Source organism: Stenotrophomonas sp. ATs4, assembly GCF_051861585.1.
Lineage (GTDB): Bacteria > Pseudomonadota > Gammaproteobacteria > Xanthomonadales > Xanthomonadaceae > Stenotrophomonas > Stenotrophomonas maltophilia_AS.
This window is the reverse complement of record NZ_JBLYPK010000010.1, coordinates 1-57369: the sequence shown is the minus strand read 5'-3', so window position 1 is coordinate 57369 and position 57369 is coordinate 1. Positions and strand designations below refer to the sequence as shown.

General features: G+C 66.1%; 49 protein-coding genes (1 of these 49 only partly in view). 29 read left to right on the top strand and 20 right to left on the bottom strand.

All coding sequences use genetic code 11. The features are described from left to right. From secD to fabV, 3 genes are all read left to right on the top strand, one after another. Positions 1-870: the end of a protein translocase subunit SecD gene (gene secD / locus ABR323_RS17385; RefSeq protein WP_439450194.1), read on the top strand. Its footprint begins 987 nt before the window's first position; the window shows 870 of its 1857 coding nt (coding positions 988-1857); its start codon lies off the left edge, out of view; the stop codon is at positions 868-870. A 15-nt stretch (positions 871-885) separates the two neighbouring features. Further along, positions 886-1866 (top strand): protein translocase subunit SecF, encoded by a 981-nt coding sequence (secF, locus tag ABR323_RS17380; RefSeq protein WP_135273246.1) that lies wholly within the window; start codon positions 886-888, stop codon positions 1864-1866. 704 nt (positions 1867-2570) lie between these two features. Then, positions 2571-3830 carry an enoyl-ACP reductase FabV gene (gene fabV / locus ABR323_RS17375; protein WP_439450193.1) on the top strand — a complete coding sequence of 420 codons (1260 nt, stop codon included), beginning with the start codon at positions 2571-2573 and terminating at the stop codon, positions 3828-3830. A gap of 80 nt (positions 3831-3910) precedes the next feature. Here fabV and ABR323_RS17370 read toward each other — a convergent pair whose 3' ends face one another. The 3 genes from ABR323_RS17370 to ABR323_RS17360 all read right to left on the bottom strand — a co-directional run bounded on the left by ABR323_RS17370 (position 3911) and on the right by ABR323_RS17360 (position 7801). Next, entirely contained in the window at positions 3911-5980 is a 2070-nt protein-coding gene (locus ABR323_RS17370) for an EAL domain-containing response regulator (protein ID WP_439450192.1), read from the bottom strand. Positions 5981-6071: 91 nt separating this feature from the next. Continuing rightward, positions 6072-7256: an NAD(P)/FAD-dependent oxidoreductase gene (locus ABR323_RS17365; protein ID WP_439450191.1), complete on the bottom strand. Its 1185-nt coding sequence runs from the start codon at positions 7254-7256 to the stop codon at positions 6072-6074. Then, on the bottom strand, positions 7253-7801 hold the full coding sequence (locus tag ABR323_RS17360) for a YaeQ family protein (RefSeq protein WP_439450190.1): 549 nt from the start codon (positions 7799-7801) through the stop codon (positions 7253-7255). The genes ABR323_RS17365 and ABR323_RS17360 overlap by 4 nt, the downstream gene beginning before the upstream one ends. Before the next feature lie 123 nt (positions 7802-7924). Between ABR323_RS17360 and ABR323_RS17355 the strand changes: the two genes are divergently transcribed. After that, the gene (locus tag ABR323_RS17355; protein ID WP_439450189.1) at positions 7925-8803 is read left to right on the top strand and encodes a pseudouridine synthase; all 879 of its coding nucleotides are present in this window, start codon (positions 7925-7927) and stop codon (positions 8801-8803) included. A gap of 6 nt (positions 8804-8809) precedes the next feature. On the opposite strand, the gene ABR323_RS17350 is transcribed toward ABR323_RS17355, so the two are convergent. Then, on the bottom strand, positions 8810-9298 hold the full coding sequence (locus ABR323_RS17350; RefSeq protein ID WP_439450188.1) for a YaiI/YqxD family protein: 489 nt from the start codon (positions 9296-9298) through the stop codon (positions 8810-8812). 301 nt (positions 9299-9599) lie between these two features. Here ABR323_RS17350 and ABR323_RS17345 point away from each other — a divergent pair, with 301 nt between their 5' ends. The 4 genes from ABR323_RS17345 (at position 9600) to ABR323_RS17330 (ending at position 13492) form a co-directional block, all read left to right on the top strand. Beyond that, complete coding sequence (locus ABR323_RS17345; RefSeq protein ID WP_004153307.1) at positions 9600-9809, top strand: cold-shock protein; 210 nt, start codon at positions 9600-9602, stop codon at positions 9807-9809. 185 nt (positions 9810-9994) lie between these two features. Further along, complete coding sequence (locus ABR323_RS17340; protein ID WP_439450187.1) at positions 9995-10684, top strand: glutathione S-transferase family protein; 690 nt, start codon at positions 9995-9997, stop codon at positions 10682-10684. 32 nt (positions 10685-10716) lie between these two features. Beyond that, positions 10717-12282 carry a protein adenylyltransferase SelO gene (locus ABR323_RS17335; RefSeq protein WP_439450186.1) on the top strand — a complete coding sequence of 522 codons (1566 nt, stop codon included), beginning with the start codon at positions 10717-10719 and terminating at the stop codon, positions 12280-12282. Positions 12283-12955: 673 nt separating this feature from the next. Next, positions 12956-13492, top strand: coding sequence for an adenine phosphoribosyltransferase (locus ABR323_RS17330; protein WP_135275007.1), 537 nt, complete (start codon positions 12956-12958; stop codon positions 13490-13492). A 174-nt stretch (positions 13493-13666) separates the two neighbouring features. On the opposite strand, the gene dbpA is transcribed toward ABR323_RS17330, so the two are convergent. Both dbpA and ABR323_RS17320 read right to left on the bottom strand, forming a co-directional pair. Next, entirely contained in the window at positions 13667-15043 is a 1377-nt protein-coding gene (dbpA, locus tag ABR323_RS17325; protein WP_135275008.1) for an ATP-dependent RNA helicase DbpA, read from the bottom strand. A 183-nt stretch (positions 15044-15226) separates the two neighbouring features. Then, positions 15227-16306 carry a YeiH family protein gene (locus ABR323_RS17320; protein WP_439450185.1) on the bottom strand — a complete coding sequence of 360 codons (1080 nt, stop codon included), beginning with the start codon at positions 16304-16306 and terminating at the stop codon, positions 15227-15229. Positions 16307-16408: 102 nt separating this feature from the next. On the opposite strand from ABR323_RS17320, the gene ABR323_RS17315 reads away from it, so the two are divergent. Continuing rightward, a complete protein-coding gene (locus tag ABR323_RS17315; RefSeq protein WP_180836827.1) occupies positions 16409-17284 on the top strand; it encodes a LysR family transcriptional regulator in 876 nt (291 codons plus the stop codon). Positions 17285-17630: 346 nt separating this feature from the next. Continuing rightward, positions 17631-19511: an ATP-binding cassette domain-containing protein gene (locus ABR323_RS17310; RefSeq protein ID WP_439450184.1), complete on the top strand. Its 1881-nt coding sequence runs from the start codon at positions 17631-17633 to the stop codon at positions 19509-19511. A gap of 177 nt (positions 19512-19688) precedes the next feature. Here ABR323_RS17310 and ABR323_RS17305 read toward each other — a convergent pair whose 3' ends face one another. Both ABR323_RS17305 and ABR323_RS17300 read right to left on the bottom strand, forming a co-directional pair. Beyond that, positions 19689-20150 (bottom strand): c-type cytochrome, encoded by a 462-nt coding sequence (locus ABR323_RS17305; RefSeq protein WP_439450183.1) that lies wholly within the window; start codon positions 20148-20150, stop codon positions 19689-19691. Positions 20151-20159: 9 nt separating this feature from the next. Continuing rightward, positions 20160-20549: a c-type cytochrome gene (locus ABR323_RS17300; protein WP_135273257.1), complete on the bottom strand. Its 390-nt coding sequence runs from the start codon at positions 20547-20549 to the stop codon at positions 20160-20162. A 205-nt stretch (positions 20550-20754) separates the two neighbouring features. On the opposite strand from ABR323_RS17300, the gene ABR323_RS17295 reads away from it, so the two are divergent. From ABR323_RS17295 to ABR323_RS17285, 3 genes are read left to right on the top strand one after another with little or no spacing between them, the layout of a single operon-like run. Next, positions 20755-21906, top strand: a complete 1152-nt coding sequence (locus ABR323_RS17295; RefSeq protein ID WP_012510783.1) for an efflux RND transporter periplasmic adaptor subunit — start codon at positions 20755-20757, stop codon at positions 21904-21906. Further along, positions 21903-25424 carry an efflux RND transporter permease subunit gene (locus ABR323_RS17290; RefSeq protein WP_439450182.1) on the top strand — a complete coding sequence of 1174 codons (3522 nt, stop codon included), beginning with the start codon at positions 21903-21905 and terminating at the stop codon, positions 25422-25424. Before ABR323_RS17295 ends, ABR323_RS17290 begins: the two co-directional genes overlap by 4 nt. Beyond that, positions 25421-28513, top strand: a complete 3093-nt coding sequence (locus tag ABR323_RS17285; RefSeq protein ID WP_439450181.1) for an efflux RND transporter permease subunit — start codon at positions 25421-25423, stop codon at positions 28511-28513. The genes ABR323_RS17290 and ABR323_RS17285 overlap by 4 nt, the downstream gene beginning before the upstream one ends. A 255-nt stretch (positions 28514-28768) precedes the next feature. Here ABR323_RS17285 and ABR323_RS17280 read toward each other — a convergent pair whose 3' ends face one another. The 6 genes from ABR323_RS17280 to ykgO all read right to left on the bottom strand — a co-directional run bounded on the left by ABR323_RS17280 (position 28769) and on the right by ykgO (position 33269). After that, a complete protein-coding gene (locus tag ABR323_RS17280; protein WP_439450180.1) occupies positions 28769-29989 on the bottom strand; it encodes a TraB/GumN family protein in 1221 nt (406 codons plus the stop codon). Between the two features lie 4 nt (positions 29990-29993). Continuing rightward, positions 29994-30524: a GNAT family N-acetyltransferase gene (locus ABR323_RS17275; protein WP_135273261.1), complete on the bottom strand. Its 531-nt coding sequence runs from the start codon at positions 30522-30524 to the stop codon at positions 29994-29996. 14 nt (positions 30525-30538) lie between these two features. After that, positions 30539-31426, bottom strand: coding sequence for a carbon-nitrogen hydrolase (locus ABR323_RS17270; protein ID WP_049442792.1), 888 nt, complete (start codon positions 31424-31426; stop codon positions 30539-30541). Between the two features lie 164 nt (positions 31427-31590). Further along, on the bottom strand, positions 31591-32628 hold the full coding sequence (locus tag ABR323_RS17265) for an agmatine deiminase family protein (RefSeq protein WP_135273262.1): 1038 nt from the start codon (positions 32626-32628) through the stop codon (positions 31591-31593). Positions 32629-32667: 39 nt separating this feature from the next. Beyond that, a complete protein-coding gene (locus ABR323_RS17260) occupies positions 32668-32967 on the bottom strand; it encodes a hypothetical protein (protein ID WP_430544030.1) in 300 nt (99 codons plus the stop codon). A 176-nt stretch (positions 32968-33143) separates the two neighbouring features. Next, positions 33144-33269, bottom strand: coding sequence for a type B 50S ribosomal protein L36 (gene ykgO, locus ABR323_RS17255; RefSeq protein ID WP_005409283.1), 126 nt, complete (start codon positions 33267-33269; stop codon positions 33144-33146). A 197-nt stretch (positions 33270-33466) separates the two neighbouring features. Here ykgO and cmk point away from each other — a divergent pair, with 197 nt between their 5' ends. The 8 genes from cmk (at position 33467) to galU (ending at position 41754) form a co-directional block, all read left to right on the top strand. After that, positions 33467-34144, top strand: coding sequence for a (d)CMP kinase (gene cmk / locus ABR323_RS17250; protein ID WP_439450179.1), 678 nt, complete (start codon positions 33467-33469; stop codon positions 34142-34144). Positions 34145-34340: 196 nt separating this feature from the next. Next, positions 34341-36026, top strand: coding sequence for a 30S ribosomal protein S1 (rpsA, locus tag ABR323_RS17245; RefSeq protein ID WP_135273265.1), 1686 nt, complete (start codon positions 34341-34343; stop codon positions 36024-36026). Between the two features lie 90 nt (positions 36027-36116). Beyond that, positions 36117-36422, top strand: coding sequence for an integration host factor subunit beta (locus ABR323_RS17240; protein WP_005409286.1), 306 nt, complete (start codon positions 36117-36119; stop codon positions 36420-36422). 77 nt (positions 36423-36499) lie between these two features. After that, positions 36500-36784, top strand: coding sequence for a lipopolysaccharide assembly protein LapA domain-containing protein (locus tag ABR323_RS17235; protein WP_135273266.1), 285 nt, complete (start codon positions 36500-36502; stop codon positions 36782-36784). 6 nt (positions 36785-36790) lie between these two features. Further along, complete coding sequence (lapB, locus tag ABR323_RS17230; RefSeq protein WP_012510791.1) at positions 36791-37969, top strand: lipopolysaccharide assembly protein LapB; 1179 nt, start codon at positions 36791-36793, stop codon at positions 37967-37969. 3 nt (positions 37970-37972) lie between these two features. Continuing rightward, positions 37973-38962 (top strand): MraY family glycosyltransferase, encoded by a 990-nt coding sequence (locus ABR323_RS17225; RefSeq protein ID WP_135273267.1) that lies wholly within the window; start codon positions 37973-37975, stop codon positions 38960-38962. 3 nt (positions 38963-38965) lie between these two features. After that, on the top strand, positions 38966-40879 hold the full coding sequence (locus ABR323_RS17220; protein WP_167796797.1) for a polysaccharide biosynthesis protein: 1914 nt from the start codon (positions 38966-38968) through the stop codon (positions 40877-40879). Continuing rightward, positions 40876-41754, top strand: a complete 879-nt coding sequence (gene galU, locus ABR323_RS17215) for a UTP--glucose-1-phosphate uridylyltransferase GalU (RefSeq protein WP_135273268.1) — start codon at positions 40876-40878, stop codon at positions 41752-41754. The genes ABR323_RS17220 and galU overlap by 4 nt, the downstream gene beginning before the upstream one ends. Positions 41755-42183: 429 nt before the next feature. Here galU and ABR323_RS17210 read toward each other — a convergent pair whose 3' ends face one another. The 3 genes from ABR323_RS17210 to ABR323_RS17200 all read right to left on the bottom strand — a co-directional run bounded on the left by ABR323_RS17210 (position 42184) and on the right by ABR323_RS17200 (position 46559). Further along, entirely contained in the window at positions 42184-43392 is a 1209-nt protein-coding gene (locus tag ABR323_RS17210) for an acetyl-CoA C-acyltransferase (RefSeq protein ID WP_439450178.1), read from the bottom strand. A 99-nt stretch (positions 43393-43491) separates the two neighbouring features. Next, positions 43492-45864 carry a 3-hydroxyacyl-CoA dehydrogenase/enoyl-CoA hydratase family protein gene (locus ABR323_RS17205; RefSeq protein ID WP_439450177.1) on the bottom strand — a complete coding sequence of 791 codons (2373 nt, stop codon included), beginning with the start codon at positions 45862-45864 and terminating at the stop codon, positions 43492-43494. A gap of 26 nt (positions 45865-45890) precedes the next feature. Next, complete coding sequence (locus tag ABR323_RS17200) at positions 45891-46559, bottom strand: TetR/AcrR family transcriptional regulator (RefSeq protein ID WP_439450176.1); 669 nt, start codon at positions 46557-46559, stop codon at positions 45891-45893. 319 nt (positions 46560-46878) lie between these two features. Between ABR323_RS17200 and ndk the strand changes: the two genes are divergently transcribed. From ndk to der, 7 genes are all read left to right on the top strand, one after another. Continuing rightward, positions 46879-47304: a nucleoside-diphosphate kinase gene (gene ndk, locus ABR323_RS17195; RefSeq protein ID WP_008265389.1), complete on the top strand. Its 426-nt coding sequence runs from the start codon at positions 46879-46881 to the stop codon at positions 47302-47304. Positions 47305-47314: 10 nt separating this feature from the next. Beyond that, positions 47315-48520, top strand: coding sequence for a 23S rRNA (adenine(2503)-C(2))-methyltransferase RlmN (rlmN, locus tag ABR323_RS17190; protein WP_176020965.1), 1206 nt, complete (start codon positions 47315-47317; stop codon positions 48518-48520). Next, a complete protein-coding gene (locus ABR323_RS17185) occupies positions 48507-49292 on the top strand; it encodes a tetratricopeptide repeat protein (RefSeq protein ID WP_439450175.1) in 786 nt (261 codons plus the stop codon). The genes rlmN and ABR323_RS17185 overlap by 14 nt, the downstream gene beginning before the upstream one ends. Positions 49293-49310: 18 nt before the next feature. Further along, a complete protein-coding gene (locus ABR323_RS17180; RefSeq protein ID WP_439450174.1) occupies positions 49311-50180 on the top strand; it encodes a helix-turn-helix domain-containing protein in 870 nt (289 codons plus the stop codon). Between the two features lie 65 nt (positions 50181-50245). Then, positions 50246-50884, top strand: a complete 639-nt coding sequence (locus ABR323_RS17175; RefSeq protein WP_012510799.1) for a YfgM family protein — start codon at positions 50246-50248, stop codon at positions 50882-50884. Further along, positions 50884-52092, top strand: a complete 1209-nt coding sequence (bamB, locus tag ABR323_RS17170) for an outer membrane protein assembly factor BamB (RefSeq protein WP_135273274.1) — start codon at positions 50884-50886, stop codon at positions 52090-52092. Before ABR323_RS17175 ends, bamB begins: the two co-directional genes overlap by 1 nt. Before the next feature lie 16 nt (positions 52093-52108). Next, a complete protein-coding gene (gene der, locus ABR323_RS17165) occupies positions 52109-53506 on the top strand; it encodes a ribosome biogenesis GTPase Der (RefSeq protein ID WP_135273275.1) in 1398 nt (465 codons plus the stop codon). Positions 53507-53643: 137 nt separating this feature from the next. On the opposite strand, the gene ABR323_RS17160 is transcribed toward der, so the two are convergent. The 3 genes from ABR323_RS17160 to ABR323_RS17150 all read right to left on the bottom strand — a co-directional run bounded on the left by ABR323_RS17160 (position 53644) and on the right by ABR323_RS17150 (position 56046). Continuing rightward, entirely contained in the window at positions 53644-54426 is a 783-nt protein-coding gene (locus ABR323_RS17160) for a lysine transporter LysE (protein ID WP_439450173.1), read from the bottom strand. Positions 54427-54520: 94 nt separating this feature from the next. Then, entirely contained in the window at positions 54521-55156 is a 636-nt protein-coding gene (locus ABR323_RS17155) for a LysE family translocator (protein WP_439450172.1), read from the bottom strand. A 74-nt stretch (positions 55157-55230) separates the two neighbouring features. After that, on the bottom strand, positions 55231-56046 hold the full coding sequence (locus tag ABR323_RS17150; RefSeq protein ID WP_439450171.1) for a helix-turn-helix domain-containing protein: 816 nt from the start codon (positions 56044-56046) through the stop codon (positions 55231-55233). An 89-nt stretch (positions 56047-56135) separates the two neighbouring features. Here ABR323_RS17150 and moeB point away from each other — a divergent pair, with 89 nt between their 5' ends. Further along, positions 56136-57272, top strand: coding sequence for a molybdopterin-synthase adenylyltransferase MoeB (gene moeB / locus ABR323_RS17145; protein WP_439450170.1), 1137 nt, complete (start codon positions 56136-56138; stop codon positions 57270-57272). The last annotated feature ends 97 nt before the right edge of the window (positions 57273-57369 follow it).

Here is a 57369-nt window from a genome sequence, read left to right as displayed (position 1 = left end):
GGCGCGCAGGCGGTGACCGATTCGAACAGCGGCTCCCCGGCGGTCAGCGTGACGCTGAACAACGTCGGCGGCCAGCGCATGTTCGACTTCACCAGCGCCAACGTGAACAAGCCGATGGCGGTGGTCTACACCGAGCGCGTGCCGACCGTGACCGTCGTCGACGGTCAGGAAGTGCGTGGCTTCAAGGTCAACGAGGAAGTGATCTCGGTGGCCAACATCAACGGCGTGTTCGGCAAGAACTTCCAGACCACCGGCCTGCAGAAGAAGGAAGCCGAAGACCTGGCCAAGCTGCTGAAGTCCGGCTCGCTGGCCGCGCCGATGGACTTCGTCGAAGAGCGCGTGGTCGGCCCGAGCCTCGGCGCCGAGAACGTCAAGAACGGTATGCGCGCGGTCGTGTTCGCATTCCTGTTCACCCTGGTGTTCTTCAGCGTCTACTACCGCATGTTCGGCGTGATCACCTCGATCGCGATGCTGTTCAACCTGCTGATCGTGGTGGCGGTGATGTCGCTGTTCGGTGCGACCATGACCCTGCCGGGCTTCGCCGGCCTGGCGCTGTCGGTCGGCCTGTCGGTGGACGCCAACGTGCTGATCAACGAGCGTATCCGTGAAGAGCTGCGTGCCGGCGTGCCGGGCAAGACCGCAATCGTGACCGGTTACGAGCGTGCCTCGGGCACCATCCTCGACGCCAACCTGACCGGCCTGATCGTCGGTGTGGCGCTGTTCGCATTCGGTACCGGTCCGCTGAAGGGCTTCGCGCTGACCATGATCATCGGTATTTTCGCCTCCATGTTCACCGCGATCACCGTGTCGCGTGCGCTGGCGACGCTGATCTACGGCCGCCGCAAGAAGCTCCAGAACGTGGCCATCTGACGGGACGACACGCACATGAAACTGTTTCCGCTGCACATCCTCCCGAACGACACCAAGATCGACTTCATGCGCTGGCGTCATGTCGCGATGGTCGTCACGGTCATCGTGTTCCTGGCCTCGATCGCCATCATCGGCTTCAAGGGCTTCAACTACGCGCTGGACTTCACCGGCGGTACCCTGATCGAAGCCCGCTTCGACAAGGCGGTGGACGTCGAGCAGGTCCGCACCAAGCTCGAGCAGAATGGCTTTGAAGGCGCCCAGGTACAGAGCGTCGGTGGCAACACCGACCTGCTGATCCGCCTGGCCCCGCACGGTGAGCATGCCCCGGGCACCGGCGATGCCGCGCACGAGGACAAGGCCACCGCCGTGGCCGTGGTGAAGGCACTGTCCACCGCCGACAACCAGGCCACGGTGCTGCGCAATGAGTTCGTGGGTCCGCAGATCGGCAAGGACCTGGCGATGAATGGCCTGTACGCCACCATCTTCATGCTGGCCGGCTTCCTGATCTACATCGCGGTGCGCTTCGAATGGAAATTCGCGGTCACCGCCAGCGTCGTTGCGATGTTCGACCTGATCGTGACGGTGGCTTACGTGTCCCTGCTGGGCCGTGAGTTCGACCTGACCGTACTGGCCGGCCTGCTGTCGGTGATGGGCTTTGCGATCAACGATCTGATCGTGGTGTTCGACCGCGTCCGCGAGAACTTCCGCAGCCTGCGGGTGGACTCGATGGAAGTGCTGAACCGTTCGATCAACCAGACGCTGTCGCGTACGGTGATCACTGCGGTGATGTTCTTCCTGTCGGCGCTTGCCCTGTACATGTACGGCGGCAGCTCGATGGAAGGCCTGGCCGAGACGCACATGATCGGTGCGGTGATCGTGGTGCTGTCTTCGATCCTGGTGGCGGTGCCGATGCTGACGATCGGTTTCCTGCGCGTCAGCAAGCAGGACCTGCTGCCGAAGGCGAAGGACGTCGAGGCCCTGGCCCGTCGCCCGTAAGCACCTGCTGCACGCAACACACAGAGAACCCCGCGCAAGCGGGGTTTTTTGTGTTGCAGGGCTTGCAGCCCTGCACCCGCTCAATGCAACGGCAACGGCAACGTCAAAAGCCGGAGCTGGCTTTCTGCTGGTTGGACGGGGCCATGTGGGTTGGCAGGACACGCCGTAAACCCATCCTTGGGGGCTCGATGGCGCCATCCATGGCGCCAACGGTCCTGCCAACCCACATGGCCCCACCTCCGACAGATTCCGGCGGCTGTTGGTAGGTGTCGACCTTGGTCGACACATCTGTCAGATATCGAATGAGTCATCCACGCATGGCGTGGATCTACTGTGTCGACCAAGGTCGACACCCACCAGAGCAGAGTGCCGTTCCGACAGATCGCGGAAAACTGTCGAAGGCGGGGTGGGTCCGGTTGCGGGGGTGTCCGCGGCATGGATGCCGCGGCCAAGCCCCCAGGGATGGGTTTACGGCGTCCCCCGCAACCGGACCCGCCCCGCCAACCCACAGGAACCCAGCTTTTGCCGTTGACGTTGCCTCTGCAGGTGCAGGGTGCAACCCTGCAAAACAAACCCCACCCTACGCCGCCGTCGGTTGTGCAATCGCGCCCCGCGCACTACGATCCTGCGGTTCGCGCGCGCAGGCGCGCACCCGTATTCCTGCTGAGCGCCCCGTGCGCCGCATCTGCCAACCCGAGGTATCCATGGTCATCAAACCGCGCGTCCGCGGCTTCATCTGCGTCACCACCCACCCGACCGGCTGCGAGGCCGCCGTCAAGCAGCAGATCGACTACATCCGTGCGCGCCCGCCGATCCAGAACGGCCCCAAGCGCGTGCTGGTGATCGGCGCCTCCACCGGTTACGGCCTGGCTGCGCGCATCACCGCCGCCTTCGGCAGCGGTGCCGCGACCCTGGGCATCTTCTTCGAGCGCCCGGGCAGCGAGACCAAGCCGGGCACGGCGGGCTGGTACAACTCGGCCGCGTTCCACAAGTACGCCGACGAAGCCGGCCTGTACGCCAAGAGCATCAACGGCGATGCCTTCTCCGATGAAGTGAAGGCGAAGACCATCGAAATGATCAAGGCCGATCTCGGCCAGGTCGACCAGGTCGTCTACAGCCTGGCGGCGCCGCGCCGCAAGCACCCGAAGACCGGCGAGATCATCAGCTCCACGCTGAAGCCGATCGGCGAGCCGATCACCCTGCGCGGCCTGGATACCGACAAGGAAGTGCTGACCGAAACCCACCTGCAGCCGGCCACTCCGGAAGAGATCGCAGGTACCGTCGCGGTGATGGGCGGTGAGGACTGGCAGATGTGGATCGACGCGCTGGCCGATGCCGGCGTGCTGGCCAACGGCTGCACCACCACCGCCTTCACCTATGTGGGCGAAGAGATCACCCAGGCCATCTACTGGAACGGCTCGATCGGCGCGGCGAAGAAGGACCTGGACACCAAGGTTCTGAGCCTGCGCGAGAAGCTGGCCAGGATCGGTGGTGATGCGCGCGTGTCGGTGCTGAAGGCCGTGGTCACCCAGGCCAGCTCGGCCATTCCGACCATGCCGCTGTACCTGTCGCTGCTGTTCAAGGTGATGAAGGAAAAGGGCACCCACGAAGGCTGCATCGAGCAGCTGGACGTGCTGTACGACATTCTCTACGGCGCCAAGGCCGACGGCGTGGCGATCGACCGCCTGCGCCACGATCTGGTCGATGGCGATGGCCACACCGTTGCGCTGGTCGATGACGAAGGCCGCCTGCGTGCCGACTACAAGGAAATGGCTGCGGACGTGCAGAGCAAGGTCGTGGCACTGTGGCCGCAGGTCACCAACGAGAACCTGTACGAGATCAGCGACCTGGCCGGCTACAAGGCCGATTTCCTGCGCCTGTTCGGTTTCGGTGTGGAGGGCGTCGACTACGAAGCCGACGTCAATCCGGACGTGAAGATCGACAACCTGGTCGATCTGACCTGAGATAGAAGGTAGCGCCGGGCCATGCCCGGCGGTTCTTCCGAATGCCGCTGCGCTCGCTGGGCATGGCCCGGCGCTACCGCTCACCCGAAATCGAAGCCCATCTCCGGCAGCGCCGGGCCCACGAAATCGCCCTGCACGTAATCCACGCCAGCACTGAACAGCAGGGTCATCGAATTGGCGTCGCTGACGAACTCGGCGATGGTGCGGATGCCGGCTTCCTGCGCGCGTGCGGTGATCTGGCTGACGCGGTCGATGTTTTCGCGGGTGGCGGCCAGATCGCTGGTGAAGCCGCGGTCCAGCTTGAGGAACTGCGGCTGGAAGTGCGCCAGCAGCTGGAACGAATCCAGACCCGAACCGAACTGTTCCAGGCCGATGCGGCAGCCCAGGGGCGCCACTTCGGCGAGGAACTGCTGCGCACTGCGCAGGTGGGTGAATACCTTCGCTTCCGGCGCGTGCAGCCACAGTCGCTCACCGGGCACGCCCTGCGCCTGTAGTTCGCGGCGCAGGGTGGCGATCATCTGCGGGTCGTCGAACGATTCCGGGGTCACCTTCACCAGCATCTGCGTGGCATGACCTTCGCGTGCACGCTGGCCGAGCACCGCGATGGCCTGCGAGACCACCCAGCGGTTGATGTCGGCCAGCAGGCCGTGTTCCTCGGCAATGCCCAGGAACGCGGTCGGGCTCAGCAGCTCGCCGTTGTGCTCCAGGCGCAGGTAGGCCTCATACAGCTCCAGCGACTCGCCCTGCAGGTTCAGCACCGGCTGGTAGTGCAGCTGGAAGCCGTCGCCAGCCAGCGCTTCGCGGATGCGCGCGACCCAGCGCAGCACGCGCTCTTCTTCCACGCGGTCGGCTGCGGCCGGGTCGAAGATGCGGCAGGTGTTGCCCAGTTCTGCGGCGGCGTGGGTGCATTCGCTGGCGCGCGCCAGCACCTGGCCGATGCTGGCGATCTTCTCGCCCACCTGCACGCCACCGATGCTGACGGTCACCGTGGCCGAGCGTGCGCCGATGCTGAAGACATGCGCGGCATAGGCTTCGCGGATGCGCTCGGCCAGTGCCACGGTCTGCGCGTAGGGCCCGGCCTGCAGCACGGCGAAATTGTGTTCGCCGAAGCGGGCCAGCTGCGCGTCTTCGCCAACCACCTCGGCCAGCAGGCCGGCGAGGGCGCCGATCAGGGTGTCGGCCGAGGCCAGGCCGATGTCCGGCAGCAGGCGTGCGTAGTGGTCCGGCTCGATCAGCAGCAGGCCGAACTGGCCTTCGCTGCGCCCGGCCTGGGCCACTGCGCTTTCCAGCTGCAGCATGAAGGTCGGGCGGTTGAGCAGGCCGGTGACCTGGTCGCGCTGGCGCAGGTCCTCGACCTCGCGCGCCAGTTCCGGGTCGAACTCCATGCGGCGGCGCAGTACCACCTGCAGGCAGGATTCGCCCTCATAGGTGGCCGCCGTGAATTCCATCGTGGCCGGAAACGCACTGCCATCTTCATGGCGCGCATCCAGCTGGTACTGCGGCGGCGGCGCTTCGCCACGGCTCAGGCCCTTCAGCAGCTGCTTGAAGCCCTCCACATGCTGGGCGGCAACCATGTCCAGCAGCGAGATGCCTTCGATGTCGTCGAAATGCTCGTAGCCGAACATCTCCAGATAGGCATCGTTGGCGCGGATGTGCATGCCTTCGTGCACGTAGGCGATGGGATCACGCGAGGAGGCGATCAGTGCATCGCAGCGGCGCTCGGTCTCGCGCATCTGCGCCTCGATGCGGCGCAGGCCGCGACGCGCCTGCAGGTCCACCCACTGGTCGCGGATCACCGCAAGCAGATGCTCGGGGCGCTGGCGCAGGGCCAGGGCGCGGATGCCGTGGCTGCTGGCCTGCACAAGTTCGTCTTCGTCGATGCGCTCGGCCAGCAGCACCAGCGGGATGTCCTTGCCACTGGCCGCGATGTGCTGGGCCACCAACGGCAATGGAATGCCTTGCGAGGGCGAGGCCAGCACCAGGTCGATGGCCTGGCTGGCCAGCACCTGGGCCAGTTCGGCCGCATCCTGTGGGCGCCACGGCCGTACTGCGATGCCGCTGTTGCGCAGGGTGCTGACGATGGCTTCGGCATTCTCGCCGCTGTCATCGACGATCAACAGGCGGATGGTGATGTCGTTCGCGTTCTGCATGCACTGCTCCCCAATCTGCGAACCTAGATACACGATGCGCGGCGAACCGTCCATGCGCGTACCCCTTGCGCGCATCGAACGGCGATGTGGTTCACACCACACCACCTGCTGCATGGCCACTGGCCCAGGCCCACTGGAAGTTGTAGCCGCCCAGCCAGCCGGTCACGTCCAGCACTTCGCCGACGAAATGCAGGCCGGGCACGCGCTTGGACTCCATCGTCGAAGACGAGACCTCGGCGGTGTCCACGCCACCCAGGGTCACCTCGGCCGTACGGTAGCCCTCGGTGCCACTGGCCACCAGCGGGAACGCACCCAGCAGCTGCGCGGCCTGGCGCAGCATCGGTTCGTCCAGCTGTCGCACCGGGCGGTCAGGCAGCCAGTGCTCGCACAGGCGCTGCGCCAGCCGCTTGGGCAGCACCTCGCCCAGTACAGTGCGCAGCTCCGCGGCTGGCCGCTCCTGTTTCATCCGGCGCAACCAGTCGCCGGCATCCTGGCCTGGCAGCAGGTCCAGCTCCAGCGCGTCACCGGGTTGCCAGAACGAGGAGATCTGCAGGATCGCCGGGCCACTCACCCCGCGATGGGTCAGCAGCATGAAATTCTGGAAGCTCTTTCCGTTGCAGCGCGCCTCGATGGGCAGGGCCACGCCGCTGAGATCGGCCAGTCGTTCCTGGTGCTTGCCGCTGAGGGTCAGCGGCACCAGTCCGGCGCGGGTCGGCAGCACCTGGTGGCCGAACTGGCGGGCCACTTCATAGCCGAAGCCGGTGGCGCCCATGCTGGGAATGGACAGGCCGCCGCTGGCGACTACCAGCGAGGCGCAGTGGAACAGGCCATGGGTGGTGTGCACGCGGAAACCATCGCTACCGTGTTCAATGCGCTGAACACTGCAGTCGGTGCGGATCTGCACGCCTGCGGCCTGGCACTCGTCCACCAGCATCTTCACGATCTGCTTGGAGGAGACGTCGCAGAACAGCTGGCCCAGCTCTTTTTCGTGATACGCGATGCCGTGCTTGTGCACCAGCTCGATGAAGTGCCACGGCGTGTAGCGCGCCAGTGCCGACTTGCAGAAATGCGGGTTGGCCGACAGGAAGTTGGCCGGGGTGGTGCCGGTGTTGGTGAAATTGCAGCGGCCACCACCGGACATCAGGATCTTCTTGCCGATCTTGTTGGCATGGTCGATCACCTGCACCTGGCGGCCGCGCTGCCCGGCGGTGATCGCGGTCATCAACCCGGCCGCGCCAGCGCCGATGACCACCACATCGCAACGGATCGCGCTCATGCCTTGGCGCGCTTGCGCCAGGTGGGAATGATGTCGAGCTGGATATGGTCGTTGAGGAGCTGCACTTCGCCGTCCTGGATCAGCACGCTGAAGCGCATGGCACGCTGGATCTGCTGGCCCCACTGTTCAACGAAGCCGCCATCGAGGTCGACCACCGAGAGGTTGTCGAAGCGCGCCAGGCCCTTGCCCTGCTTGCCCCACCAGATCTCCGAGGCGTTGCCGCCGTAGTTGATCACCTGTACCTGGCGGCTGCGGTTGCTGGCCTTGCGGATGCGTGATTCGTCGGGATGGCCCAGGTCGATCCACTGCAGGATGTCGCCGGTGTAGTCGTGTTCCCACAGGTCCGGCTCGTCATCGGTGCTCAGGCCGCGGCCGAACTCCAGACGGTCGCCGGCGTTCAGTGCGAAGGCGAGCAGGCGCACCATCAGGCGGTCGTCGGTCTCGGACGGGTGCTGGGCCAGCGTCAGGTTGTGGGTCGCGTAATAGCCGCGATCCATGTCGCTGATCTGCAGTTCGGCCTTGCGGATGGTGGCGGTGAGAGCCATGGGGGTACCGTGGACTAAAGAGGACCATGATAGAGGTTTGCTCCGGGGGTGTCCGTGGCTGGGCTGTCTGCAGGGCGTCAACGTGGCACGCTTGCACTCTTTTCCGACGCAGGAATGGATCCGATGACCTTGCCCAGCCGCCTGCAGCTGCCGCCCGGCCACTGGCCAACCCTGCTCGATGGCCTGTGCGCGCGTTTTCCGCGCATCGACCGTGAGCAATGGCAGCATCGCTTCGCGCGCGGCCGCGTGCAGGACGCGCAGGGCAGGGCGCTGGCAGCGGACATGCCCTGGCAGGTGGGGCTGGAGATCCAGTATTTCCGCGAGGTAGTGGGCGAACAGGCGATCCCCTTCACCGAGACCATCATCCATCTGGACGCGCATCTGCTGGTGGCCGACAAGCCGCACTTCCTGCCGGTCACGCCGGCCGGCGGCTATGTGCGCGAGACGTTGCTGGCGCGCCTGGTCGCTCGCACCGGTAATGCCGATCTGGTGCCACTGCATCGATTGGACCGGCTGACTGCAGGACTGGTGCTGTTTTCGACGCAGGTGGCATCACGCGACGCCTATCAGCGGCTGTTCCGTGAACGCCGCATCGACAAGACCTACGAGGCGCTGGCGCCAGCGCTGCCCGGGCTGGAGTTTCCGTTGCAGCGCGACAGCCGGCTGGTGCCGGGGGAACCGTTCTTCCGCATGGCCGAAGTGCCGGGCGAGCCCAATGCGCGCAGCCGGATCGAGCTGATCGAGGGCGAGGGGCCGGTCTGGCGCTATCGGCTGCTGCCGGAAACCGGCCGCAAACACCAGCTGCGTGTGCACATGGCGATGCTGGGCGCGCCGATCGAAGGCGATGACCTGTATCCGCAGCTGTGCCAGCGGCCGGCGGGCACGCCCGAAGTGCCGTTGCAGTTGCTGGCACAGGGGTTGGCCTTCGACGACCCGTTGAGCGGCGAACGCCGGGTGTTCAGCAGCCAGCGTTGCCTGCGCCTGCCGCACCAGGACCGCTAGAGGCGTTCAGCGGGCCGGGCGTCGGGCCAGCCAACGGTCCAGCTCGGCGGCGAACAGCTGCCGGTCGCGCGGCCCCAGTGGTGGTGGCCCCCCGGTCTGGACCCCAGCCCCGCGCAGCTCCTCCATGAAATTGCGCATCGACAGCCGCTCGGCCATGTTGTTCGGGGTGTACAGCTGGCCGCGCGGGTTCAGCGCCACCGCCTTCTTCTCCAGTACCAGAGCGGCCAGCGGGATGTCCTGGGTGACCACCAGGTCGCCGGCGGTGACGCGCTCCACGATCGCGCTGTCGGCCACGTCCAGGCCCTGCGGCACCTGGATCGAGCGCAGCCAGCGCGAGGGCGGGGTGCGGATCCATTGATTGGCGACCAGGGTCAGCTCGATGCCGACCCGTTCAGCGGCACGGAACAGGATGTCGCGAATGACGGTGGGGCAGGCATCTGCGTCCACCCAGATGCGCGGGAGGGCAGGTTCAGCTTGGGTTTCAGCTTCAGTCATTTACCCAGTGTAGGGTAGGAAAAACCTGAATGGGGACTCGGAGTTAGCCGCGATTGGGTGCCAGCCCTTGCCACGCCTAGCGGGCGGGGGCGGTCCATGAACGTCTGGGCTATCGCTTTTTGCAGAAAACACGCGTATCGTTCGTCCCACTGTGTTTGCTAGGGTCACCGTGAATCGTGGCCTGGTGCAGTTGATCTCACGATCCGCTCATCGATCCGCTTTACCAACGCCTGCAACTCAGTCTCGGCCCCGATACCCGGTGGCTGCGATTTTTTCAACATGTGTTTCAGGAGTTAGTCAAATGTCTGATCGTCAGACCGGCACCGTCAAGTGGTTCAACGACGCCAAGGGCTTCGGCTTCATCACCCCGGAAAGCGGCCCGGACCTGTTTGTGCACTTCCGTGCCATCCAGGGCACCGGCTTCAAGACCCTGCAGGAAGGCCAGAAGGTTACCTTCATCGCCGTCCAGGGTCAGAAGGGTATGCAGGCTGACCAGGTGCAGGCGGTCTAATCCGTCTGCTACCGTTTGGTAGCCAGAACGCCGGAAGCGAAAGCTTCCGGCGTTTTTTATTGCCCGCCGTTTTGTAGAGTCGAGCCACGCTCGACTGCTTTCCAAAGACAGTCGAGCGTGGCTCGACTCTACATGGGGCATGCACTGCGCGCGGTACGATGTGTGCCTCCCCAAGGAACGTCCCCATGCGCATCGTCCATCACCTGGAAAACTCCCGTTCCCTGCGCGTGCTGTGGATGCTGGAGGAGCTGGGGCTGGACTACGAACTGCGCCGCTACCCGCGCGATCCGAAGACGCTGCTGGCACCGCCGGAGCTTCGCAACGTGCATCCGCTCGGCAAGTCGCCGGTACTGCAGGATGGCGAACTGGTGCTGGCCGAGTCCGGCGCGATTCTCGATTACCTTGCGGACCGCTATGACACCCAGCGCCAGCTGTCGCCGTCACCGATGCCAGCCGATGGCGCCGAGCGCATTGCCTATCGCTACTGGCTGCACTACGCCGAAGGCTCGGCGATGCCGCCGCTGCTGCTGACCCTGGTGATGGGCCGCATCCGCAGCGCGCCGATGCCGTTCTTTGCCCGACCGATCGCGCGCAGCATCGCCGACAAGGCCGAGCGTGGCTTCATCGGCCCGCAGCGACGACTGCATCTGGACTGGATGGAGCGCCGTCTGGCCGAAAGCCCGTGGTTTGCCGGCGAGCGCTTCAGCGCCGCTGACATCCAGATGAGCTTCCCGATCCAGGCCGCTGCCGCGCGTGGCGGTGGCCTCGACGACAAGCCGGCACTGCGTGGCTTCCTCAAGCGTATCGGTGAGCGCCCGGCCTACCAGCGTGCCGAGGCTCATGGAGGTCACCTGCAGGCGCTCAGCGGCAATTGAGGCGGGCGGCGGTCGTCCCCATCTTCAAGCCCATGGATACCGACAGCCCCCGTTTCGATAACCGCCTGCTGCACACCCTGCCGGGCGACCCCGAATCCGGCCCGCGCCGGCGTGAAGTGCTGGGCGCGGCCTGGTCCCCGGTGATGCCGACCCCGGTCGCGGCGCCAACCCTGTTGGCCTGGGCGCCGGATGTCGCCGCGATGCTTGGTTTCGATACCGCTGAAGTCGAAAGCGAAGGCTTCGCCCGTGTATTCGGCGGCAATGCGCTGTATGCCGGCATGCTGCCATGGGCCGCCAACTACGGTGGCCACCAGTTTGGACATTGGGCCGGCCAGCTCGGCGATGGCCGTGCGATCTCGCTGGGCGAGCTGGTCGCGCCGGATGGCCGTCACTGGGAGCTGCAGCTGAAGGGCGCTGGCCCGACGCCATACTCGCGCGGCGCAGATGGGCGCGCGGTGCTGCGCTCGTCGATACGCGAATTCCTGTGCAGCGAGGCGATGCACCACCTGGGCGTGCCGACCACGCGCGCGTTGTCGCTGGTCGGTACCGGCGAAGACGTGGTGCGCGACATGTTCTACGACGGCCATTCGCGTGCAGAGCCCGGCGCCATCGTGTGCCGCGTGTCGCCGTCGTTCCTTCGCTTCGGCTCATTCGAACTGCCGGCGTCGCGTGGTGAAACCGCGTTGCTGCAGCAGCTGGTCGATGCCTGCATCGCCCGTGATTTCCCCGAACTGGAAGGGCAGGGCGAAGCGCTGTATGGCGACTGGTTCGCGCAGATCGCGGTGCGCACTGCCGAGATGATCGCGCACTGGATGCGCGTCGGCTTCGTGCATGGCGTGATGAACACCGACAATCTGTCCGTGCTCGGCCTGACGCTGGACTACGGCCCCTATGGCTGGGTCGAGGATTTCGATCCGGACTGGACGCCGAACACCACCGACGCGCAGGGGCGTCGCTACCGCTTCGGCACCCAGCCGCAGGTGGCGTACTGGAACCTGAGCCGGTTGGCGCAGGCACTGTCGCCGCTGTTTGCCGATGTCGCACCGTTGCAGGCAGGATTGGCCGCATACCAGTCCACGTTCGTGGCCTGCACGCGCCGCGATGCCGCCGCCAAGCTGGGCCTGGCCGCCGCCGACGATGACGACCTGCAGCTCTACCTGCGCTGGCAGCAGCTGATGCAGGACGGCGGCATGGACATGACCCTGGCCTGGCGCGCACTGATGCGGATCGATCCGGCGGCACCGGATGCGACGCTGCTGGACGCGGTGTACTACGACGAGGCGCGCCAGCAGGCGGTGCAGGCACCATTGCAGCAGTGGCTGCAGGACTATGCGGCGCGGTTGCAGGCCGATCCGCTATCGGCCACTGAGCGCACGGCGAAGATGGCCGCAGCCAACCCGCTGTACGTGCTGCGCAACTGGCTGGCCCAGGAAGCCATCGATCGCGCGGAGCAGGGCGACCTCGGCGGCGTTCACGCGCTGCAGGAGGTGCTGCGTGATCCGTACACCGAGCGTGCCGGCCTGGAGCACTTCGCCGGCAAGCGCCCGGCATGGGCCGACAACCGCGCCGGTTGCTCGATGCTGTCCTGCAGTTCCTGAGGGTGGGTTTCGGCAGGGCTGCGCCCTGCACCTGCAGAGGCAAGGTCAACAGCCAGAGCAAAAAACTGGATTCCGTGGTTTAGCGGGGCGGTGTCGGAGTGCGGGGACGCCGCAAGTACGTCCGTGTAGGCTTGGCAGCCGCATCCATGCGGCTGACACCCCGCACTCCGACACCGCCCCGCCTCCGACAGATTCCGACTGCCGTGGGTAGGTGTCGACCTTGGTCGACACGGTAGATCCACGCCATGCGTGGATGCTCTTCGTTCGATTCTCGAAATATTCGATTTCGATGAAGATTCATCCACGCATGGCGTGGATCTACGACAGATCGCAGGAAACTGTCGAAGGCGGGGTGGGTCCGGTTGCGGGGGCGTGAGCCGCATGGGCCCGAGGCATGCCTCGGGCGGGTTGGGCAGGACGCCCAACCCCGGTCTTGCCGTGTGCGCAGGACAGCGCACACGAGCAAGCGGCGACCGAGCTTACATGGACGTACTTGCAGCGTCCCCCGCAACCGGACCCACCCCGCCATCCCTCGGAATGCGGCTTTTGCTTTCGCTTTTGCTTGCGCGGTGGCCTCTGCAGGTGCTGGGCGCAGCCCGGCCGACACACCCCTCAACAGGCAGGCGGCGCCCGGAACAGGTACCCTATGCCGCCATCAGACAACCGACGTGACATGACCGACGCCATCGTCGCTCCGCAGTGGGCCTCCCGCCTGCGCGACATCGCCGACTTCCCCAAGCCCGGCATCCTGTTCAAGGACATCATGCCGCTGCTCGCACACAGCGAAGACTTCCGTGGTGCCATCACCGCGATGGCTGACCGTTGGCGCGATCAGAAGCTGGACGCCGTGATCGGCATCGAATCGCGTGGCTTCATCCTCGGCGCCGCGATGGCGCTGGAACTGGGCGTGGGCTTCGTGCCGGTGCGCAAGCCGGGCAAGCTGCCGGGCCAGGTGCTGCGCGAGGAATACACCCTGGAATACCGCAGCGACTGCATCGAAGTGCACGCCGATGCGCTGCCGGCCGGTGCCCGGGTGGCGATCATCGACGATGTGCTGGCCACCGGCGGCACGCTGGTCGCTGCGCTGTCGCTGGTGCGCCGTCTGGGCGTTGACGTGGTCGGTGCCGGCGTACTGGTCGAGCTCGACGGCCTCGGTGGCCGCGCCCGCTGGGAAGCGGATCTGCCGCTGCACACCGAACTGGTGTTCTGATCGAAGGGCAGGTGCCAACCAAGGTTGGCATCTACCAGAGCGAATGGCCGGGAGCCGGTAGTTGCCAACCTTGGTTGGCAGCGCTTTTCGCGATTGGCGCCACGGATGGGCCAACCAAGGTTGGCCGCTACCAGGTCAGGTCGTTGCCAACCGTGGTTGGCAACGCTGCTTCAATCACATCATCCGCACGCGGAAGCGACGGCCCTTGATCTTGCCGGCTTCCAGCTTGGCCACGGCCTTGTTGACCTGTTCGCGGGCGATCGCCACGTAGGAACGGGTCGGGAAGATCGCGATCTTGCCGATGTGCTTGGCCGACAGGCCGGCATCGCCAGTCAGCGCGCCTAGGATGTCACCCGCACGCAGTTTGTCGGTCTTGCCGCCATCAATGCGCAGGGTGCGCATCGCTGCCTGCGGCAGTTCGGCCGGGCGCGAGGTCGCCAGCGGCGTCTTCTGCCAGTCCAGTGGTTCGCCACGCTGTGCTTCGATGGCATCGGCGCGGGTCTTCTCGCGACCGGCCACCAGGCTGATCGCCAGGCCACTGGCACCGGCACGGCCGGTACGGCCCACGCGGTGCTGATAGCTCTCCACGTCGGTCGGCAGCTCGTAGTTGATCACCGCTGCCAGTTCTTCCACGTCCAGGCCACGTGCGGCTACATCGCTGGCCACCAGCACGTTGCAGCTGCGGTTGGCCAGCAGCAACAGCACTTCTTCGCGGTCGCGCTGTTCCATGTCGCCATGAAGGGCCAGCGCGGAGAAGCCGAACTGCTGCAGCGAGTTGGCTACTTCGTCTACGTCCTTGCGGGTATTGCAGAACACCACCGCCGATTCGGGCGTGTACTTCAGCAGCAGGCCGGCCAGCGCCTTCTGGCGGTGCGCGGGCTCAACTTCGCAGAACACGTGGCGGATGGCCGGCGCCTGGTCGGCACCTTCCACGGTCACTTCCACGGCATCGCGCAGCAGGTCACGTGCCATGGCGCGGATGGTGTCGGGGAAGGTGGCCGAGAACAGCAGGCTCTGGCGGTCCTTGTGGGTGCGGCCCGCGATCTCGCGGATCGGCTCCTCGAAGCCCATGTCGAGCATGCGGTCGGCCTCGTCCAGCACCAGTGTGCGCACCGCGCCCAGATTCAGAGCGCGCTTGCGTGCCAGCTCCTGCACACGGCCGGGTGTGCCGACCACCACGTGCGGATCATGGCCTTCCAGCGACGCCAGCTGCGGGCCCAGCGGCACGCCGCCAACCAGCAGCAGCAGCTTCAGGTTGGGAATGCCCGTGGCGAGCTTGCGGATCTGCTTGCCGACCTGATCGGCCAGTTCGCGGGTCGGGCACAGTACCAGCGCCTGCACACGGATCAGGCTGGGATCGATGGCCTGCAGCAGGCCCAGGCCGAAGGCGGCGGTCTTGCCACTGCCGGTCGGCGCCTGTGCGATCACATCGCGACGATCGAGGATCGCCGGCAGGCTCTGCGCCTGGATCGGGGTAAGGGTGGTGTAGCCGAGGGCATCCAGGCCGGGCTGCAGGGCCGGGCTCAGCGGCAGGGTCGAGAAGTCAGTCATGGCGCATTGTACCCGTCCGCGCGGCCGGTCCCGCCTAATGGGGTGGGGTCGGATCCCTTTCCGCGGGAAAGGGCGCTGACCCCATCGGAGTCGTCATCCACGCATGGCGTGAATACACCGGGGGGCATCCACGCATGGCGTGGATCTACGGGTGGGTGCCGACCTTGGTCCGCACGCTCCTGCTCAGCCCAGCACGGCCAGCACGCCCTGGTGGATGGCCAAGCCACCGAACAGCAGCCAGGCGAACAGGATCAGTGCCAGCAGCAGCGGCTTCAGGCCGGCCTGGCGCAGCGCCGAGACGTGGGTGGTCAGGCCCAGTGCGGCCATCGCCATCGCCAACAGGACCGTATCCAGCTGCACCAGCCCGGCCTGCAGGCCCGCGGGCAGCAGATGCAGGGAGTTGAAACCGGCCACGGCCACGAAACCGAACGCGAACCACGGCACCACGATGCGCGCCTTGCTGCCGTCGGCGCTGGCCTTGCTGCCGCGCGCCAGCCACAGCGACAGCGCAATCAGGAACGGCGCCAGCAGCATCACCCGCACCATCTTGGTGATGACTGCGGTATCGGCAGCGGGTTCGCTCACCGCGCGGCCGGCCGCCACCACCTGTGCCACTTCATGCACCGTTGCGCCGGTGAACAGGCCGTACTGCCGTGCGTCCATCGCCAGCCAGCCGTGCGACTGCACCAGCGCATACAGCGCCGGGTACAGGAACATCGCCAGCGTGCCGAACACCACCACCGTCGATACCGCTACGGTGACCTGCGCCGCGCGGCCACGCACCACCGGTTCGGCAGCCATCACCGCCGCCGCGCCGCAGATCGCGCTGCCGGCACCGATCAGCATCGCCGCCTCGCGCTCCATCTTGAACACGCGCACGCCCAGCCAGCAGGCCAGGCCGAAGGTGCTGGCAACCACCAGTACGTCCATCAGCACGCCTGTGACGCCGACATGGCCGATGTCCTGGAAGGTCAGGCGCAGGCCGTACAGCACGATGCCGGCGCGCAGCAGCCAGTGCTTGGAAAAGCCGACACCGGCCGCGCTGCTCGGTGCCAGCCGCGGGTAGAACGTGTTGCCGACCACGATGCCAGCGACGATGGCCACGGTCAGTGCGCTCAGGCCATGCGCCTGCAGCCATGGCAGCTCGGCCAGATACAGCGATGCGGCTGCGACCAGGCCCACCAGCAGCAGGCCGGGCAGGCGCGGTTGCCAGCGTTGGCGCAGGGCGGGCAGGGACCAGGGGGAAAGGGCGGGGGCGTTCATGGCAGGGGCAGGGCTGGAGTGATGGGGCAAGCGTGCGCCCCGGACGATGACCTGTAAAACGAATAATATGGGTGAAACCTACCTATCAAGAGGGTAACAACCATGCGCCTGACGCTGCGCCAGCTGCAGGTCTTCGTCGCCATCGCCGATCACGGCAGCACCACCGCCGCTGGCCAGGCCATCGCCCTCTCGCAATCGGCCAGCAGCGCCGCCCTGCAGGAGCTGGAGGCGCACTTCGGCACCCCGCTGTTCGATCGCATCGGCCGCCGCCTGGCCCTGAACGGGCACGGCCGCGCACTGCTGGAACCGGCGCGCACCTTGCTGGTCAACGCCGCCGATCTGGAGCGGCAGCTGGCCGCGGGCGGCGACCCGTCGCAGGGCGCACCGCTGCGGCTGGTGCTGGCCGCCAGTACCACCATTGGCAATTACCTGCTGCCGCCACGCATCGCCGAACTGCTGCGCCAAGCGCCACAGGCCGAGGTCGACCTGCGCATCGACAACAGTGCCGGAGTGGTCGCTGCCGTGCAGCGTCTGGACGTGGACGCCGGCCTGATCGAAGGCCCGTGCCACGAACGCGGCCTGCAGGTCACGGCCTGGCAGCAGGACCCGCTGGTGATCGTCGCCGCTGCCGACGCCCCCGCGCGCTGGTCGCTGGATGAGCTGCGGCGCGCACGCTGGCTGCTGCGCGAGCCCGGCTCCGGCACCCGCGAAGCCGTGGAACAGGCGCTGCTGCCGCACCTGCGCGGTTTCGCCCAGACCCTGCAGCTGGGCAATACCGAAGCGATCAAGCAAGCCGCCATCGCCGGCCTCGGCCTGGCCTGTCTCTCGCGCCACGCGCTTGAGGAGCCGCTGGCCCTGGGGCGCCTGCGTGTGCTCGAAACCCCGTTGCCCGCCCTGCAACGCACCCTGTGGCTGGTACGCCACCCGGGCAAGCAATGGTTGCCGGGGTTGCAGGCGTTGTTGGGGGAGGTGGGGTAATCCATCAGAACCCCAGTCGATCCCATCCATCGACAGTCCCTCCAGCGTTCATCCACGCATGGCGTGGATCTACCGTGTCGACCAAGGTCGACACCCACCAGAGCAGAATGCCGTTCCGACAGATCGCAGAAATCTGTCGAAGGCGGGATGGGTCCGGTTGCGGGGGTGTCCGCGGCATGGATGCCGCGGCCAAGCCCCCATGGACGGGTTTACGGCGTCCCCCGCAACCGGACCCACCCCGCCAGCCCACAGGAAACCCGCTTCAGCTGTTGCTTCGGCGGTTGACGTTGCCTCTGCGGGTGCCGGGTGCAACCCGGCCGACGCCCCCAACCCGTACAATATCCGGATGCCTCTGATTACCTTACAGAACGTCGACTTCAGCGTCGGCGGCCCGTTGTTGCTGGAAAAGGCCGAACTGTCGATCGAGCCGGGCGAACGCATCGCCCTGATCGGCCGCAACGGCGCCGGCAAATCCACCCTGCTCAAGCTGTTGTCCGGCGACCACAAGCCCGATGACGGCGAAGTCCGCGTGCAGCAGGGCGTGCGCGTCACCCGCCTGGAGCAGGAAGTGCCGCACGGCGCGGCCGGCTCGGTGTTCGACGTCGTCGCCGATGGCCTCGGCGAACTGGGCCAGTGGCTGGCTGAGTTCCACCACCTCAGCCATGCCGACGAATTCGACGGCGAAGCGCTGGGCAACGTGCAGGCCAAGATCGACGCCGCCAACGGCTGGGGCTTGGATCAGCGCGTCAGCGAAACGCTGACCAAGCTCGATCTGGACGGCGAGGCCGAATTCGGTCGCCTGTCCGGCGGCATGAAGCGCCGTGTGCTGCTGGCCCGTGCACTGGTCTCCAGCCCCGATGTGCTGCTGCTGGACGAACCGACCAACCACCTCGACATCGAAGCCATCGACTGGCTCGAAGCGTTCCTGAAGGGCTGGAGCGGCAGCGTGGTGTTCGTCACCCATGACCGCCGCTTCCTGCGTGCACTGGCCACCCGCATCGTGGAGATCGATCGCGGGCAGGTCACCAGCTGGCCGGGTGACTGGGCCAACTACGAGCGCCGTCGCGAAGAACGCCTCAACGCACAGGCGCAGGAAAACGCACGGTTCGACAAGCTGCTGGCGCAGGAAGAAGTGTGGATCCGCCAGGGTATCAAGGCACGCCGCACACGCGACGAAGGCCGCGTGCGCCGCTTGAAGGCGATGCGCAACGAGCGTTCGGAGCGCCGCGACCTCAGCGGCAACGTCAAGATGGAAGCGGCCCAGGGCGTCAGCTCGGGCAAGAAGGTCATCGACATCAAGGACATTTCGTTCGCCTTCGGCGATCGCACCATGGTCCGTGATTTCTCCACCACCATCCTGCGCGGCGACCGCATCGGCCTGATCGGCCCCAACGGCAGCGGCAAGACCACGCTGCTGAAGCTGCTGCTGGGCGAGCTGCAGCCGCAGAAGGGCGAAGTCAACGCCGGCACCAACCTGCAGGTCGCGTACTTCGACCAGTACCGCGCCGTGCTGCGCGAAGACTGGAGTGCGATCGAGAACGTGGCCGAAGGCCGTGATTTCCTCGAGTTCAACGGCAAGCGCAAGCATGTGCATGCCTACCTGCAGGATTTCATGTTCACCCCGGAACGTGCGCGTGCGCCGATCACCCGCCTGTCCGGTGGCGAGCGCAACCGCCTGCTGCTGGCCAAGCTGTTCGCGCAGCCGTCCAACCTGCTGGTGATGGACGAACCGACCAACGACCTCGATGTGGAAACCCTGGAGCTGCTGGAAGAGTTGCTGGGCGACTACACCGGCACCCTGCTGCTGGTCAGCCACGACCGTGACTTCATCGACAACGTGGTGACCTCCACGCTGGTGATGGAAGGCGACGGCGCGATCGGCGAATACGTGGGCGGCTACAGCGACTGGCAGCGTTACGCGGCCAGTGTGGCGGTCGCACCAGCGGTCGCGGCTGCGGCCAAGCCGGCCGTCGCCGCACCGGCTGCTGCCGCCGCGCCGGCGGCGCCCAAGCGCAAGCTGGCCTACAAGGAAGCGCGCGAACTGGAGCAGCTGCCGAAGACCATCGAGAAGCTGGAAGGCGACGTCGAGGCCCTTACTGCGGCAATGAACGACCCGTCGTTCTACACCCGCAGCAGCGCTGAAGTGACCGCACACACCCAGCAGCTGGCCAAGGTGCAGGCCGAGCTGGATGTGGCGTACGCGCGCTGGGAAGAGCTGGAAGGCTGATCGTCGGCCGCGCCCGCCGGGCATGGCCCGGCGCTACCGGGACGTATTGACCACGCGGTATGCGGGTAACGCGGGGCCATGCCCCGCGAGGTAGATCCACGCCATGCGTGGATATCCGGATCTGTGCGGACCAACGGTCCGCACCCACCAATCAACGGTCCGCACCCACAACGGTGGCTACTTCACCCCGTGCAGATCCCGCAGCTGGCTCGGCCGGCTGCCGAAGTACGCCGCCAGGTCGGCGATGTCCTGATCGCTCAGGTCCTTCGCCTGCGGCGTCATCAACATGTGCTGGCGGTCGCCGGAGCGGTAGGCCTGCAGCGCATGGGCCAGATAGTCGCCGTACTGCCCACCCAGCTTCGGATAGGTCGGATCGATCGGCGCATTGCCGTCGGCCCCGTGGCAGTCGATGCAACTCTGGTTGGTGGCTTTGCCCTTCACCTTGGCGCGGGCTTCACCGGCGGCCTCGCGACCTGCCGGCAGGCCGGCGGAGGACGATGAACCGTGTTCGCCGCTGGCATGGCCCGGGTCGGCGGCGGATTTCTCGCTGTTTTCCACCTGCGACTGTGAACAGGCGGTCAGCAGCAGGGCAACGGACAGGGCGATGGCGTGACGCATCGGATGCGCGGCTTTCGACATGGGCGGGCCTTACTTGACGGTGGACAGGTAAACAGAGAGATCGGCGATCTCCTGTTCGCTGAAACTCATCGACTGCGCCTGCATCGTCGGATGCCTGCGCTTGCCCTGGCGGTATTCGGTCAGGGCCTGGGCCAGGTACTGCTGGGTCTGGCCGCCGATCTTCGGCACCCGGTAGCTGGGGTAGGCGTTCTTGTAGCCGGTGATGCCGTGGCACCCCTGGCAGGTATAGGCCAGTACCCGGCCATTGTCGAAATTGCCGGTGGGTGCGGTGGCCGGCGGCGCCGCGGCAGGAGCCGGGGCCGGGGCGGGTGTGGCAGGAGCAGGAGCGGGCTGTGCGGCGGCCCCAAGGGGCAGGAGGACGGCCAGAGCGAGACAAGCGGCGAGCGGCTGCGGGCGCATGGTGTCGTTTCCGGGGATTCGGGTCTGGTCGTTCCGGCGTGGGGTACGGAACGCCCCGAGTATAGCCTCAGGTTTCATCTAGCTGAAATGGGGGCGGGCCGACCAGTGGCACGAAGGCACCATGACCTTTGGGATATGGTGTTGCCGTGAAGTGGTGCATTACTTTGCTACCACACCTGTCCACGCATCCTCCAGGGATCTGACGATGTCGCACCCAACCTTCCTGTCCGGCCGTCGCAGCGGAATCTGCGCTGCCGCACTGCTGATCTCCACCTCCCTGCTGCTGGGCGGTTGCGCCGCAGGGCCCAATTCCGAAGCCAAGGCTGCCGAGACCAAGGAGGAGAAGAAGGTCGACGCAGTCCCGGTCGAAGTGGCGGTGGCCAGCCATCGCGCCGTCGCGGCCAGCTACACCGGTACGGCTGCGCTGGAACCACGCGCCGAATCGCAGGTGGTGGCCAAGACCTCCGGCGTAGCGCTGGCGGTGCTGGTCGAAGAAGGGCAGCGGGTCACCGCCGGCCAGCCGCTGGTGCGGCTCGACCCGGACCGTGCGCGCCTGGCCGTGGCACAGAGCGAAGCGCAGATGCGCAAGCTGGAAAACAACTACCAGCGTGCACAGAAACTGGTCGGCCAGCAGATGGTCAGCGCCGCCGATGTCGACCAGCTGCGCTACGACCTGGAAAACGTCCGTGCGCAGTACCGCCTGGCCACGCTGGAGCTGTCCTACACCACGGTGGTGGCACCGATCTCCGGCGTGATCGCCTCGCGTTCGATCAAGACCGGCAACTTCGTGCAGATCAACACGCCGATCTTCCGCATCGTCGACAACTCGCGGCTGGAGGCCACCCTCAACGTGCCCGAACGCGAGCTGGCCACCCTGCGCGCCGGCCAGCCGGTGACCCTGGCCGCCGACGCGCTGCCGGGGCAGAGCTTTACCGGCACCGTCGACCGCATCGCGCCGGTGGTGGATTCGGGCAGCGGCACGTTTCGCGTGGTCAGCGCCTTCGACGGCGCCGCGCACGCGCTGCAGCCCGGCATGTTCGGCCGTATCCGCATCGATTACGACCAGCGTGCCGATGCGCTGGTGGTGCCGCGCCTGGCGCTGCTCGACGACGGTGAGCCGGCGGTGTTCCGGGTGCGCGAAGGCAAGGTCGCACGCGTTCCGGTCAAGCTGGGTTACGCCGAAGGCCCGTGGGTGGAGATCCGTGATGGCCTGGCGGCCGGTGATCAGGTGGTCACCGCCGGCAAGGTCGCCCTGCGCGACGGCACCGCGGTGCAGGTGATCGCCGATCCGAAGGCCAAGGCGAAGACGGTTGCGGCGGCGGCCAAGCCGGCAGACAAGGCCGGGAGCAAGCAATGACCGCCCCGGGCCACGACCACGGTGCCTCGCCGGCGAGCGACGGCGCCGCCGCCGGCATGCGCGGCGGCCTGGTGGAGTTCGCCACCCGCCGCCGCGTGACCATCGCCATGTGCACGGTCACCCTGCTGCTGTTCGGCGTGATCGCCTTGGGCAACCTCAAGGTCAACCTGCTGCCGGACCTGAGTTATCCCACCTTGACCGTGCGTACCGAATACACCGGTGCGGCGCCCACCGAAATTGAAACGCTGATCACCCAGCCGGTTGAAGAAGCGGTCGGCGTGGTCAAGAACCTGCGCAAGCTGAAGTCGGTCTCGCGCACCGGCCAGAGCGACGTGGTGCTGGAGTTTGCATGGGGCACCAACATGGACCAGGCCAGCCTGGAGGTGCGCGACAAGATGGAAGCGCTGAACCTGCCACTGGAGGCCAAGGCCCCGGTGCTGTTGCGCTTCAATCCGTCCACCGAGCCGATCATGCGCCTGGTGCTGTCCAGCAAGACCGCACCTGCCAGCGATGCCGACGCGATCCGCGAGCTGACCGGCCTGCGCCGCTATGCCGATGAAGACCTGAAGAAGAAGCTGGAGCCGGTCACCGGCGTGGCGGCGGTCAAGGTTGGCGGTGGCCTGGAAGATGAGATCCAGGTCGACATCGACCAGCAGAAGCTGGCCCAGTTGAACCTGCCGATCGACACCGTCATCAAGCGCCTGAAGGACGAGAACATCAACATCTCCGGCGGCCGCCTGGAGGAAGGTTCGCAGCGCTTCCTGGTGCGTACCGTCAACCAGTTCGCCGATCTGGAGGAGATCCGCAACCTGCTGGTCACCACCCAGGCGTCGAACGGCAGCGCGGCCGATTCGGCGCTGCAGCAGATGTTCAACATCGCTGCTTCTACCGGCTCGGCAGCGGCCATCGCGGCGGCCTCGGCAGCGCAGAGCGCATCGTCCGGTGGTGGCTCCAGCGTGGTCGCCAACGGTGTGCCGGTGCGCCTGAAGGACGTGGCCACCGTGCGCCAGGGTTACAAGGAACGCGAAGCGGTGATCCGCCTGGGCGGCAAGGAATCGGTTGAACTGGCGATCTACAAGGAAGGCGACGCCAATACTGTGTCCACCGCCGAAGCGCTGCGCAAGCGCCTGGAGCAGATCAAGGGCACGTTCCCCTCCGATGTCGAGCTGACCACCATCGAGGACCAGTCGCGCTTCATCGAGCACGCCATTGCCGACGTCAAGAAGGACGCGGTGATCGGTGGCCTGCTGGCGATCCTGATCATCTTCCTGTTCCTGCGTGATGGCTGGAGCACGTTCGTGATCAGCCTGTCGCTGCCGGTTTCGATCATCGCCACGTTCTTCTTCATGGGCCAGCTCGGCCTGAGCTTGAACGTGATGTCGCTGGGCGGCCTGGCGCTGGCCACCGGCCTGGTGGTGGACGATTCGATCGTGGTGCTGGAGAGCATCGCCAAAGCGAGAGAGCGTGGCTTGGGCATCCTGCAGGCGGCCATTGTAGGCACCCGCGAAGTGAGCATGGCGGTGGTCGCCTCGACCCTGACCACCATCGCGGTGTTCCTGCCGCTGGTGTTCGTCGAGGGCATCGCTGGCCAGCTGTTCCGCGACCAGGCGCTGACCGTGGCGATCGCCATCGCGATCTCGCTGCTGGTCTCGATGACGCTGATTCCGATGCTGAGCTCACTGAAGGGGCGGCCGCCGCTGGCATTCCCGGAAGAAACGCCGAACCAACCGTGGCAGCCGCAGAACCGCTGGCAGAAGCCGGTCGCGCTGGGCCGTCGTGGCGTGGTCGCGACCGCGCGCTGGAGCTTCTATGCGCTGGCCTGGCTGATCGTGCGGGCGTGGCGTGGCGTGGTGGCGGTGGTCGGCCCGGTGATGCGAAAGGCCAGCGACCTGGCGATGAAGCCCTACGCCGGTGCCGAGCGCGGTTACCTGCGCCTGCTGCCGAGCGCCCTGGCACACCCGGGCAAAGTGCTGGGTGTCGCCACGATCATCTTCGTGGCGACCATGGCGCTGGTGCCGATGCTCGGTGCCGACCTGATTCCGCAGTTGGCGCAGGACCGTTTCGAGATGACGGTCAAGCTGCCGGCCGGCACGCCGCTGAAGCAGACCGACGCGCTGGTGCGCGAGCTGCAGTTGGCACACGGCAAGGGGGAGGGCGTGGCCTCGCTGTACGGGGTCAGCGGCAGCGGCACCCGCCTGGATGCCAGCCCGACCGAGAGCGGCGAGAACATCGGCAAGCTGACCGTGGTGATGGAAGGCGGCGGCAACGCGCGCACCGAGGCGGCGATCACCGAGCGCCTGCGTGACACCATGGGCCAACATCCAGGCGCCCAGGTCGACTTCGCGCGGCCTGCGTTGTTCAGCTTCTCCACGCCGCTGGAAATCGAGCTGCGCGGGCAGGACATGGCGACCCTGGAAGTGGCCGGCCAGCGCCTGGCAGCGCTGCTGCGCGGCAATGCCCACTACGCCGACGTGAAGTCGACGGTGGAAGAGGGCTTCCCGGAAATCCAGATCCGCTTTGACCAGGAACGCGCGGGTGCGCTGGGCCTGACCACGCGCCAGATCGCCGACGTGGTGGTGAAGAAGGTCCGCGGTGATGTTGCCACCCGCTACAGCTTCCGAGACCGCAAGATCGACGTGCTGGTGCGCGCGCAGGAGGGGGATCGTGCCAGCGTGGAAAGCATCCGCCGCTTGATCGTCAATCCGGGCAGTACCCGGCCGGTCACCCTGGACGCGGTGGCTGACGTGGTTGCCACCACTGGCCCGAGCGAGATCCACCGTGCCGACCAGACCCGCGTTGCGGTGGTCTCGGCCAATCTGCGTGACATCGATCTGGGCGCGGCCATGCGCGAAGTGCAGCAGATGGTCGCCGAGCAACCGCTGGGCGCGGGTGTAGGCCTGCACATCGGTGGCCAGGGTGAGGAACTGGCGCAGGCGGCGAAGTCGCTGATCTTCGCCTTCGGCCTGGCGATCTTCCTGGTCTATCTGGTCATGGCTTCGCAGTTCGAGTCGCTGCTGCACCCGTTCGTGATCCTGTTCACCATCCCGCTGGCACTGGTCGGTGCGATCCTGGCGCTGATGCTGACCGGCAAGCCGATCTCGGTGGTGGTGTTCATCGGCCTGATCCTGCTGGTCGGCCTGGTCACCAAGAACGCGATCATCCTGATCGACAAGGTCAACCAGCTGCGCGAGGCGGGCGTGGCCAAGCACCAGGCGCTGGTGGAAGGCGCACGTTCGCGCCTGCGGCCGATCATCATGACCACGCTGTGCACGCTGTTCGGCTTCTTGCCGCTGGCGGTGGCGATGGGCGAGGGCGCTGAAGTGCGTGCACCGATGGCGATCACCGTGATCGGCGGCCTGCTGGTATCGACCCTGCTCACCCTGCTGGTGATCCCGGTGGTCTACGACCTGATGGACCGCCGCGGCGACGCCTACTACCGCGAGCGCGGGCGCAAGCATGCCGGCGAAATCGAGCCGGGCGCAGCAGGCAGCGCGGCGGGCACGGAGGAACCGGCATGAGTGTTGCCGAGTTCTCCATCCGCCGCCCGGTCACCACCATCATGTGCTTCGTGTCACTGGTGGTGATCGGCCTGATCGCTTCGTTCCGGCTGCCGCTGGAGGCGCTGCCGGACATCTCCGCGCCGTTCCTGTTTGTGCAGATTCCGTACACCGGCTCGACCCCGGAGGAAGTGGAGCGGACCATCATCCGCCCGGTCGAGGAATCGCTGGCGACGATGACCGGCATCAAGCGCATGCGCTCGTCGGCCACCTCCGAGGCGGCGCTGATCTACATCGAGTTCAGCGACTGGGATCGCGACATCGCCATCGCCGCCTCCGACGCGCGCGAGCGCATCGACGCGATCCGCAGCGACCTGCCCGACGACCTGCAGCGCTACAACGTGTTCAAGTGGTCCAGCAGTGACCAGCCGGTGCTGAAGGTACGCCTGGCCAGCACCACCGACCTGACCACCGCCTACGACATGCTCGACCGCGAGTTCAAGCGGCGCATCGAGCGTATCCCCGGCGTGGCGCGCGTCGACATCACCGGTGCGCCGCCGAACGAGGTAGAGATCGCCATCGATCCGAACCGCCTGAATGCCCACGGCCTGAGCATCAACGAGCTGAGCGAGCGCCTGCGCACGCTGAACTTCTCGATCTCGGCCGGGCAGATCGATGACAACGGCCAGCGCGTGCGCGTGCAGCCGGTGGGCGAGATCACCGACCTGCAGGAAATGCGCGATCTGGTGATCAACGCCAAGGGCCTGCGCCTTGGGGACATCGCCGAGGTGCGGCTGAAGCCGGCGCGGATGAACTACGGGCGCCGGTTGGATGGCAACCCTGCCGTCGGCCTGGACATCTTCAAGGAGCGCAGCGCCAACCTGGTGGAGGTTTCGCGCGCGGCGCTGGCCGAGGTCGAGGCGATCCGTGCGGAACCGGCGATGCGTGACGTGCAGATCAAGGTGATCGACAACCAGGGCAAGGCGGTGACCTCCTCGCTGCTGGAACTGGCCGAGGCCGGTGGCGTCGGCCTGATCCTGTCGGTGACGGTGCTGTTCTTCTTCCTGCGGCATTGGCCATCGACGCTGATGGTGACCCTGGCCATTCCAATCTGCTTCACCATCACCCTGGGCTTCATGTACTTCGTCGGGGTGACGCTGAACATTCTGACCATGATGGGTCTGTTGCTGGCCGTCGGCATGCTGGTCGACAACGCCGTGGTGGTGGTGGAGAGCATCTACCAGGAACGCGAGCGCATGCCCGGTCAGCCACGGTTGGCCTCGATCATCGGCACCCGCAACGTGGCCATCGCGCTCAGCGCCGGCACGCTGTGCCATTGCATCGTGTTCGTGCCGAACCTGTTCGGCGAGACCAACAACATCAGCATCTTCATGGCGCAGATCGCGATCACCATCTCGGTCTCGCTGCTGGCCTCGTGGCTGGTGGCGGTCAGTCTGATCCCGATGCTGTCCGCGCGGATGACCACACCGAAGCTGGTGCATTCAAAGACCGGCCTGATCGCGCGCCTGCAGCGCCGCTACGCGCAGCTGCTGGACTGGTCGCTGCACCACCGCGGCTGGAGCCTGCTCGGCATCCTGCTGGTGGTGCTGATCAGCCTGGTTCCGATGAAGCTGACCAAGATCGACATGTTCGGTGGCGAAGGCGGCAAGGACATCTTCATCGGCTACATGTGGAAGGGTGCGTACACCTACCGGCAGATGTCCGAAGAAGTTGCACGGGTCGAGGCCTGGGTCGAGCAGAATCGCGAGCGGCTGCACGTGAAGCAGGTGTACTCCTGGTATAGCGAGCAGGAAGGCAGCTCGACCGTGGTCACCCTGGACGAGAAGTACGCCAAGGACATCAAGGCGCTGCAGGAAGAGCTGCGCAAGGGCCTGCCGAAGTCGGCCCGCACCGACTACTTCGTCGGCAACCAGGGCGGCGATGGCGGTGGTGGCGGCAACCAGGGCGTGCAGGTGCAGCTGGTGGGCGACTCCAGCAGCATGCTGCAGGAGATCGGCCAGGAAGTGGTGCCGTTGCTGGCCCAGCGTGCCGAGCTGCGCGATGTGCGCATCGACAACGGCGAGAAGGGCGGTGAACTGAAGGTGCGCGTCGACCGCGAGCGTGCTGCGGCGTTCGGCTTCAATGCCGAGCAGGTGGCCAGCTTCGTTGGCCTGGCGCTGCGTGGTGCGCCGATGCGCGAGTTCCGCCGCGGCGACAACGAAGTGCCGGTGTGGGTGCGCTTCGCCGGGGCCGAACAGAGCAGCCCGGAAGATCTGGCTGGCTTCAGCGTGCGCACCGGCGATGGCCGCAGCGTGCCGCTGCTCAGCCTGGTCACCGTCGATATCGGCTCGTCCGCTACCCAGATCGGCCGTACCAACCGCCAGACCACGTTGACCATCAAGGCCAACCTGGCCGAGAAGATCACCGCGCCGGATGGCCGCAAGGCGATGGAGTCCGTTCTCAAGCCGATGAACTTCCCGGCCGGCTATGGCTTTACCTTCGATGGCGGCGACTACGGCAACGACGACGAAGCGATGCAGCAGATGGTGTTCAACCTGCTGATCGCGCTGGTGATGATCTACGTGGTGATGGCCGCGGTGTTCGAATCGCTGCTGTTCCCTGCGGCGATCATGAGCGGCGTGCTGTTCTCGATCTTCGGCGTGTTCTGGCTGTTCTGGATCACCGGCACCTCGTTCGGAATCATGTCCTTCATCGGCATCCTGGTGCTGATGGGCGTGGTGGTGAACAACGGCATCGTGATGATCGAGCACATCAACAACCTGCGGCGTGGCGGCATGGGCCGCACCCAGGCACTGGTGGAAGGCTCACGCGAGCGATTGCGGCCGATCATGATGACCATGGGCACGGCGATCCTGGCGATGGTGCCGATCTCGCTGACCAACACGCAGATGTTCGGCAATGGCCCGGAGTACGCGCCGATGGCGCGCGCGATTGCCGGCGGCCTGGCGTTCTCGACGGTGGTCAGCCTGCTGTTCCTGCCGACCATCTACGCGGTGCTGGATGACCTGCGCAATGCCGTTGCGCGGCTGATCCAGCGCGCTCGTGGGCGGGAAGCGGTACAGCCGGGCGCTGTCGATCCGGTGCCGTGATGGTTCGGTAGCGCCGGGCCATGCCCGGCGAAATGTGCGCAGTGACGCACAGCAACAAGGTGTAGTGGTGGGGGGAGACCGGTCGTAGTGGGGCGGTCTCCCCCTTTTTTTCTCGCCGGGCATGGCCCGGCGCTACCATCACCGCATCGCGTGGATGGCGTGCCAACCAAGGTTGGCACCTACCGGATCGTGAAAATGGCGTGCCAACCAAGGTTGGCACCTACCGGTAGCGCCGGGCCATGCCCGGCGGAACCATCAACCAGCGACCTTGCCCCACACCTTGAACGTGGTCAGCCACAGGCCGAGCATGCTGCCCAGGTTGGTCAGCATGAAGGTCAGCACCACGCGGGTAACGCGGTTGCGGTACCAGCCCTTCAGGCTCTGCGCATCGTCGCGCAGCTTCAGGAAGTCCTCGTAGGCCGGCTTGCGCAGGCGTGCTTCCACCAGCGCCGAGAACGCACCGGTCGGAATGCTCAGGCGGAACGGCTTGAACGGCGCCACTGCGATCGCCGTAAGGATGCTCAGCGGATGGCCGCCGGCCAGCAGGCAGCCCAGGCCGGCCAGGCCGCCGGTGTACATCGCCCAGGTCGCCAGCAGCTCGGTGCCCACGCCCAACCCGCCGCGGTAGAAGCCCACGCCGATGCCGGTCGCCACGATGGCCAGGATGCCCAGCGTGAACCACGGAATGTTGCGCTTCTTCGGCACCGATTCGAGCTCGGCGCGCAGCGGCGCCGGTGCCTCGGTGTCGGTTTCCAGATAGCGCGCCAGCCCCGCCAGGTGACCGGCACCGACCACCGCCAGCACCTCGCGCTGCTGCGGGTCGTGTGCCTCACGCAGACGCGTGGCCATGTAGCGGTCGCGCTCGCCGATGATGGTCTCGTACAGCGCCGGGCTCTCGCTGGCGAATTCGCCGAAGCTCGATTCCAGCATGTCGCCCTGCTTGAGCTTCTCGATCTCGTTCTCGCCCACTTCCTCGGAGGAGAACAGGCCGGCGCCGAGGCCGGCGACCAGCTTCAGCTTGCCGAAGAAGCCCAGGCGCTGCGACGCACGGCGGAAGGTCAGGCCGACTTCGCGGTCGATCAGGTGCACCGGCAGGTTGCGCTCGCGCGCCAGTTCCACCGCACGCTTCAGTTCCGCGCCGGGCTCGATGTCGAGCTGTTCGGCCAAGCGGCGCTGGTAGGCGGACAGGGCCAGGTTGGCAGCGAACAGGGCGACGCGACCCTTGCGGATCACCTCGACCAGGTCGAGCTTGGCCAGCGAGTCCGGATCGCTCAGTGCCTGCAGGCGCTGCGGGTCCAGTTCAACGGCAACGGCATCGAAGCGGCCGCTGTCGATGGCCTTTTCCACCGCCTCGACGCTGGCGCGGGAAACGTGGGCGGTGCCCAGCAGGGTGTAGCGCACGCCGTCGCGTTCAACGACGCGCACCGGCTGGCCGGCGAACAGGTCGTCACCGGTTTCGGGAAGGGTTTCAGTCATGGATTCATTCATTGGAAGGTGCGGTGTCGGCGCCATCGCCGAGCGCGCGCTGCATCTGCACGGTGTCCAGCCAGCGGCCGTGCTTGCGGCCGAGGCCACGGAACACGCCCACCAGCTCGAAGCCGAAGCGTTCGTGCAGCTTGATGGAGGCGGCGTTGGTCGGCTCGCCGATCACCGCCACCATCTGCCGGTAGCCACGCGCGATGCAGGCGTCGATCAAGGCCTGCAGCAGGCCGGTGCCCACGCCTTTGCCCTGGAACGCAGCATCGACGTAGACCGAGTTCTCCACGGTCCATTGGTAGGCGATGCGCGTGCGATAGGTGTTGGCGTAGGCATAGCCGGCCACCTGACCGTCGATCTCGGCGACCAGGTAGGGAAAGCCACGGTCGATGATGTCGCGCATGCGGCGCAGCATCTCGGACGCGTCGGGAATGTCGTACTCGTAGGTGTTGACGAAGTCGGTCACTTCCACCGCGTAGATCGCGGTGATCGCATCGATGTCGGCCGGGCCGGCATCACGGATGAGGACGGCCATGGCAGCGCTCCGGCTCAGTCGATGTAGCGCTTGAGCAGGTCACCGTACGCGTCGATGCGACGGTCGCGCAGGAACGGCCAGATGCGGCGCACGTGTTCGCTGCGCTGCAGGTCGACGTCGCACAGCAGCACAGTGGCATCAGTGCCGGCTTCGGCCAGGAATTCGCCCTGCGGGCCCAGCACGTGGCTGTTGCCCCAGAACTGGATGCCCGAGGCGCCCAGCGGCGACGCTTCGTGGCCCACGCGGTTGCAGCTCAGCACGGGCAGGCCGTTGGCCACGGCGTGGCCGCGGTGACTCAGCACCCAGGCGTCGCGCTGGCGGGTCTTCTCGTCCTGCACGTCGTCCGGGTCCCAGCCGATCGCGGTCGGGTACAGCAGCAGCTCGGCGCCGGCCAGCGCCATCAGGCGCGCCGCTTCCGGGTACCACTGGTCCCAGCACACCAGCACGCCAAGGCGGCCGACCGAAGTGTCGATCGGCGTGAAGCCGATGTCGCCCGGGGTGAAGTAGAACTTCTCGTAGAAGCCCGGATCATCCGGGATGTGCATCTTGCGGTACTTGCCCAGCAACGTGCCGTCCTTCTCGAAGACGACGGCGGTGTTGTGGTACAGGCCCGCGGCGCGACGCTCGAACAGCGAGCCGACCAGCACCACGCCGTGCTTCTTCGCCAGCGCGCCCAGGCGCTCGGTGCTCGGGCCCGGAATCGGCTCGGCCAGATCGAACTCGTCCACCGACTCGTGCTGGCAGAAGTACGGACCGTTGTGCAGTTCCTGCAGCAGCACCAGCTTGGCACCCTGTGCAGCCGCCTCGGCCACGCGTGCTTCGATCACCGCCAGGTTGGCGGCGGCATCACCGTGGTTGCGCTCTTGGATCAGGGCGACGGTAAGGGGGCTGCGCGAGTTCATGCGGGGCGTTCCTGCGGGGGAAAACCAGCATGTTAGCGCGGATGGGATGCCGCGGCGTGTCGGCCGCTGAATGGGTGCATGCAACCGGTAGCGCCGGGCCATGCCCGGCGGATTTTCCAGATGCCGCTGCGCTCGCCGGGCATGGCCCGGCGCTACCGCGCGATTTACGCCTTCAACAACCCTGCCGGCAGCTGCATGGTGATGCAGTGCAGGCTGCCGTTCTGCCAGATCAGGGAACGGCAGGGCACCTGCACGATCTCGCGGCCCGGATGTGCCTGTGCCAGCACGTCGCGGGCGAGATCGTCGGCCGGATCGCCGTAGGCCGGCATCAGCACCGCACCGTTGACGATCAGGTAATTGGCGTACGACGCGGCCAGACGGCGGCCTTCGTCGATCACCGGCTGTGCCCACGGCAACGGGAACAGGCGGTAGGGCTGGCCATCCTTTGTGCGCAGCGCGGCCAGTTCGTTGCCCATCGCCTGCAGTTCGGCGTAGTGCGAGTCGCTCTGGTCGTCGCAGGCCTGGTAGACGATGCTGTCGGCCGAGGCGAAGCGGGCGAGGGTGTCGATGTGGGCGTCGGTGTCGTCGCCTTCCAGATAGCCGTGGTCGAGCCACAGCACGCGGTCCTGCTGCAGCCAGTCGGCCAGGTCGGCGCTCAGGCTGGCGCGGTCACGGTCCGGGTGGCGTTCGTGCAGGCACTTCCAGGTGGTCAGCAGGGTGCCTTCGCCGTCGGTCTCGATGCCGCCGCCCTCCAGGGCGAACGGAATGCTGCGCACCGCTGCATCGTTGAATACGCCGGCCTGGTCGAGTACGCCCACCAGCTGGTCATCCAGGGTGGCGTCGAACTTGCCGCCCCAGCCGGTGAAGCGGAAGTCCAGCAGCTGGAAGCTGCCATCGGCGCGGCGCAGGGTGATCGGGCCGGAGTCACGCAGCCAGGTATCGTCGTAGGCCGCCGTGGTGAAGTGGACCTTGTCCATGTCGATGCGGTTGGAGCGCAGTCGCATCTCGGCATAGGTCTCCACGTCGTCGTCGGCCACGCAGATCAGCACCGGCTGGAAGCGGGTGATCGCTGCAACCAGCGCGATGTAGGTCTCTTCCACCTGGCCCAGGCGGTCGGCCCAGTCGGTATCGGCGGTGGGCCAGGCAATCAGGATGCCGCTCTGGGCTTCCCATTCGGCAGGAAAACGAAGGGTCTGGTTCATGGTCTCGCTACACAGGCCCGCACACGGCGGGTAAAGGGGTCAACGGATCGGCGGTTTCGGGCCGATTTCGTTCGGGTCCGCCTGGTTGGCCACCACGTTGATCACCTTCTGCTTCTCGAAGTAGACGGTGAACTGCGGGTACACCCAGCGGTTGATGGTCGGCCATTGCCGTTTCTGCCCGCCGCGCGGCTGCAGCTGCTCGCTCGGCGCACCGAACTGCGCCTGTACCTGCTGCATGCTCTGGCCGCGCACGGGCAGGGCACCGGCCGGCTTTTCGCGGGCACGGTCGACAAGCAGGGTGTCGGCCAGCGCCGGCGTGGCGGCGGCCAGGGTGGCCATCACGGCCAGGGCGGACAGGTAACGCTTCATCTCGAACTACTCCCCAGTGGTCAAGAAAGGCGATTACAGCAAAAACGGCAGGAAAAAGCCGCATAAACAAAAAACCGCCCGAAGGCGGTTTTTTGCATCGGGTCGGCCCCGCGTAGGGCCAGCCGCAGCCGGGAAGGCTGTTGGGCTTAGCGCTGACGCGCCTTGAAACGCGGGTTCGACTTGCAGATGACGAAGATCTTGCCACGACGACGCACGACCTTGCAGTCACGGTGACGGGCCTTCGCCGACTTCAGGGAGGACAGGACTTTCATGGCATACCTCGGCGTAAACAGTAGTTGTTCGGGTGGAGCGTGGCCGCGATATGCGAAAGACAATCGGCAGTTGACGCTCGTTCAAGCCCGCCATTCTACCGGGCTTTTCCTCGTGGTTTCAAGTGGTTGCACAAAAGATCCTGCTGGGGGCGTCTGGCAGGGGCTAGAATGGCCTCTTCACACGCTCTGGGATCCCCATGAATCCACTCGCCCCCGTCCTGACCATCGACGGCCCATCCGGGGCCGGCAAGGGTACCATCAGCCGCATCGTGGCGCGCCGGATGGGCTGGCATTACCTGGATTCGGGCGCGCTGTACCGGGCGGTGGGCGTCGCTGCCAGCTGGGCCGACATCGATACCTCCGACGCCTCGGCGCTGGTCCGCTGCACCTTCGATACCCATGTCCAGTTCGTCGAGCAGGGCGAGTCGATGCGGGTGCTGGTCAACAGCACCGATGCCACTGATGAGTTGCGCCTGGAGACCACCGGGGCGTTGGCGTCGGCCATTGCCGCCATTCCGGAGGTCCGGGCCGCCCTGAAGGAGCGCCAGCGCGCATTCAGGGAGCTGCCGGGCCTGGTCGCCGACGGCCGTGACATGGGGACGGTGATCTTCCCTGACGCCTCCTGCAAGGTCTTCCTGACCGCCAGTGCCGAGGAGCGCGCCGAGCGCCGGCATAAGCAGTTGAAAGACAAGGGGGTTTCTGTTAACTTTGATGACCTCCTGCGCGAGATCATGGCCCGCGACGCCCGTGATGCTCAGCGTACCGTGGCGCCCCTGAAGCCGGCAGACGATGCTGTCCTCATCGACACCACAGGCATCGGCATCGATGATGTCGTTGCCAGAGTGATGGATCTGCTTCCGGTTCCGGCTGCCTGATCCGTTCGCGCGGGAGCACTGCCAGCAACACCGGTGGTGGTCGCACAAAGTAGTGCTGTACCAGCTCCGTCGCGCAATGATGCGTGGCGGTTTTCCTACTACACACGACCTGCGTTTCCGGGGTCGACCAACAGGCGGGCGGTCGCCAATCCCTGAAGGGACGCCACCGACCCATGTGTCCAACAGAGTAAATCTAATGACCGAATCATTTGCCGAACTGTTTGAAGCCAGCCAGGCCAACCTGGCCAAGCTGAAGCCGGGCGCCATCGTCAGCGGTACCGTTGTTGAAGTCCGCGGCGACGTCGTGGTGATCAACGCTGGCCTGAAGTCCGAAGGCATCGTGCCGATCGAACAGTTCCGTAACGACGCTGGCGAAATCGACGTCGCCGAAGGCGACATCGTCAAGGTCGCCCTCGACTCGATCGAGAACGGCTTCGGCGAAACCGTCCTGTCGCGCGAGAAGGCCAAGCGCGCGATGGTGTGGGACGAGCTGGAAGAAGCGTTGGAAAAGAACGAAACCATCACCGGCCGCATCAGCGGCAAGGTCAAGGGTGGTTTCACCGTGGACATCAAGGATGTCCGCGCCTTCCTGCCGGGTTCCCTGGTCGATGTGCGCCCGGTGCGCGATCCGGCCTACCTGGAAGGCAAGGAACTCGAGTTCAAGCTCATCAAGCTGGACCGCAAGCGTAACAACGTCGTGGTTTCGCGCCGCGCTGTCGTCGAAAGCGAGCACTCGGAAGAGCGCGAGCAGCTGATGGACAAGCTGCAGGAAGGCGCGATCCTGAAGGGTGTCGTCAAGAACCTGACCGACTACGGCGCATTCGTGGACCTGGGCGGTATCGACGGCCTGCTGCACATCACCGACATGGCATGGAAGCGCGTGCGCCATCCGTCCGAAGTCGTGAACGTCGGCGACGAGCTGGACGTGCGCGTGCTGAAGTTCGACCGCGAGCGCAACCGCGTTTCGCTGGGCCTGAAGCAGCTGGGCGAAGATCCGTGGGATAACATCGCCCGTCGTTACCCGGCCAACAGCCGCGTGTTCGGCAAGGTCTCCAACGTCACCGATTACGGCGCATTCGTCGAGATCGAGCCGGGCGTCGAAGGTCTGGTGCACGTGTCCGAGATGGATTGGACCAACAAGAACGTCAACCCGTCCAAGGTTGTGCAGGTCGGTGACGAAGTTGAAGTCATGGTCCTGGACGTGGACGAGGAGCGTCGCCGCATCTCGCTGGGCATGAAGCAGGTTGCCGCCAATCCGTGGGAAACCTTCGCTGCCACCCACAAGAAGGGTGACAAGGTGTCGGGCCAGATCAAGTCGATCACCGACTTCGGCATCTTCATCGGCCTGGACGGCGGCATCGACGGCCTGGTTCACCTGTCCGACATCAGCTGGGCGACCACTGGCGAAGACATCGTTCGCAACTTCAAGAAGGGCGACACCCTGGAAGCAGTCGTCCTGGCTGTCGATCCGGAGCGTGAGCGCATCTCGCTGGGCGTCAAGCAGCTGGAGCAGGATCCGTTCGGCCAGTACATGGCCGCCAATCCGAAGGGCTCCAAGGTTGAGGGCGTGGTGAAGGAAGTCGACGCCAAGGGCGCGATCATCGAGCTGGCTGACGGCATCGAAGGTTACGTCTCGGCGCGCGACATCGCCAACGAGCGCGTTGACGACGCCACCCAGCACCTGAAGGTCGGCGACAAGGTCGAAGCCAAGTTCGTGGGCATGGACCGCAAGGGCCGTACCCTGCAGCTGTCGATCAAGGCCAAGGACGACGCGGAAATGCGCGAAGTGCTGGAGGAATACCAGTCCTCTTCGGCTGCCAGCGGCACCACCCAGCTGGGCGCGCTGCTGCGTGCGCAGCTGAGCGGCAACAAGTCCGAGTAATCGGCCTTACGCTGTACGTTGTTTCCTGGACGGCCCGGGCTTCATTGCCCGGGCCGTTTCAGGCTGAGATGCCCCTGATGTGAGCCGGTAATGACCAAATCCGAACTGATCGAAATCCTTGCGCGCCGGCAGGCGCACCTGAAGGCCGATGATGTCGATCTGGCGGTGAAGTCGTTGCTGGAAATGATGGGCGGCTCGCTGTCCGCCGGGGATCGCATCGAAATACGTGGTTTTGGCAGCTTCTCGCTGCACTATCGTCCGCCGCGCCTGGGTCGCAACCCGAAGACCGGCGAATCGGTTGCCCTGCCGGGCAAGCATGTCCCCCATTTCAAGCCGGGCAAGGAATTGCGCGAGCGGGTCAGCAGTGTGCTGCCGCTTGACGCCGATCCGGCCTGAGCCTGCCGTCGCGCCACCGCGTGCGAATCGAGCCGCGAGTCGGATAAGCTACGGTCTCCTGCCACTGGAGCTGTCGCATGAAGGTTTTTCGTCTGCTGGTCCTGCTGGCGGTGCTGATCCTTGGGCTGATCATTGGTGCGGTCAACATGACTGCGATGTCGATCAACCTGCTTTTCACAGAACTGCACACCTCGGTGGGCGTGGCGCTGATCGCCGCGCTGCTGGTGGGTGTGGTGGTCGGTGCCGGCCTGGTGCTGGTGAGCGTGGTCATTCCGCTCTACAACCAGCTGCGCCGCGCCAACAAGTCCGTTGCCGCCACGCCGGCGCCGGTGGTTCCCCCGCAAACTTTTGATGGACGCTGACCGAAGATGGATTTCGTCACCGAGTGGCTGTGGTTTTTCCTGTTCGTTCCGCTGGCCGCACTGGCCGGATGGGTGATCGGCCGGCGTGGTGGGCAACGCCACGGTGACAACCAGGTCAGCCGCCTCTCCAGCACCTATTTCCGCGGCCTGAACTACCTGCTCAACGAGCAGCCGGACAAGGCCATCGAGCTGTTCCTGCACATCGCCGAGCTGGACAAGGAAACCTTCGAGACCCAGGTCGCGCTGGGCCATCTGTTCCGCCGCCGCGGTGAAGTGGATCGTGCCATCCGCCTGCACCAGGGCCTGGTCAACCGCCACGACCTCAGCGACGCGCAGCGCGTGCAGGCACTGCTGGCACTGGGCGAGGACTACATGAAGTCCGGCCTGCTGGACCGTGCCGAGACCGTGTTCACCGAACTGGCGCAGCTGGACCAGCGTGCCCCGCAGGCGCTCAAGCACCTGATCGGCATCTATCAGGCCGAGCGTGACTGGGAAAAGGCGATCGACAATGCCACCCGCTTCGAGGACGTGACGGGCGAGCCGATGGGCAAGCTGATCGGCCAGTTCGAGTGCGAGCTGGCCGAGCGCTTCCGCGGTGCCGGCAAGCTGGAAGAGGCGAGAGCAGCCATTGCCCGCGCCTACCAGGCCGACGCCATGTCGGTGCGTGCCGGCATCATCGAGGGCCGCCTGGAAACGGATGCCGGCAACGCCGAAGCGGCCGTACGCGCGTTCGAACGCGCGGCCCGCAACGATCCCGAATACCTGCCCGAGCTGCTGCCGGCGTTGATGGCCAACTACCGCAAGGTCGGTGACCTCGGCGGTGCGCGTGCCTTCCTGTCGGAAATGACCGAGCACTATCGCGGCATCGCCCCGGTGCTGGCGCTGACCCGCCTGATGGAAGAGCAGGAGGGCGTGGCTCCGGCCCGCGCCTATCTAGGCCGCCAGCTCAAGGATCGTCCATCGGTTCGCGGCGAGTCCGCGCTGATCGACCTGACCCTGGCCGAAGGTGCTGATTCCACTGCAACCCTGCACGATCTCAAGCACATCACCGACCAGCTGCTGGTACGCAACCCTGCCTATCGCTGCACCCGCTGCGGCTTCGGCGCACGCACCCATCACTGGCAGTGCCCAAGCTGCAAGGAATGGGGCACGGTCAAGCCACTGCTGAACTACGCGGTGCTCTGATCCATGCCGTGGTTCGTGATGGGGGCGCTGCTGGGATTGGCCCTGCTGAGTGCGGCTCTGACCTGGGCGGCACGTGGTTACGCGCTGCGCCAGCAGTTGATGGACCAGCCTGGCGAGCGCCGCAGCCATAGCGTGGCCACCCCGCGCGGCGGCGGCATCGCCATCGTCATCAGCCTGCTCGTCACGGCAGGCGTGGCGATGTGGGCCTGGCCCGAAGCAACGCCCAGCTTGCTGGTTGCCAGCCTTGGCTTGGCGCTGGTGGCCGGCATCGGCTGGTGGGACGACCACAAGCCGCTACCGGCGATGCGCCGCCTGCTGGTGCATTTCATTGCCGCCGCTCTGCTGGCGGCCCTGGTCAAGGCGAATGGTGGCAGCTGGCTGCTGGCTGCTCTGGTACTGCTGTTCACTGCCTCGTTGATCAACATCTGGAACTTCATGGATGGGATCAACGGCATTGCCGCCAGCCAGGCCATCGTGGTCGCGTTGGGCCTGGCACCGGTGCTGCCCTGGCCGTATTCGCTCGCTGCCGTGGCGCTGGGCCTGGCCTGTCTGGGATTCCTGCCGTTCAACTTTCCACGGGCCCGGATCTTCATGGGAGATGTCGGAAGTGGCGCGCTGGGTTACGCCGTAGCCGTGGTTCTGGCGATCGCCAGCGTGCGTACCGACATCAACTGGATCCTGCTGCTGGTGCCGGCCTCGGCGTTCCTTGTGGACGCGGGCTTCACACTGCTGGCGCGCATCATTTCGGGGCAACGCTGGACGGAACCCCATACCCAGCACGTCTACCAGAGGGCCATACAGGCAGGAGCCAGCCATGCCCAGGTGACCGGGATGTACTTTGCTTTGGGCCTGTTCAGTATTACAGTGCTTAATGTCTGCTCCAATTTGCAGCCGAGGTGGGAGGCTGTCGTGGCGATCGCGTGGTTCATTGCGCTGAGCGTCCTCTGGCTCCTCCTGCGCAATGGATTGCGCCACCGACAAGGAACTATCTGACTCATGGCTTCACCCTGGCGGGACAGAATCCTCGGCCTGATGCCGCGTTCGGCCATCGTCTGCCACGACCTCTTCATGGTCTGGGCATGCTGGCAGCTGCTCCATGCGGGGCGCTACTCGATCCTCCCCAACGCGCCTGCACTTCCCCTGTGGAATGTCGACACCACGCTGGTTCTGCTGCTGCAGGGCCTGGTGTTCTGGCGCGTTGGCCTGTATCGCGGGCTGTGGCGTTTCGCCAGCGTCAGCGACCTGCTGAACATCTTCAAGGCCAGCTTCATCGGCATGGTCGCCATCGTGCTGGTGCTGATGTGGAAGCGCTTCGACGGCGTGCCGATGTCGGTGCTGGTGATCTATCCGTTCGCGCTGTCGGCGCTGCTGGGTGCGCCCCGGCTGCTGTACCGGGCCTGGAAGGACTACCAGGCGCTGCAGTCGGATTCGTCCGCACGGCGCGTGTTGATCCTGGGCGCCGGCCAGGCGGCCGAGACCTTGGTCCGCGACCTGCGCCGGTCCGGCAACTTCGAGCCGGTCGGCCTGCTGGATGATGCGCCCCACCTGCGCGGCGCCAAGCTGCAGGGCCTGCCGATCCTGGGCGGCCTGGACGACGCGCCGGCCGTGGTCCGCGAGACGGCGGCCAAGCTGCTGGTGATCGCGATGCCTTCGCTGGACGCTGCAGGCATGCAGCGCGTAGTCGCCATCTGCGAAAGCACCGGCGTGCCGTTCCGAACCGTGCCCAAGCTCAGCGATATCCTGCAGGGCCAGTCGCTGCCTGGGCAGCTGAAGGAAGTGGCGATCGAAGATCTGCTCGGCCGCAAGCCGATCATGCCGGACTGGAACCTGATCCGCGGATGGTTGGGCGGGCGAACCGTCATGGTCACCGGTGCCGGCGGTTCGATCGGCTCGGAGCTGTGCCGCCAGTGCGCGCGTCATGGCGCCGGCCGCATCATCCTGCTGGAAATCAGTGAGCTGCTGTTGCTGACCATCGAGGGCGAGCTGCGCCGCAGCTTCCCCGATGTCGAGGTTGAAGCAGTGCTGGGCGATTGTGGCGACCCGGCGGTGATCCGCCACGCGTTGTCGCTGCATCCGGTCGATACCGCGTTCCATGCCGCTGCGTACAAGCATGTGCCGGTGCTGGAGCGCCAGTTGCGCGAGGCGGTGCGCAACAACATCCTGGCCACCGAGAACGTGGCTCGTGCCTGCCTGGAGGCACACGTCGAGCATTTCGTGTTCATCTCCACCGACAAGGCGGTCGACCCGGTCAATGCCCTGGGTGCCAGCAAGCGCTACGCCGAGATGATCTGCCAGAGTCTGGACCAGAAGTCCACGCACACCCGGTTCGTCACCGTGCGCTTCGGCAATGTGCTGGCCTCGGCCGGCAGCGTGGTGCCGCTGTTCCGCGAGCAGATCCTGCGCGGTGGGCCCGTCACCGTCACCGACCCGGAAGTCAGTCGCTACTTCATGACCATCCCGGAGGCCTGCCAGCTGATCCTGCAGGCCGCTGCATCAGCCTCGCATGGTGCGATCTACACGCTCGACATGGGCGAGCCGGTGCCGATCCGCGTGCTGGCCGAACAGATGATCCGCCTGGCCGGCAAGCAGCCGTACAAGGACATCCCGATCATCTACACCGGCCTGCGCCCGGGCGAGAAGCTGCACGAGACGCTGTTCTATTCGGACGAGGACTATCGTTCGACCGCGCACCCGAAGATTCTCGAGGCCGGTGTGCGCACGTTCGCGCGCGATGTGGTGCTGGGCAATGTCCCGCGCCTGCGCGAAGCGGTGTGCAGCTATGACACCACCAGCATCCAGGAAATCCTGTTCGCGACGATGCCGGAGTTCTCTCCCATCGAACAGGATGCTTACATTTCATCCGCTAAAGTCGTGCCCTTTCCGGCACGTGAGGCCAACAGGCACCAATGAGCAAGCGAATTCGCAAGGCAGTTTTTCCAGTGGCAGGGCTCGGGACGCGCTTTTTGCCGGCAACCAAGACGGTTCCGAAGGAAATGTTGCCGATCATTGATCGCCCGCTGATCCAGTACGCGGTTGACGAGGCGATCGAAGCGGGCTGTGACACGCTGGTGTTCATCACCAACCGTTACAAGCACGCGGTGGCGGACTACTTCGACAAGGCCTACGAGCTGGAGCAGAAGCTGGAACGCGCCGGCAAGCAGGAGCAGCTGGAGATGATCCGCCATGTGCTGCCCAACGGCGTGCGTGCGGTCTTCGTGACCCAGGCCGAAGCGCTGGGCCTGGGCCATGCGGTGCTGTGTGCCAAGGCGGTGATCGGCGACGAGCCGTTTGCAGTGCTGCTGCCGGACGACCTGATCTGGAACCGCGGCGATGGCGCGCTGAAGCAGATGGCCGACCTCAACGAAGCCAGCGGCGCCAGCGTAATCGCGGTGGAAGACGTGCCGCATGACAAGACCGCCAGCTATGGCATTGTCGCCACGGACGCGTTCGATGGCCGCAAGGGCCGTATTTCGCAGATCGTGGAGAAGCCGAAGCCGGAGGATGCACCGAGCGACCTGGCCGTGGTCGGCCGCTACGTGCTCAGTCCGAAGATCTTCGAGCTGCTGGAGCAGACCGGCAGTGGTGCCGGTGGCGAGATCCAGCTGACCGACGCGATCGCACAGCTGCTGAAGACCGAAGAGGTTGATGCCTACCGTTTCGAGGGCACCCGCTTCGATTGCGGCACGCACCTGGGGCTGGTGGAAGCGACGATCCGCTTCGCGCTGGACAACCCGAAGCTGGCTGGCCCGGCGCGGGAGAAACTGACGGCGATGTTGGCGGAATAAGGTTTATCAAGCGCTCCGTTTGCGCTTTGATTGATACGTGATGGGCGGGACGGGTGGGCCTTTGCAGGACACGCCGTAAACCCGTCCATGGGGGCTCGGTCGCCGCATCCATGCGGAGAACGGTCCTGCAAAGGCCCACCCGTCCCGCCTGTCATGTTTCCTGCGGGCGCGGACGGGAAGGGCGGAATCAAAGGCAGAAGCACAAGCAAAAAAGGCAGCCTATGGCTGCCTTTTTCGTTTCCAGAGCAGAGGCATCCACGCATGGCGTGGATCTACTGGGGTCGGATCCCTTTGCGCAGCAAAGGGCTCTGACCCCGGCCTTTGACCCTGCCTTTGCTCACTCCTCCGCCGCGCGGAATGTTGGATGGCCCGGGCAGTCTCACCCCCCCGGGCCCCACCGCCAGCAATCAGCCGGCAACGCTTTGAACCTTACAGCGCCTCGAAAATGCCCGCTGCGCCCATGCCGGTGCCGATGCACATCGTCACCATGCCGTACTTCTGCTGGCGACGACGCAGGCCGTGCAGCAGGGTCGCTGTACGGATCGCGCCGGTCGCACCCAGCGGGTGGCCCAGGGCAATCGCGCCACCCAGCGGGTTGACCTTGCTCGGGTCCAGGCCGCAATCGCGGATCACGGCCAGCGACTGCGCGGCGAACGCTTCGTTCAGTTCAATCCAGTCCAGCTGGTCCTGGCTCAGGCCCGCCTGCTTCAGTGCCTTGGGAATGGCCGCGATCGGGCCGATGCCCATCACTTCCGGGCGCACGCCGGCCACCGAGAAGCTGACGAAACGCGCCAGCGGGGTCAGGCCGTAGTCCTTGATCGCCTGCTCCGAGGCCAGCAGCACGGCACCGGCGCCATCGCTCATCTGCGACGAGTTGCCGGCGGTGACAGTGCCGCCGAACTGGCCGTTGCGGAACACCGGGCGCAGCTTTGCCAGGCCCTCGGCAGAGGAATCCGGGCGCGGGCCTTCGTCGGTGTCGGCCACCTTGTTGCGGGTGATGATGCGCTTGCCGTCAGCGAGGTCCGGCAGGTGCGAGACGATCTCGTAGGGGCTGATCTCGTCCTTGAAGTCGCCGTTCTGGATCGCTGCCATCGCCTTCTGGTGCGAGGCGAGGGCGAAGGCGTCCTGGTCTTCGCGCGAGACCTTCCATTCTTCAGCGACCTTTTCGGCGGTGATGCCCATGCCGTAGGCGATGGCCACGTGGTCGTTGTCGAACACGCTCGGCGCCATCGCGATCTTGTTGCCCATCATCGGCACCATCGACATCGACTCGGTGCCGCCGGCCAGCATCAGGTCCGAGTTGCCCAGGCGGATCTGGTCGGCGGCCATCGCCACGGCCTGCAGGCCGGAGGAACAGAAACGGTTCACGGTCTGCGCAGCGATGGTGTCCGGCAGGCCGGCCAGCAGCACGCCGATGCGCGCCACGTTCATGCCCTGCTCGGCTTCGGGCATCGCACAGCCGATGATCGCGTCATCGATGCGGTTGACGTCCACGCCCGGCGCCTGGGCCACGACGCTGCGCAGCACGTGCGCAAGCATGTCGTCGGGGCGGGTGTTGCGGAACATGCCCTTGGGCGCCTTGCCAACCGGGGTGCGGGTGGCGGCGACGATGTAGGCGTCCTGGATTTGCTTGGTCATTGCAGTGATCTCTCGAATAGGTTTTGCCGGTGTGCCCACCAAGGTGGGCACCTACCAGAGGCAGAGGGATGCCGACCCGTGGCCGGCACCCGCCATCAATCAGTTACGCAGCGGCTTGCCGGTCTTCAGCATGTGCGCGATGCGGGCCTGGGTCTTTTCCTGCTGGGCCAGTTCGACGAAGTGCTTGCGCTCCAGGGTCAGCAGCCACTCTTCGTCCACCAGGGTGCCGCGGTCGACCTTGCCGCCGCACAGCACGGTGGCGATGCGCTCGGCGATCTCATAGTCGTACGGGCTGATGAAACGGCCTTCCAGCATGTTGACCAGCATCATCTTGAAGGTGGCGATGCCAACGTCGCCTGCCACCTGGATGCGGCGTGCCGGCAGCGGCGGACGGTAGCCCGCTTCGGCCAGCGCACGGGCCTCGGCCTTGGCGATGTACAGCGCCTCGTAGCTGTTGAACGCCACCTTGTCGGTGCTGCGCAGCAGGCCCAGTTCCTGGGCGTTGACCGCCGAGTTGGACACCTTGGCCATCGCCACGGTCTCGAAGGTCTTCTTCAGTTCGGCGAACACGTCACCGCCCGGGCCTGCGGCCTGCGAAGCGCGCACGGCCAGTTCCTTCAGGCCACCACCGGCCGGCAGCAGGCCGACGCCGGCTTCGACCAGGCCGATGTAGCTTTCCAGGAAGGCCACGGTCTTGGCGCTGTGCATCTGGAACTCGCAGCCGCCACCCAGGGCCAAGCCGCGCACCGCAGCCACCACCGGCACCAGCGAGTACTTGATGCGCTGGCTGGTGCGCTGGAAGTTGTGCACCATTTCTTCGAACTGGTCGACCTTGCCGGCCTGCAGCAGGCCCAGCGCGCCGGCCAGATCGGCACCGGCGGAGAAGGGCTCCTTCTGCTGCCAGATCACCAGGCCCTGGAAGTCCTTCTCGGCGCGCGAGACGCATTCCTGCAGGCCATCAAGCACGTGGTCGGAAACGGTGTTCATCTTGGTCTTGAAGCTGACCACTGCGATGCCGTCGCCGTCGTGCCACATGCGCACGCCGTCGTTCTCGAACACGGTCTCGCCCGGGGCGAACGTTTCGCCCAGCAGCGGATCCGGGAAGCGCTGGCGCTGGTACACCGGCAGCGACGAGCGCGGCAGCTTGGCGTTGCGCGACGGGCTGTAGCTGCCTTCGGCAGCGTGCACGCCATCGCGGCCATCGAACACCCAGTCCGGCAGCGGGGCGTTGCTCATGCTCTTGCCGGCCACGATGTCATCGGCGATCCACTGTGCGACCTGCTTCCAGCCGGCGGCCTGCCAGGTTTCGAACGGACCCAGCGACCAGCCGTAGCCCCAGCGGATGGCCAGATCCACGTCGCGCGCGGTTTCTGCAATGTCGGCCAGGTGGTAGGCGCTGTAGTGGAACAGATCGCGGAAGGTCGCCCACAGGAACTGCGCCTGCGGGTGCTGGCTCTCACGCAGCTTGGCGAACTTCTCGGCCGGGTTCTTGATCTTCAGGATCTCGACCACTTCCGGTGCGGCAGCACGGTCGGCCGGACGGTAGTCCTGCTTCTCAAGATCGAGGACGACGATGTCCTTGCCGACCTTGCGGAAGATGCCGGCGCCGGTCTTCTGGCCCAGCGCGCCCTTGGAAATCAGTGCGTCCAGCCACTTCGGCGACTTGAAGAATTCATGCCACGGGTCGTTCGGCAGGGTGTCGCCCATGGTCTTGATGACGTGGGCCATGGTGTCCAGGCCGACCACGTCGGAGGTGCGGTAGGTAGCCGATTTCGGGCGGCCGACCAGCGGGCCGGTCAGGCCGTCCACTTCATCAAAGCCCAGGCCGAACTGCTGGGTGTGGTGGATGGTGGACAGGATCGAGAACACGCCGATGCGGTTGCCGATGAAGTTCGGGGTGTCCTTGGCGTACACCACGCCCTTGCCCAGGGTGGTGACCAGGAAGGCTTCAAGGCCTTCCAGCACCGAGGCATCGGTGGTGGTGGCCGGGATCAGCTCGGCCAGGTGCATGTAGCGCGGCGGGTTGAAGAAGTGCACGCCGCAGAAGCGGTGGCGCAGCTGCTCGGGCAGCACGTCGGCCAGCTTGTTGATGCCCAGGCCCGAGGTGTTGGAGGCCAGCACGGCGTGGTCGGCCACGAACGGGGCGATCTTCTTGTACAGGTCCTGCTTCCAGTCCATGCGCTCGGCGATGGCCTCGATGATCAGGTCGCAGTCCTTCAGCTGCTCCAGGCTGCTCTCGTAGTTGCCCGGGGTGATGGCTTCGGCCAGCGACTTGCTGGCCAGCGGCGCCGGGCTCAGCTTGCCCAGGTTGGCGATCGCCTTCAGCACGATGCCGTCGGCCGGACCTTCCTTCGCAGGCAGGTCGAACAGCACGGTGTCGACGCCAGCGTTGGTGAGGTGGGCGGCGATCTGGGCACCCATGACGCCGGCACCCAGCACGGCGGCGCGGCGGACTAGCAGGGAATTGGACATGGTGTAGGGCCTTTGTTGGTCAGCAGTTACTGGGTGGAATCAATGGAGGCGGGCAGGGCGTTGCCGCTGCGAGCGGTGGCGCGGAACCCGGCCTCGGCGAAATGGATCAGTTCATGGGCGGCATGGGCACGATGCGCCGCTTCGGTGACACCGGCGGGACGCTTGATCAGCCCGAAGTCGGCCATGGCATAGGTAAGCGAGCCGGCCAGGAAATCCAGGCGCCAGTACAGCTCTTCCTTGCTCAGGTCCGGTACGCATTCGGCAATGGCCTTGCCGAACGCGCGCAGCACATGGCCGTAGTGGTCGGACAGGAACTTGCGCAGGTTGTCGTTCTTCTCGGCATAGGCGCGGGCGATCACGCGCACGAAGGCGCCGCCGCTCTGGCGGTCCTGGGCCATGGCCAGTGCCGGTTCGACAAAGGCGGCAAGCACCGGGCGCAACTGGCCGGGGTGCTCGCTGCGGGCGCGTTCGAGCTGGGTCAGGCGGGCGCCGGTCATCTCGTCCATGCGGCGGCGGAACACCTCGTTGACCAGGTTTTCCTTGGAGCCGAAGTGGTAGTTGACCGCGGCGATGTTGACGTCGGCCTGGCTGGTGACCTGGCGCAGCGAGGTGCCGGCGAAGCCGTGCTGGGCGAACAGCTCCTCGGCGGCGCCGAGGATCCGGTCCTTGGTCGAGAAGTGGGCGGGCTTGGCCATCGGGTGGGCGGACCTTAATCAAACGATTGTTTGATACTAGAACCAGACGGTAGCGTATGGCATTTTGCAGTGCAGCAAAACTGCCTGGGCGGTTACAGGGGATTCAGTAGTGCCAGCCCATGGCTGGCAGCTCGCGACCCTGAATGGGAGCCCCAGGTCCGAAATGCCCGGCATGAGGCCTGCCAGCCATGGGCTGGCACTACCGAGCGGGATCTTTTACAATCCGCGCACGTTTATCAGGCTAAGCCCGCGTTTCGACGCGGCTTTTTTTTTGTTACCCTTCGGGCCATCAGCGGCCCGATTCCATTGGAGACATCCCATGGCGCTGGAGCGCACCCTTTCGATCATCAAGCCGGACGCCGTTGCCAAGAACGTCATCGGCGAAATCTACGCCCGCTTCGAAAAGGCCGGCCTGAAGGTCGTGGCCGCCAAGTACAAGCAGCTGTCGCGCCGTGAAGCCGAAGGCTTCTACGCCGTGCACCGCGAGCGTCCGTTCTTCAACGCGCTGGTCGAGTTCATGATCTCCGGCCCGGTGATGATCCAGGCCCTGGAAGGCGAGAACGCCGTCCTGGCCCACCGCGACCTGCTGGGCGCCACCAACCCGAAGGAAGCCGCCGCAGGCACCATCCGCGCCGACTTCGCCGAATCCATCGATGCCAACGCCGCCCACGGCTCGGACTCGGTCGAGAATGCAGCGATTGAAATCGCCTACTTCTTCGCCGCCACCGAAGTCGTTTCGCGCTGAGAGTAATGCCGTGAACGAGGTCGTACAGAAAATCGCCATCCAGCCGCTGCCGAAGTCGGCACCCACGGCTGGCAAGCAGAACCTGCTCGACCTCGATCGCGCGGGCCTGGAGACGTTTTTCGTCGAGGTTCTTGGCGAGAAGAAGTTCCGTGCCCACCAGGTGATGAAGTGGATCCACCATCGCTACGTCACCGAGTTCGATGAGATGACCGACCTCGGCAAGGTCCTGCGCGCCAAGCTGCAGGAGCATGCCGAGGTCCTCGTCCCGAACATCGTGTTCGACAAGCCCTCCGCCGATGGCACCCACAAGTGGCTGCTGGCGATGGGCGTGGATGGCAAGAACGCCATCGAGACCGTGTACATCCCCGACAAGACCCGCGGCACGCTGTGCGTGTCCTCGCAGGTCGGTTGTGGCCTGAACTGCACGTTCTGCTCCACCGCTACCCAGGGCTTCAACCGCAATCTGACCACCGCCGAGATCATCGGCCAGGTGTGGGTTGCCGCACGCCACCTGGGCAACGTGCCGCACCAGATGCGCCGCCTCACCAACGTGGTGATGATGGGCATGGGCGAGCCGCTGATGAATTTCGACAACGTCGTGCGCGCCATGAGCGTGATGCGCGACGACCTGGGCTACGGTCTGGCCAACAAGCGCGTGACCCTGTCGACCTCCGGCCTGGTGCCGCAGATCGACCGCTTGTCGACCGAGAGCGACGTGTCGCTGGCGGTGTCGCTGCACGCGCCGAACGATGCGCTGCGCGAGACGCTGGTGCCGCTCAACAAGAAGTACCCGATCGCCGAGCTGATGGCTTCCTGCGCACGCTACCTGCGCGCCAACAAGCGCCGCGAATCGGTCACCTTCGAATACACCCTGATGAAGGGCATCAACGACAAGCCCGAGCATGCCCGCGAGTTGGCCCGCCTGATGCGCCAGTTCGACAACGCGGTGCAGGCCAAGGATTCGGGCAAGGTCAACCTGATTCCCTTCAACCCTTTCCCGGGTACCCGCTACGAGCGTTCGGAAGAAGCGCATATCCGCGCCTTCCAGAAGATCCTGCTCGACAGCAACGTGCTGACCATGGTTCGCCGTACGCGTGGCGACGACATCGACGCCGCCTGTGGCCAGCTCAAGGGCCAGGTGATGGACCGCACCCGCCGCCAGGCGGAGTTCAACAAGACGCTGCAGGCGGGGAAGGGGAGCGATGCGGCGGCCTGATCGCCTCTGGCTGGCCCTGTTCGCAGGCGTGCTGGCCGTCACGGTCAGCGGCTGCAAATCCCATCCGAAGGCCAAGCTGGGCCCCAGCGAGGCACCGGTCTATTCGGTTCGCGATCCGGATGGCGTGCGCCAGCAGGTGCGCTGGCAGGAGTTGCTGACCCTGGCTGGTCGCGACATCCAGTCCGGCAATCTGGACGCCGCCGAGCGCAAGGCGCGCGAGGCACAGAAATTGGTGCCCACTGCCCCCGACGGCCTCGTGCTGCTGGCGGGCATCGACGAGCGCCGCGGCCGTAGCCAGCAGGCGGGCGAGAATTTCCGCAAGGCCGCCGAACTGGCGCCGCAGCGTGGCGACGTGCTCAACAATTACGGTGCCTGGCTGTGCCAGCAGGGCAGTGCGGCCGAATCGCTGATCTGGTTCGACCGTGCGCGGCAGGCACCGGGCAATGCCGGGGCCGCCGAAGCGCAGGCCAATGCCGGAAGCTGTGCCTTGGATGCGGGCCAGCTTGAGCGTGCCGAACGCGACCTGCGCGCGGCGCTGACGGCGCTGCCCGCCAACCCGGTCGCACTGGAAGCGATGGCCCAGCTGAGCTTCCGCCAGGGGCGCTTCATGGAGGCCCGGGCCTTCGCCGAACGTAGGATTGCAGCTGCACCCGCAACGCGTTCCGTGTTACAACTTGCGTCTCAAATCGAAGCGCGGCTGGGTGATCGAGCGGCATCTGATCGCTATCTTCAGCGGATTCGACAGGAATTTCCGCAGGAAGCGGGCTCCTAACTCCAGGGTTGATGCATTGTGATTGATGACCAGACTGTGAGCGCTCTCGAGACTGCGGCCGGCTGCGGCACCCGCCTGCGCCAGGCCCGTGAGGCGGCCGGACTGACCCTCGAGGATGTCGGCTCGCGCCTGCGCATGCCGGTCCAGGTGGTCAGGTCGCTGGAAGAAGAGCAATGGCAGAAGCTCGGCGCGCCGGTGTTCGTGCGCGGCCAGCTGCGCAGCTATGCGCGCCTGCTCGATGTGGACGTGGGCCAGCTGCTGGAGCAGGCCCAGGTCGGGCCGGTGGTCCCGCCCACCCTGGTCAGCCATACCCATACCCCGCGTGCGCGCCGTATTGCCGAGAACCTTGGCCGGCGCGTGCTCTATGTCGGCATTACCGCGGTACTGGCCGTGCCGGTGTGGTTCGCCACCCGTGGCCACTTCGATGGCAGTGCCACCCCGTCGCCGAACACCGCGTCGCTGGACGCGCTGCCGGCTGCCGTGCCGGTGACCCCGTCCGCGGCAGGCATCGAGCCTTCCACCCCGGTCGAAGTGGCCGCAGCTCCGGCCAGCAAGCCGGCGGCGACCCCGTACGTGGCCTCGCTGGCGCCGGTGCCGCGTTCGGCCCCGGCCGCAGCTGCAGCCAATACGCTGGAGATGCAGTTCAATGGCGACAGCTGGGTCGATATCGGCGGCCCCGACGGTACCAGTGTCGAAAAGGCACTGATCAAGTCCGGCGAGAGCCGCAGCTTCACGCCGGGCCAGGTTGCCCGGGTCACCTTGGGCAATGCCTCGGCGGTCCAGGTTCAGCAGAATGGCGCTATCGTCGATCTGACCCCTTACCAGCGAGCCAACGTGGCGCGCTTTCAGGTATCCTCTGAAGGCTCCGTAGTCCCGGTTTCGCACTGAGGCGCGGTTTCACCACCTTCGATTAATCCCAATGGTCCCTCCCGACGGGCGGGGCGAGAGTACGCATGGCGATCGACGATCTGCTCGACGAGCACGAACAAAGTGAACGCGTCCGCAGCTGGCTGCGGAAGAATGGCGCCAGCATCCTCGGTGGCGTAGTCATCGCCATCGGTGCCATTGCCGGTTGGCAGTGGTACCAGAAGGATCAGGGCGGCAAGCTGGCCTCGGCCAATGTCGAGTACCAGAAGGCCCTGGTCGGCCTGCAGCAGAACAAGCTTGACGACGCCTCCAAGGCGGTCAAGGCGCTCGAAGCCGGCCCGTCCAGCATCTACGGCGACCTCGCGGCGCTGCAGCTGGCCAAGGCCCAGGTCGACGCCGGCAAGAACGAGGAAGCGCTGGCCACCCTGCGCGCCGTGAAGGTTGAAGGCGACCTGCAGCGCGTGGTCGACCAGCGCGTGGCACGCCTGCTGGTGGCCACCGGCAAGAGCGACGAGGCCATCAAGCTGCTCGGCAGCGCCACTGACAGCAGCAGCCTGGAAATCCATGGCGACGCGCTGATGGCGCAGGGCAAGCGCGATGACGCCCGTGCACAGTACGAGAAGGCGCTGAAGTCGCTGGACGTGGCAGCGCCGCAGCGGCGCCTGCTGGAAACCAAGGTTATGGATGCTGGCGGCACGGTCGCCGCCCCTGCGGAGTCGGTTTGATGAGTCAGAAGGTCATGATCACCCGCGTCGCCACCGTGCTCCTGATGGGCATGGCGCTGACTGGCTGCAGCACCGTCAAGGGCTGGTTCGCCGGCAAGGACGCGGCAGCGAAGAAGGCCCAGGAGCCGGCTGAACTGGTCAAGTTCGAGCCCTCCGTGAAGGTCAACAAGGCCTGGTCGGTCAACCTCGGCAAGGGCGAGCGCCGTATCGGCGTGCGCCAGGGCCCGGCCGTGGCCAACGGTCACGTGTTCGCCGCGGCGATCACCGGTGGCGTTCACGCCATCGACCTGCAGACCGGCAAGAAGGTCTGGACCTGGGAACCGAAGAAAGAAAAGAAGAAGGCCAAGCTGCGCCTGTCCGGCGGCCCGGGTGTCGGTGAGAACCTGGTCGTGATCGGCACGCTCGATGGCCAGGTCATCGCCCTGGACATCAATGATGGCAGCGAGAAGTGGCGCGCCCGTGTTCCGGGTGAAGTCATCGCCGCACCGGCCATTGCCCAGGGCATGGTCTTCGTGCGCAGCAATGATGGTCGTGTGACCGCGTTCGATGTCGGCAACGGCACCCAGAAGTGGTTCAACCCGAGCGAGCTGCCGGCGCTGACCGTGCGTGGCAACGCGCCGGTGGTGACCGGTCCGGGCGTGCTTTTCATCGGCAAGGACGAGGGCGCGGTTGCCGCGCTCGCCATGCAGGATGGCCGCACCCTGTGGGAACAGAATCTGGGCAACGGCGAAGGCCGTACCGAGCTGGAGCGCATGGCCGACGTCGATGGCGCCCCGGTACTGGAGGGCAACACCCTCTATGTGAGCAGCTTCAAGAACCAGACCATGGCCATTGAAGGCCCGACCGGTCGCCCCCTCTGGGCGCGCGACCATGGCGGCGCCGGTGGCGTGGCGGTTTCGTCGGGCAATGTTTTCGTTACCGACAACAAGGGCGGCGTGTTCGGCCTGGACAAGGCGACCGGCGCGGCAATGTGGTCGCAGACCGAGCTGGCGCGTCGTCTGCTGACCGGCCCGGCGCTGCACGGCGACTACGTGGTGGTCGGTGACTACAAGGGATACGTGCACTGGTTGAAGACCGCCGATGGGGCGATGGCAGCACGGGCGAAGAGCGGCGGTGACGCCCTGCTTGCCCAGCCAATCGTCGTAGACGGGGTGCTGCTGGTGCAGAACGTTGATGGCAAGCTGACCGCCTTCCGGTTGGCAAATTAAAAATGGAGTAATCGCGATGCTGCCTTTGGTCGCCCTGGTTGGACGGCCGAATGTCGGCAAGTCGACTATTTTCAATGCGCTTACGCGCACCCGTGACGCGCTGGTCCATGACCAGCCCGGCGTCACCCGCGACCGCAACTACGGCGTCTGCCGTCTCGACGAGGACAATCATTTCCTCGTCGTCGACACCGGCGGTATCGCGGAAGAGGAAGAGGGTCTGGCAGGTGCAACCACCCGCCAGGCCCGTGCCGCTGCGGCGGAAGCTGACCTGATCCTGTTCGTGGTCGATGCCCGTGACGGCACCTCGGCCATGGACGATGAGATCCTGGCCTGGCTGCGCAAGCTGTCGCGCCCGACGCTGCTGCTGATCAACAAGATCGACGGCACCGACGAGGACACCGTGCGTTCGGAGTTCGCCCGTTACGGCTTCGGCGAGATGCTGACCGTGTCGGCCGCGCATCGCCAGGGCCTGGATGACCTGCTCGAAGAAGTGGTCCAGCGCCTGCCCGAAGAAGGCAGCGGCGAAGAACTGGACAACGATCCGAACCGTATCCGCATCGCCTTCGTCGGCCGCCCGAACGTGGGCAAGTCGACCCTGGTCAACCGCATCCTCGGCGAGGAGCGCATGATCGCCTCCGACGTGCCGGGCACCACCCGCGACTCGATCGCCGTGGACCTGGAGCGTGATGGCCGCGAGTACCGCCTGATCGATACCGCCGGCCTGCGCCGCCGTTCGCGCGTGGACGAGGTTGTCGAGAAGTTCTCGGTGGTCAAGACCATGCAGTCGATCGAGCAGTGCCAGGTCGCCGTGCTGATGCTGGATGCCACCGAAGGCGTGACCGACCAGGACGCCACCGTGCTCGGCGCCGTGCTCGATGCCGGCCGCGCGCTGGTCATCGCCATCAACAAGTGGGATGGCCTGACCGAATACCAGCGCGAGCAGGCCGAAACCATGCTGTCGCTCCGCCTGGGCTTCGTGCCGTGGGCTGAGTCGGTGCGCATTTCGGCCAAGCATGGCTCGGGCCTGCGCGAGCTGTTCCGTGCGGTGCATCGCGCGCACGAATCGGCGAACAAGACCTTCACCACCAGCGAAGTGAACAAGGCGCTGGAAGTGGCTTACGAGACCAACCCGCCGCCGACCATCCGCGGCCACGTCTCCAAGCTGCGTTACGTGCACCCGGCCGGCGCGAATCCGCCCACCTTCATCGTGCACGGCACGCGCCTGAAGGAGCTGCAGGAGTCGTACAAGCGCTACCTGGAGAACTTCTTCCGCAAGCGCTTCAAGCTGATCGGCACGCCGGTGAGCTTCATCTTCCGCGAGGGTACCAACCCGTACGAGGGCAAGAAGAACGTCCTCACCGAGCGGCAGGTCAAGGCCAAGCGGCGCTTGATGAAGCACGTCAAGGGCAAGTGATCCACGAAAAGGCGGCTGCAAGGCCGCCTTTTTCGTTTGTGGTAGTGCCGGCCGCTGGCCGGCATGGTCATGAACGCATCAGACGACACGAGGTTGCCGGCCAGCGGCCGGCACTACCCCGCATCTATAGATATTGATCAAGGCGGACTGCTGCGACGAGCGCGGCAATGCGGCAACGCACATGGCATGCCTCGGCTGCGCCGCGATGTTGAAGCCGGTTGCACCTGGCTTGCGGCCGGGATCGACTCCGGCAGTCGCGCCTGACCTGTGATGCTTGCCCAGACCAGGGTCGTACCCAGTGCACCCGCCAGGTACGCCACCGACACTGCGCCGATCACCAGGCCCGCGGCATGCTCCAGCCACGGAAGCAATCGGCAACACCCCTGTGCCCAGCGCGGATGGCTGCCGAGCCACGCCATCAGCAGGCCGAGCGACAGCGCAACGCCGCTCAGGCAGGCCCCGTAAGCGGCCTTGGTACCCATGTCGGCAACGAGGCCGCTGACCAGGGCTGCAATCGCGAACTGCAGCATCCAGTTGCTGCTGCTGGCGAGCGCCAGCAGGCACCCTGCTTCGGCGTGCGGCCAACGGGAGCGGGCGCTCAGGCCCCAGGGCATCTGCAGGGAAAGTGGAGAGAAGGTGGTCAAGCCGGCGTCGCGCAGGCACATACCCGCCAGGCGCAGCAGCAGGAGGCAGCCCGCGCACTGCATCGCCAGCGCCCACAGGCCGCGGTTTCCCAGCATGCTCGCTGCAACGAACGCCGTGGCACAGATGACGCCCGTACCGATGGCGATACCGAACGACGCGGCCATGGCGGCGTGCCCGCCCGCGCCCATCGCGGTGCGCAGGATCTTCGCGTGATTCGAAGCGGGCAGGAGCATGGCGAAGGCGTACAGCGCCGTGATGATGAAAAACTGCTGCACGTAAACCTGCCACCGACCTACAGAAAGTGCCGAGTGTGGGCTGCGGCGGACGCACCGTATTGAACGCCATTGCGGCAGGCGCGAATCACCGGCATCAGCCCACCCACAGCGACACGACGATCCATAGCGCCAGCGCAATCATCAGGAGCCCTGCGGCCCGTTCCAGCCAGGGCAGGGCGCGTGCGAATCGACCCAGCACCCACGGGTGGCCGACCAGCGCGGCTACCAGCAGATCCCATAGCAGGACGATGCCGAACATCCATGCGCCATAGAAGAATTTTGTTGCGGCATTGGCCTGCGGACCGTTGAGCATTGCCGCCAACGTTGCGTAGAACATCGCATTCTTCGGGTTGAGCAGTGCAGACAGGGCGCCCAGCCCTGCCGCCTTCCACCATCCGTGGGCACCACCCGCTCGCGATCCGGCGGCAGCTTCAGATGCCTGCAGCGTCGTCGAACCCGCATGGCGCAGGAACAGCGTGCCGAGGTACAACAGGAACCCGCAGCCTGCCAACTGCACCGCAATGAACCCCGCGCTGCCTGCGCGCAGCATGGCCATTCCGGTGAAAGCGGCCACGATGAAGACGCCATTGCCGACAGCGATGCCTGCACAGGCGCCACTGGCGGTGCGCCAGCCAGAGGTGATCGCGGTGCGTGCAACGAGGAAGAAGTCGGGGCCGGGTGAGAGCAGGGCGAGAAAATGTACGGTGGCGATGACCAGGAACTGTTCCATCGGGTCCGGCGGCGGCTGGCTGGGGCGCCAGTCTGGGGATGCGCCGCGCGATGGTATTGAACGTTATTGCAGGCTCAGCGCCGGTACTGGCCCGGGGTCGCACCGGCGTGGGCCTTGAAGACCCGCTGGAAATGGCTCTGGTCGGCAAAACCCAGCGCATGCGCGACCACGGCCAGTGCCTGCCCTTCGCACAGCCGTCGGCGTGCCTCCTGGATGCGCTGGTCGATCTGCCAGGCGTGTGGGGTCAGGCCCGTGGCGCGTCGGAAGGCGCGGATCAGCTGGTAGCGGCTCATGCCTGCCAGCGATGCCAGCTCCTGCAGGGCCGGGGTGTGTTCGAGCCGCTCGCGCAGAACGTCCATCACCGGCTGCATCCTCTGCTGTAATGCGGCATCTTCAGGCGGGCCAGCGATGGCTACACCATCGTGTTCATCCAGATCGCCGACGAACGCGATCAGGGCAGCTTCCTTGACGCTGACCGGATCGTCGGAGAACAGCGTCTCGTTGACCTGGCAGTACTGCTGGTAGCGCGGGCGATGGTTGGAAATCCGGATCGGTTCCTGCTGCCAGTCGGGTTCGGGCAGGTCGTCATACTCGGTACGAACCTCGGCCATCCAGCGCGCGTCCAGATGCAGCATCTGGTAGCTCCAGACCTGGCCGGGCAGGGGGTTGCAGGCGTGCACGCGGCCTGCGGGTACGCCGACCAGACTGCCGGGCTGCAGCAGGCGCGGTCCTTCCGCAGCACCGGTGAACAGGCTGCTGCCGGCGTCCACGGCGCCGATCGAGAAGGTGTCATGGCTGTGCGGGCGATGGCAGGCGCGGCTGTCGCACGCCCGTCGGCTTTCGACGAAGGGCATGCGCGGGTCACGCCAGAATTCGGTGGCAGGGCGCATGCAGCGGTTCCGGGATGCAGGGGACAACGCCCGCATGGTGCCATGTTCGGGGCAAGGCGCGGCGAGGGTGTCTGCGCGATAATGCGGCCATGAGCATCCAAGAGCTTTCCCCCGCGCAGGCGCGCGAGCGCCTGGCCCACGGCGCCGTGCTGATCGATGTGCGCGAGGTGCACGAACGGGCCGGGGGCATGGCCGAAGGCGCGCGCGGCGTGGCCAAGGGCGAGCTGCTGGCCGACCCGGCCGCGCATCTGCCGCGGCACGACCAGGAGATCCTGCTGATCTGCCAGAGCGGCAAGCGCTCGGCCGATGCCGCGCAGTTCCTGCTGGAAGCCGGTTACTCCCACGTCGCTTCCGTGACGGGCGGCACCGTGGCCTGGCGCGAGCAATCGCTGCCGCTGGTGCAGCCGCTGGCCAGCGCTGCCGACCGCGATTTCTACGACCGTTATTCGCGCCACCTGCTGCTGCCGCAGGTGGGCGAGGCCGGCCAGCGCCGGCTGCAGCAGTCGCGCGTGCTGGTGCTGGGTGCGGGTGGTCTGGGCGCACCGGCCGGCTTCTATCTGGCTGCGGCCGGGGTAGGGCACCTGCGCTTCGCCGACCATGACCGGGTGGAGCGCAGCAACCTGCACCGTCAGATCGTGCATACCGAAGCCAGCGTCGGCCAGCTCAAGGTCGATTCCGCACGCGAGCGGCTGCTGGCGCTGAACCCGTCGATCGAGGTTGAGGCCGTGCCCGAGCGGGTAACTTCGGAGAATGTCGATCGCCTGCTGGACGGCGTAGACGTGGTGCTGGACGGCTCGGACAACTTCCCGCTGCGCTACCTGCTCAACGACGCCTGCATCAAGCACGCCACGCCGCTGGTGTACGCCGCCATCGAGCGCTTCGATGGCCAGGTAAGCGTGTTTGACGCCGGCCGCCAGCGTGGCGTCGCGCCGTGCTACCGCTGCCTGTTCCCGGAGCCGCCGCCGCCGGAGTTCGCGCCGAACTGTTCCGAGGCCGGTGTGCTGGGCGTGCTGCCCGGCCTGGCCGGGGTGCTGCAGGCCACCGAGGTGCTGAAGCTGCTGCTGGGTATTGGTGAACCGCTGGTGGGGCGGCTGTTGCGCTTCGATGCGCTGGGCATGCGCTTCCGCGAGACCGGCATCCGGCCGGACCCGCATTGCCCGGTGTGCGCGCCGGGCGTGCCGTTCCCGGGGTATATCGATTACGCCGCGTTTTGCCGGGGTGGGTGAACCCGGCCGGGGCCTCATCCACGCATGGCGTGGATCTACCGGGGATTGAACCCGGTCGGGGCGTCATCCACGCATGGCGTGGATCTACCAGTGCATT

Coding starts and splice junctions, on each gene's coding strand:
- ABR323_RS17225 (WP_135273267.1), top strand. CDS start 37,973: ATGCCGTGGTTCGTGATGGGGGCGCTGCTGGGATTGGCCCTGCTGAGT.
- ABR323_RS17360 (WP_439450190.1), bottom strand. CDS start 7,801: ATGGCTCTCACCGCCACCATCCGCAAGGCCGAACTGCAGATCAGCGAC.
- ABR323_RS17285 (WP_439450181.1), top strand. CDS start 25,421: ATGAGTGTTGCCGAGTTCTCCATCCGCCGCCCGGTCACCACCATCATG.
- ABR323_RS17290 (WP_439450182.1), top strand. CDS start 21,903: ATGACCGCCCCGGGCCACGACCACGGTGCCTCGCCGGCGAGCGACGGC.
- ABR323_RS17200 (WP_439450176.1), bottom strand. CDS start 46,559: ATGGCCAAGCCCGCCCACTTCTCGACCAAGGACCGGATCCTCGGCGCC.
- ABR323_RS17365 (WP_439450191.1), bottom strand. CDS start 7,256: ATGAGCGCGATCCGTTGCGATGTGGTGGTCATCGGCGCTGGCGCGGCC.
- ABR323_RS17350 (WP_439450188.1), bottom strand. CDS start 9,298: ATGACTGAAGCTGAAACCCAAGCTGAACCTGCCCTCCCGCGCATCTGG.
- ABR323_RS17310 (WP_439450184.1), top strand. CDS start 17,631: ATGCCTCTGATTACCTTACAGAACGTCGACTTCAGCGTCGGCGGCCCG.
- rpsA (WP_135273265.1), top strand. CDS start 34,341: ATGACCGAATCATTTGCCGAACTGTTTGAAGCCAGCCAGGCCAACCTG.
- dbpA (WP_135275008.1), bottom strand. CDS start 15,043: ATGACTGACTTCTCGACCCTGCCGCTGAGCCCGGCCCTGCAGCCCGGC.
- ABR323_RS17150 (WP_439450171.1), bottom strand. CDS start 56,046: ATGCGCCCTGCCACCGAATTCTGGCGTGACCCGCGCATGCCCTTCGTC.
- ABR323_RS17220 (WP_167796797.1), top strand. CDS start 38,966: ATGGCTTCACCCTGGCGGGACAGAATCCTCGGCCTGATGCCGCGTTCG.
- ABR323_RS17205 (WP_439450177.1), bottom strand. CDS start 45,864: ATGTCCAATTCCCTGCTAGTCCGCCGCGCCGCCGTGCTGGGTGCCGGC.
- cmk (WP_439450179.1), top strand. CDS start 33,467: ATGAATCCACTCGCCCCCGTCCTGACCATCGACGGCCCATCCGGGGCC.
- ABR323_RS17355 (WP_439450189.1), top strand. CDS start 7,925: ATGACCTTGCCCAGCCGCCTGCAGCTGCCGCCCGGCCACTGGCCAACC.
- ABR323_RS17345 (WP_004153307.1), top strand. CDS start 9,600: ATGTCTGATCGTCAGACCGGCACCGTCAAGTGGTTCAACGACGCCAAG.
- ABR323_RS17315 (WP_180836827.1), top strand. CDS start 16,409: ATGCGCCTGACGCTGCGCCAGCTGCAGGTCTTCGTCGCCATCGCCGAT.
- secF (WP_135273246.1), top strand. CDS start 886: ATGAAACTGTTTCCGCTGCACATCCTCCCGAACGACACCAAGATCGAC.
- galU (WP_135273268.1), top strand. CDS start 40,876: ATGAGCAAGCGAATTCGCAAGGCAGTTTTTCCAGTGGCAGGGCTCGGG.
- ABR323_RS17155 (WP_439450172.1), bottom strand. CDS start 55,156: ATGGAACAGTTCCTGGTCATCGCCACCGTACATTTTCTCGCCCTGCTC.
- ABR323_RS17235 (WP_135273266.1), top strand. CDS start 36,500: ATGAAGGTTTTTCGTCTGCTGGTCCTGCTGGCGGTGCTGATCCTTGGG.
- ABR323_RS17370 (WP_439450192.1), bottom strand. CDS start 5,980: ATGCAGAACGCGAACGACATCACCATCCGCCTGTTGATCGTCGATGAC.
- ABR323_RS17335 (WP_439450186.1), top strand. CDS start 10,717: ATGGATACCGACAGCCCCCGTTTCGATAACCGCCTGCTGCACACCCTG.
- ABR323_RS17275 (WP_135273261.1), bottom strand. CDS start 30,524: ATGGCCGTCCTCATCCGTGATGCCGGCCCGGCCGACATCGATGCGATC.
- ABR323_RS17270 (WP_049442792.1), bottom strand. CDS start 31,426: ATGAACTCGCGCAGCCCCCTTACCGTCGCCCTGATCCAAGAGCGCAAC.
- bamB (WP_135273274.1), top strand. CDS start 50,884: ATGAGTCAGAAGGTCATGATCACCCGCGTCGCCACCGTGCTCCTGATG.
- ABR323_RS17280 (WP_439450180.1), bottom strand. CDS start 29,989: ATGACTGAAACCCTTCCCGAAACCGGTGACGACCTGTTCGCCGGCCAG.
- der (WP_135273275.1), top strand. CDS start 52,109: ATGCTGCCTTTGGTCGCCCTGGTTGGACGGCCGAATGTCGGCAAGTCG.
- ABR323_RS17295 (WP_012510783.1), top strand. CDS start 20,755: ATGTCGCACCCAACCTTCCTGTCCGGCCGTCGCAGCGGAATCTGCGCT.
- ABR323_RS17340 (WP_439450187.1), top strand. CDS start 9,995: ATGCGCATCGTCCATCACCTGGAAAACTCCCGTTCCCTGCGCGTGCTG.
- ABR323_RS17300 (WP_135273257.1), bottom strand. CDS start 20,549: ATGCGCCCGCAGCCGCTCGCCGCTTGTCTCGCTCTGGCCGTCCTCCTG.
- ABR323_RS17210 (WP_439450178.1), bottom strand. CDS start 43,392: ATGACCAAGCAAATCCAGGACGCCTACATCGTCGCCGCCACCCGCACC.
- ABR323_RS17240 (WP_005409286.1), top strand. CDS start 36,117: ATGACCAAATCCGAACTGATCGAAATCCTTGCGCGCCGGCAGGCGCAC.
- ABR323_RS17185 (WP_439450175.1), top strand. CDS start 48,507: ATGCGGCGGCCTGATCGCCTCTGGCTGGCCCTGTTCGCAGGCGTGCTG.
- ABR323_RS17305 (WP_439450183.1), bottom strand. CDS start 20,150: ATGTCGAAAGCCGCGCATCCGATGCGTCACGCCATCGCCCTGTCCGTT.
- ykgO (WP_005409283.1), bottom strand. CDS start 33,269: ATGAAAGTCCTGTCCTCCCTGAAGTCGGCGAAGGCCCGTCACCGTGAC.
- ndk (WP_008265389.1), top strand. CDS start 46,879: ATGGCGCTGGAGCGCACCCTTTCGATCATCAAGCCGGACGCCGTTGCC.
- moeB (WP_439450170.1), top strand. CDS start 56,136: ATGAGCATCCAAGAGCTTTCCCCCGCGCAGGCGCGCGAGCGCCTGGCC.
- fabV (WP_439450193.1), top strand. CDS start 2,571: ATGGTCATCAAACCGCGCGTCCGCGGCTTCATCTGCGTCACCACCCAC.
- ABR323_RS17260 (WP_430544030.1), bottom strand. CDS start 32,967: ATGGCCACCCTGGCCGCCGCCACGCCGGCGCTGGCCGACACCCTGCTT.
- ABR323_RS17330 (WP_135275007.1), top strand. CDS start 12,956: ATGACCGACGCCATCGTCGCTCCGCAGTGGGCCTCCCGCCTGCGCGAC.
- lapB (WP_012510791.1), top strand. CDS start 36,791: ATGGATTTCGTCACCGAGTGGCTGTGGTTTTTCCTGTTCGTTCCGCTG.
- ABR323_RS17320 (WP_439450185.1), bottom strand. CDS start 16,306: ATGAACGCCCCCGCCCTTTCCCCCTGGTCCCTGCCCGCCCTGCGCCAA.
- ABR323_RS17265 (WP_135273262.1), bottom strand. CDS start 32,628: ATGAACCAGACCCTTCGTTTTCCTGCCGAATGGGAAGCCCAGAGCGGC.
- ABR323_RS17175 (WP_012510799.1), top strand. CDS start 50,246: ATGGCGATCGACGATCTGCTCGACGAGCACGAACAAAGTGAACGCGTC.